Annotated in this window: 48 protein-coding genes and 1 pseudogene (2 of these 49 cut by a window edge); 37 read left to right on the forward strand and 12 right to left on the reverse strand. The window is 47.9% G+C overall.

Going from position 1 to position 57671, the window contains the following annotated elements; translation table 11 throughout:
- The 3 genes in view from sctI to SC206_RS19850 are tightly spaced (at most 14 nt apart) and all read right to left on the reverse strand, a layout consistent with a single transcriptional unit that may run on beyond the window.
- Window positions 1-135, reverse strand: partial view of a type III secretion system inner rod subunit SctI gene (sctI, locus tag SC206_RS19840; RefSeq protein WP_332740061.1) — the start only. It extends 165 nt beyond the left edge of the window; 135 of the gene's 300 nt are visible here — the first part of the coding sequence; its start codon is at window positions 133-135; the stop codon falls past the left edge of the window.
- A 14-nt stretch (window positions 136-149) separates the two neighbouring features.
- On the reverse strand, window positions 150-431 hold the full coding sequence (sctF, locus tag SC206_RS19845) for a type III secretion system needle filament subunit SctF (RefSeq protein ID WP_332740063.1): 282 nt from the start codon (window positions 429-431) through the stop codon (window positions 150-152).
- A gap of 8 nt (window positions 432-439) precedes the next feature.
- On the reverse strand, window positions 440-1333 hold the full coding sequence (locus tag SC206_RS19850) for a PrgH/EprH family type III secretion apparatus protein (RefSeq protein WP_332740065.1): 894 nt from the start codon (window positions 1331-1333) through the stop codon (window positions 440-442).
- Between the two features lie 221 nt (window positions 1334-1554).
- Between SC206_RS19850 and SC206_RS19855 the strand changes: the two genes are divergently transcribed.
- From SC206_RS19855 to SC206_RS19930, 16 genes are all read left to right on the forward strand, one after another.
- Window positions 1555-2322, forward strand: a complete 768-nt coding sequence (locus SC206_RS19855) for a helix-turn-helix domain-containing protein (protein ID WP_332740066.1) — start codon at window positions 1555-1557, stop codon at window positions 2320-2322.
- The gene (gene sctC / locus SC206_RS19860; protein WP_332740067.1) at window positions 2319-4076 is read left to right on the forward strand and encodes a type III secretion system outer membrane ring subunit SctC; all 1758 of its coding nucleotides are present in this window, start codon (window positions 2319-2321) and stop codon (window positions 4074-4076) included. Before SC206_RS19855 ends, sctC begins: the two co-directional genes overlap by 4 nt.
- A complete protein-coding gene (gene sctW, locus SC206_RS19865; RefSeq protein ID WP_332740068.1) occupies window positions 4073-5209 on the forward strand; it encodes a type III secretion system gatekeeper subunit SctW in 1137 nt (378 codons plus the stop codon). Before sctC ends, sctW begins: the two co-directional genes overlap by 4 nt.
- Before the next feature lie 15 nt (window positions 5210-5224).
- Complete coding sequence (locus SC206_RS19870) at window positions 5225-7276, forward strand: EscV/YscV/HrcV family type III secretion system export apparatus protein (protein WP_332740069.1); 2052 nt, start codon at window positions 5225-5227, stop codon at window positions 7274-7276.
- 8 nt (window positions 7277-7284) lie between these two features.
- Complete coding sequence (gene sctN / locus SC206_RS19875; RefSeq protein ID WP_332740070.1) at window positions 7285-8577, forward strand: type III secretion system ATPase SctN; 1293 nt, start codon at window positions 7285-7287, stop codon at window positions 8575-8577.
- The gene (locus SC206_RS19880; protein WP_332740071.1) at window positions 8561-9004 is read left to right on the forward strand and encodes a hypothetical protein; all 444 of its coding nucleotides are present in this window, start codon (window positions 8561-8563) and stop codon (window positions 9002-9004) included. The genes sctN and SC206_RS19880 overlap by 17 nt, the downstream gene beginning before the upstream one ends.
- Window positions 9001-9930: a hypothetical protein gene (locus tag SC206_RS19885; protein WP_332740072.1), complete on the forward strand. Its 930-nt coding sequence runs from the start codon at window positions 9001-9003 to the stop codon at window positions 9928-9930. Before SC206_RS19880 ends, SC206_RS19885 begins: the two co-directional genes overlap by 4 nt.
- Window positions 9927-10868 (forward strand): FliM/FliN family flagellar motor switch protein, encoded by a 942-nt coding sequence (locus tag SC206_RS19890; protein ID WP_332740073.1) that lies wholly within the window; start codon window positions 9927-9929, stop codon window positions 10866-10868. The genes SC206_RS19885 and SC206_RS19890 overlap by 4 nt, the downstream gene beginning before the upstream one ends.
- On the forward strand, window positions 10855-11514 hold the full coding sequence (locus SC206_RS19895) for an EscR/YscR/HrcR family type III secretion system export apparatus protein (RefSeq protein ID WP_332740074.1): 660 nt from the start codon (window positions 10855-10857) through the stop codon (window positions 11512-11514). The genes SC206_RS19890 and SC206_RS19895 overlap by 14 nt, the downstream gene beginning before the upstream one ends.
- 9 nt (window positions 11515-11523) lie before the next feature.
- Window positions 11524-11781 carry an EscS/YscS/HrcS family type III secretion system export apparatus protein gene (locus SC206_RS19900; RefSeq protein ID WP_332740076.1) on the forward strand — a complete coding sequence of 86 codons (258 nt, stop codon included), beginning with the start codon at window positions 11524-11526 and terminating at the stop codon, window positions 11779-11781.
- A gap of 13 nt (window positions 11782-11794) precedes the next feature.
- Window positions 11795-12547, forward strand: a complete 753-nt coding sequence (gene sctT, locus SC206_RS19905; RefSeq protein WP_332740077.1) for a type III secretion system export apparatus subunit SctT — start codon at window positions 11795-11797, stop codon at window positions 12545-12547.
- Window positions 12548-12556: 9 nt separating this feature from the next.
- Complete coding sequence (locus SC206_RS19910; RefSeq protein ID WP_332740079.1) at window positions 12557-13648, forward strand: EscU/YscU/HrcU family type III secretion system export apparatus switch protein; 1092 nt, start codon at window positions 12557-12559, stop codon at window positions 13646-13648.
- 96 nt (window positions 13649-13744) lie between these two features.
- A complete protein-coding gene (sicA, locus tag SC206_RS19915) occupies window positions 13745-14266 on the forward strand; it encodes a type III secretion system translocator chaperone SicA (protein ID WP_332740080.1) in 522 nt (173 codons plus the stop codon).
- A 1-nt stretch (window position 14267) separates the two neighbouring features.
- Window positions 14268-16013, forward strand: a complete 1746-nt coding sequence (gene sctE / locus SC206_RS19920) for a type III secretion system translocon subunit SctE (RefSeq protein WP_332740081.1) — start codon at window positions 14268-14270, stop codon at window positions 16011-16013.
- A 14-nt stretch (window positions 16014-16027) separates the two neighbouring features.
- Window positions 16028-17218, forward strand: a complete 1191-nt coding sequence (locus tag SC206_RS19925) for a hypothetical protein (RefSeq protein WP_332740082.1) — start codon at window positions 16028-16030, stop codon at window positions 17216-17218.
- A 21-nt stretch (window positions 17219-17239) separates the two neighbouring features.
- Window positions 17240-18247 (forward strand): IpaD/SipD/SspD family type III secretion system needle tip protein, encoded by a 1008-nt coding sequence (locus SC206_RS19930; RefSeq protein ID WP_332740083.1) that lies wholly within the window; start codon window positions 17240-17242, stop codon window positions 18245-18247.
- Between the two features lie 24 nt (window positions 18248-18271).
- Here the strand turns inward: SC206_RS19930 and SC206_RS19935 are convergent, their stop codons facing one another.
- On the reverse strand, window positions 18272-18934 hold the full coding sequence (locus SC206_RS19935; protein ID WP_332740084.1) for a winged helix-turn-helix domain-containing protein: 663 nt from the start codon (window positions 18932-18934) through the stop codon (window positions 18272-18274).
- An 831-nt stretch (window positions 18935-19765) separates the two neighbouring features.
- On the opposite strand from SC206_RS19935, the gene SC206_RS19940 reads away from it, so the two are divergent.
- From SC206_RS19940 to narI, 9 genes are all read left to right on the forward strand, one after another.
- The gene (locus tag SC206_RS19940) at window positions 19766-20974 is read left to right on the forward strand and encodes a bifunctional succinylornithine transaminase/acetylornithine transaminase (protein ID WP_332740085.1); all 1209 of its coding nucleotides are present in this window, start codon (window positions 19766-19768) and stop codon (window positions 20972-20974) included.
- 124 nt (window positions 20975-21098) lie between these two features.
- Window positions 21099-22172 carry an arginine N-succinyltransferase gene (astA, locus tag SC206_RS19945; protein WP_332740086.1) on the forward strand — a complete coding sequence of 358 codons (1074 nt, stop codon included), beginning with the start codon at window positions 21099-21101 and terminating at the stop codon, window positions 22170-22172.
- Window positions 22169-23650 (forward strand): succinylglutamate-semialdehyde dehydrogenase, encoded by a 1482-nt coding sequence (astD, locus tag SC206_RS19950; protein WP_332740088.1) that lies wholly within the window; start codon window positions 22169-22171, stop codon window positions 23648-23650. The genes astA and astD overlap by 4 nt, the downstream gene beginning before the upstream one ends.
- Window positions 23651-23716: 66 nt before the next feature.
- Window positions 23717-25063 carry an N-succinylarginine dihydrolase gene (astB, locus tag SC206_RS19955; RefSeq protein WP_332740090.1) on the forward strand — a complete coding sequence of 449 codons (1347 nt, stop codon included), beginning with the start codon at window positions 23717-23719 and terminating at the stop codon, window positions 25061-25063.
- A 169-nt stretch (window positions 25064-25232) separates the two neighbouring features.
- Window positions 25233-26921 carry a chloride channel protein gene (locus SC206_RS19960; RefSeq protein WP_332740092.1) on the forward strand — a complete coding sequence of 563 codons (1689 nt, stop codon included), beginning with the start codon at window positions 25233-25235 and terminating at the stop codon, window positions 26919-26921.
- Window positions 26922-27253: 332 nt separating this feature from the next.
- Entirely contained in the window at window positions 27254-31003 is a 3750-nt protein-coding gene (locus tag SC206_RS19965) for a nitrate reductase subunit alpha (protein ID WP_332740093.1), read from the forward strand.
- Window positions 31000-32538 carry a nitrate reductase subunit beta gene (narH, locus tag SC206_RS19970; protein WP_332740094.1) on the forward strand — a complete coding sequence of 513 codons (1539 nt, stop codon included), beginning with the start codon at window positions 31000-31002 and terminating at the stop codon, window positions 32536-32538. The genes SC206_RS19965 and narH overlap by 4 nt, the downstream gene beginning before the upstream one ends.
- Window positions 32535-33302 carry a nitrate reductase molybdenum cofactor assembly chaperone gene (narJ, locus tag SC206_RS19975; RefSeq protein WP_332740095.1) on the forward strand — a complete coding sequence of 256 codons (768 nt, stop codon included), beginning with the start codon at window positions 32535-32537 and terminating at the stop codon, window positions 33300-33302. The genes narH and narJ overlap by 4 nt, the downstream gene beginning before the upstream one ends.
- Window positions 33289-33966, forward strand: a complete 678-nt coding sequence (gene narI / locus SC206_RS19980) for a respiratory nitrate reductase subunit gamma (protein ID WP_332740096.1) — start codon at window positions 33289-33291, stop codon at window positions 33964-33966. The genes narJ and narI overlap by 14 nt, the downstream gene beginning before the upstream one ends.
- 32 nt (window positions 33967-33998) lie before the next feature.
- Here narI and SC206_RS19985 read toward each other — a convergent pair whose 3' ends face one another.
- From SC206_RS19985 to SC206_RS20010, 6 genes are all read right to left on the reverse strand, one after another.
- Window positions 33999-35390 (reverse strand): amidase, encoded by a 1392-nt coding sequence (locus tag SC206_RS19985; protein WP_332740097.1) that lies wholly within the window; start codon window positions 35388-35390, stop codon window positions 33999-34001.
- Window positions 35387-35578, reverse strand: a complete 192-nt coding sequence (locus SC206_RS19990) for a hypothetical protein (protein ID WP_332740099.1) — start codon at window positions 35576-35578, stop codon at window positions 35387-35389. The genes SC206_RS19985 and SC206_RS19990 overlap by 4 nt, the downstream gene beginning before the upstream one ends.
- A gap of 76 nt (window positions 35579-35654) precedes the next feature.
- Entirely contained in the window at window positions 35655-36677 is a 1023-nt protein-coding gene (locus tag SC206_RS19995) for an ABC transporter substrate-binding protein (RefSeq protein WP_332740101.1), read from the reverse strand.
- Complete coding sequence (locus tag SC206_RS20000; RefSeq protein WP_332740102.1) at window positions 36677-37549, reverse strand: ABC transporter permease; 873 nt, start codon at window positions 37547-37549, stop codon at window positions 36677-36679. Before SC206_RS20000 ends, SC206_RS19995 begins: the two co-directional genes overlap by 1 nt.
- Window positions 37550-37567: 18 nt before the next feature.
- Window positions 37568-38347 (reverse strand): ABC transporter ATP-binding protein, encoded by a 780-nt coding sequence (locus SC206_RS20005; protein ID WP_332740103.1) that lies wholly within the window; start codon window positions 38345-38347, stop codon window positions 37568-37570.
- Window positions 38348-38349: 2 nt separating this feature from the next.
- Window positions 38350-39261 carry a carbon-nitrogen hydrolase family protein gene (locus tag SC206_RS20010; protein ID WP_332740104.1) on the reverse strand — a complete coding sequence of 304 codons (912 nt, stop codon included), beginning with the start codon at window positions 39259-39261 and terminating at the stop codon, window positions 38350-38352.
- Between the two features lie 491 nt (window positions 39262-39752).
- Here SC206_RS20010 and SC206_RS20015 point away from each other — a divergent pair, with 491 nt between their 5' ends.
- From SC206_RS20015 to SC206_RS20070, 12 genes and pseudogenes are all read left to right on the forward strand, one after another.
- Window positions 39753-40298 carry a hypothetical protein gene (locus tag SC206_RS20015; protein WP_332740105.1) on the forward strand — a complete coding sequence of 182 codons (546 nt, stop codon included), beginning with the start codon at window positions 39753-39755 and terminating at the stop codon, window positions 40296-40298.
- Window positions 40299-40474: 176 nt separating this feature from the next.
- Window positions 40475-42186, forward strand: a pseudogene (locus SC206_RS20020) (ABC transporter ATP-binding protein).
- Window positions 42187-44257: 2071 nt separating this feature from the next.
- The gene (locus tag SC206_RS20025) at window positions 44258-45361 is read left to right on the forward strand and encodes a porin (protein WP_332740106.1); all 1104 of its coding nucleotides are present in this window, start codon (window positions 44258-44260) and stop codon (window positions 45359-45361) included.
- A gap of 296 nt (window positions 45362-45657) precedes the next feature.
- A complete protein-coding gene (dgcN, locus tag SC206_RS20030; RefSeq protein ID WP_332740107.1) occupies window positions 45658-46671 on the forward strand; it encodes an N-acetyltransferase DgcN in 1014 nt (337 codons plus the stop codon).
- Window positions 46668-47633, forward strand: a complete 966-nt coding sequence (gene dgcA / locus SC206_RS20035) for an N-acetyl-D-Glu racemase DgcA (RefSeq protein ID WP_332740108.1) — start codon at window positions 46668-46670, stop codon at window positions 47631-47633. Before dgcN ends, dgcA begins: the two co-directional genes overlap by 4 nt.
- 57 nt (window positions 47634-47690) lie before the next feature.
- Window positions 47691-49595, forward strand: a complete 1905-nt coding sequence (locus SC206_RS20040; protein ID WP_332740110.1) for an ABC transporter ATP-binding protein — start codon at window positions 47691-47693, stop codon at window positions 49593-49595.
- 57 nt (window positions 49596-49652) lie between these two features.
- Window positions 49653-51197, forward strand: coding sequence for a glutathione ABC transporter substrate-binding protein (locus SC206_RS20045; RefSeq protein WP_332740112.1), 1545 nt, complete (start codon window positions 49653-49655; stop codon window positions 51195-51197).
- A gap of 117 nt (window positions 51198-51314) precedes the next feature.
- Window positions 51315-52235 (forward strand): ABC transporter permease, encoded by a 921-nt coding sequence (locus tag SC206_RS20050; protein ID WP_332740114.1) that lies wholly within the window; start codon window positions 51315-51317, stop codon window positions 52233-52235.
- A gap of 8 nt (window positions 52236-52243) precedes the next feature.
- Window positions 52244-53158, forward strand: a complete 915-nt coding sequence (locus SC206_RS20055; RefSeq protein ID WP_332740116.1) for an ABC transporter permease subunit — start codon at window positions 52244-52246, stop codon at window positions 53156-53158.
- A 3-nt stretch (window positions 53159-53161) separates the two neighbouring features.
- Entirely contained in the window at window positions 53162-54244 is a 1083-nt protein-coding gene (locus tag SC206_RS20060; protein WP_332740118.1) for a DmpA family aminopeptidase, read from the forward strand.
- A complete protein-coding gene (locus SC206_RS20065) occupies window positions 54241-55062 on the forward strand; it encodes a M55 family metallopeptidase (RefSeq protein WP_332740120.1) in 822 nt (273 codons plus the stop codon). The genes SC206_RS20060 and SC206_RS20065 overlap by 4 nt, the downstream gene beginning before the upstream one ends.
- Window positions 55063-55212: 150 nt before the next feature.
- Window positions 55213-56097 carry a LysR family transcriptional regulator gene (locus SC206_RS20070; protein WP_332740122.1) on the forward strand — a complete coding sequence of 295 codons (885 nt, stop codon included), beginning with the start codon at window positions 55213-55215 and terminating at the stop codon, window positions 56095-56097.
- Between the two features lie 45 nt (window positions 56098-56142).
- Here the strand turns inward: SC206_RS20070 and SC206_RS20075 are convergent, their stop codons facing one another.
- Window positions 56143-57366 (reverse strand): thiolase family protein, encoded by a 1224-nt coding sequence (locus tag SC206_RS20075; RefSeq protein WP_332740124.1) that lies wholly within the window; start codon window positions 57364-57366, stop codon window positions 56143-56145.
- A protein-coding gene (locus tag SC206_RS20080; protein ID WP_332740126.1) for a class I adenylate-forming enzyme family protein crosses the window boundary here: on the reverse strand, window positions 57353-57671 show its end. Its footprint extends 1214 nt past the window's final position; 319 of the gene's 1533 nt are visible here — the last part of the coding sequence; its start codon lies beyond the right edge, outside the window; it ends in the stop codon at window positions 57353-57355. The genes SC206_RS20075 and SC206_RS20080 overlap by 14 nt, the downstream gene beginning before the upstream one ends.

A 57671-nucleotide genomic window follows, 5' to 3' on the forward strand; every position in this document is an offset into this window, starting at 1 on the left:
TCGCTGATCAAAATTTTGAACATTAGCGGCATAGGTTGCAATTAAATTATCCTCAAGGCTGACGTATTCACTGGTGAAACTATCAGACCCCAGCTTTTTTGAAAGACTTTGGGTTAATGGCAAAGTGTGCATCATATATCCTATAAATATTATCTGAAGTTAGAAATAGTAGCAGCGGCTATATCTTTAAATGCTTTTACTGAACTGGATTGCGCATTACAGAACAGGGTATAGGCTGATAGCGCGGCTTGATAATTTGCTAATTTTGTCGGGTCTGATGTATCACTTGAACCACCAGGACCGCCATTTAAATCTAATAAAGCTGTATCCAACTTACCTTTTAACGAAGTTACGCCTGTGTTGAATTTATCGGACAAATTCATAATATACTCTAGAGTACCTGGAGCATTATAATTGTTAACTTTATTCATGACTTTTCCTATGTTGAACGATTTAATAACCAATGGTTGGCAGAAAGTTTAATATAACCTTGCTTGCCATATTTAAATGATTTGTTAGCGGGAGGTGTATCTTTTAAATTAATAGATAAAAAATAGTCAGGGTTGGGATATTTTTGTTTTAAAAATTTAATTTTCTGTATGGTTTCATCATCAATTTCACCAACAAAATTGAAGTTCGTAAGTTTATTGATCTTATCTTTAGTGAAACTTAGTTTCATCTTGCGGAGGGCATTCTCTACTTCTTGTATATCATTTGAGTCTTTTTTCGCCACCTTAATATTGGGTAAGGACTTGTTCAAGGGTTTATTCAAAGGCTTGAGTATGTTTTTATTGGAGAGGGCTGAGTGCGCCACAGGGATAAGATTACTGCCTGCTCCTTTTGAATAAATTTTAAAATAAGCAAAAGTTAAAAGTAGAGCAGTTAAAAAAGTATAAATTGCCGCAAGCCTTTTTTTAGGAGAACTGGTTCTTTTAAATGCCTTGGTTGCATTAAGCTGGCTGTTATTAGGAGCCCAAGAATTTATGGCCAACTTCATTATGATTATTAACGAACCAATATAAATCTCATCATTGAATTTAACTGTGGATTTTATTAAACCATCGGCATTGTGTTTTACAAGCTCTACCTCATCCACTAAGTTATCTTTAATGATGACTTCAAAGTTAATACCTCCCTCATTTATCGGTATGATTAAGGCATTACTGTTATCAACTGGATATTCAGTTAACTGTTTTGGTGATGAAACGTGAAAAAATGTACACTCGTGGTCAAGTTCAAATTCACAACCACCTAATAGGCTATTTATTACCTTTAGAGTGATTTTTTTATTAGTTTGAACAGTTTTGACTGTTTCATTATAAATGGGTGCCATAAAATGAATCTCTAATACCTAATGCTATGGCTAGAGATATTAATTACCAAGGGTATTTTAATCTTGATTTCTTTATGATGAAAAATGATAGACGATATTTGATCGATTTGAAGGAGTGATGACAACAATCGTAAGTATCATATTTACATCAAGATAATCAAACCGTTAAAGATTATGATTCTGAAAATAAATTAAGTCTTCATCTTCACGGGATTAATTATATGCTTTTTAAAACCATCCCACATATATATAGTGAGGGCAAGCAGACAAGGATTACCGAGAAGAAATTATGGCTGGCAGAGGTTAATGATATTAACGGATGCGAATTGAAATGTATCTTACGACATAGTAAAGAAGGTACGTTAACATTAAAAAATCATTGGCGAGGATTAATTGCGCTGGATGTTATGGCATTAAAAATCAATAAAGGTACTCTACGTTTTTTTGAAATTGATATTATGAAAATGGCTAAACTTCAAGTTTTTCTGGATCATGCCATTTCGAATACCGACACCATAGAAACTGACGAATTATGTTGGGCTTCATTCCCAGATACCGTACAAGATTTGAATCCTGATGAAATGGAATATTGGCTATTAAATCAGGCGATGCGCCCAGCTGAAGATAGTAAACAACTCGTACAATTCCTGCGCGAAACAGAGTGCTATAATCTTGTGCATTTTTTACTTTCCGCAACGGATGACAATGATCAATGCCTACAAAATTTGTGCGTAAGGTATGGATTGTCAGCTGCGCATTTTCGGAGATTGTCACGCCATGCATTAGGTCACACGACAAAAGTGACGCTGCGCGAATGGAGAATGACTAAGGCGGTATTAGCATTTATAAACGATCCACATAATATGACAGATGTTGCATTTGCCCATGGCTATTCTTCACTTTCGCATTTTTCGAATGATGTTAAAAAAATGCTTGGCATGACCCCTAGAGCGCTAAGAAAGTCAATTATTGATATGGCGATGAAATGAATAATGAGAGAAAGATGAGTGTTAAAGTGATATTAAAAGCCCTAACCGTGCTTGTTATAAGCATGTCAATAAGTGTAGGCGCTTATGCGAGAGAAAATGCTTCTGAAAATGATAGCGCTATAGAAAAAATTCATGCAAGTAAGGTTGATGGTTATGTTGCAACCAATGAAAGTATTGGCGGTTACTTTAGTGCCCTGTCTTCAAAATTAAATAAACCTATTATATTAAGTAAACTAGCTTTAAGGAAGAAAATCAGCGGCGAAGTATCTCTAGTCGATCCACAATTGCAATTGGAACTAATGAGTAATAACTTGGGCTTGATTTGGTATGACAACAACTCAACCCTTTATGTCTATGATGCAACAGAAATGGCAAGCCAAATTATAAAAATGAAGGCTATTTCTTTAGACTATTTATTGGCTTACTTAAAGAGAATTGGAGTTTACGATAGTAAATATCCATTACGTGGAGAAGAGGGGAATTCAACTTTCTTTATATCAGGCCCTCCTATATATGTTGAGCTTATCAATGAACTTGCGCAAACACTCGATAATCAAGATCCGGAATTAGAGTCTGGAGAGACAGTCTCTATCGTTTATTTGCAGAATACATTCGCAGAAGATAGAGTCTATAGCTTCAGAGACCAGAAGTTGGTGGTCCCGGGTATCGCCACAGTTTTAGGTCAGCTTTTTACGCAAGCAGATGTGAAAAGCGTAAAATTAGACAAAAGTGTCTATGGAAATATTAACGGTATTTCTGGAAACATAGAAGAAGCCAATAACTTACCAGATGCAGGTATGCCCAAACCTCTGCAACCTCAAGAATATGTAAATCCTGCACAGGATGCTGGGCAAACTAATTACTCCGATGTTAAAATTATCTCTAATCCAGGTAATAACAGCCTGCTGCTTAAAGCAAGCGAAAAACAAATTTTGCATATTAAAAACATTATCGCCGCACTCGATAAGCCACGCCGACATATTGAACTTTCCGTTTGGATAGTTGATTTGGAGAAGAGTGCGCTAGAGCAGCTTGGAACCAATTGGAATGGTGGCCTGCATATCGGCAATAAACTCGGTATTTCCTTAAATCAAGGAGTAGGAGGGACAGGGAGTATGATCAATATGTCGAGTACGTTAGATGGAGGACAATTTATGGCTGATATTTTGGCACTTAGTAAAAATAAATTAGCTAACATTATTTCTCGTCCTGTTATCCTGACTCAAGAAAACATCCCTGCTATTTTTGATAATAGCCATAGTATTTATACCCAATTATTAGGTGAACATAATGTTGACCTGCAAAAAATCACCTTTGGAACAGCAGTCAGCGTATTGCCTAGATTTACCCAAAATGATGAAATAGAAATGATGTTAAATGTTGAAGATGGCAATGCAAATGAAACTTCTGGCGGAAGCGACAGTTTAATCGCCCCCTTGCCGCAAATTGCCCGCACAAACATCAGCACAGTGGCGCGCGTGCCCAGAGGTAAAAGCTTGCTTATAGGGGGTTATACAAGGGATGAAGATAGTAAAAATTATACAAGCATACCCTTGCTTGGAAAAATACCCTTCATCGGTGCCTTGTTTCGCTATCGTATTACCCAGAATACTCAAACCGTCCGAGTATTTTTGATACAGCCTCGTGAAATAAAATCACAAGACATTGCACCTGAGAATTCACTGTCACGGGACTTATTTAGTTCCACACCGTTAAGAGATTGGAAACAAAATCTCTCAATGAGTTTTTTATGAGTACAATTAACAATGATTACGGACGATCGTCAATGATGATCGTCCGTGAACAACAGCGAGGAAAAGCACAGGAGAAAAAAGAGTCTTCAAATGCTAAGGCTAGTGAAGATAGCTTGGTAGACGATCAGCAATATCTAGTACTAGACAACGAATCTTCCGCTGATTTATTAGCTAAAGCTTCACAGAGTGTTGATGAATGGATGCAGGGTTTCTCACTCTTTAGGTCGAGAAAAGATTTAATGTCAAAGAGTGGAGCAGATGCAGAGAATAATTTTGATTCGATATTAGAAGACAATAGCATTCAAAAAATAGCTATGCTTCTTAAAATGGTATCGAATGTTAAAGGTAATAGCATAAAGGATATGCTGTTTACTTTTTTCAAACAATTTCCAGATGAGAGTGACAGGGTCATCATTCTCAGAAAAGCGTTACAAAGATCTGATATTGATGAAAGTGTGAAAGTTACGCTGCGCAGCGTGCTTAAAAAGCTTGAAGAGTCGGGAAACACAAAGTTATTAAAAGCCGGGATTAACGTTGCGCTTAAAGCGAGATTATTCGGTCAAAGCCTTGGAATAAGCGCTTCGCTTTTAAGAAGCACATACCGTAACTTCCTTGAAAGTGACGGTGATGATATTGAAACATATAAGAGTTGGATATCAATCTTTGGGTATAAGCAAAGACACAAGATACTTGAATTTATCGAAGAGGCGCTTTTGATTGATATATCTTCAACGGCGCCAAGTTGTATGGATTTAGAGTTTGGCCAATTACTTTCTCACTTACTTAAATTGAAGCAAATAAGGAGTTTGGAATCTGAGTTTATTCAAGGTTTGTTGACTCAAAAAAACATTACTCGTATTAATAGTTCGGAAGAGAAATGGTTACTGTTCGTTTTTTGTATACAACAAGATCCTCATGGAGTTGAAGTTTATCTTAAAGATATTGATAACTTACCCGAAACACATGATAACACATCGAAAAAAGCACGATTTTATCAGTCATTATTAGCGCTAATAAAAGGCCTCCCTGATTATTTTTTCAATGAGTTAACGGACAAATCGGCAGTAGAAATTTTATTAAAATTAAAAATTGGCAAGTATTTTAAACGTGAAACACTAGGTAGGAATGCCTGATTGCAGGCGACAAATATGGAAAGAATAACAAAACATATAAAACAACATCCAGAAATGATAATTTTATTGTTGATAGTAACAATAATTGCCATGCTGATTGTGCCTTTACCAACCTATTTGGTGGATTTTTTAATTGGATTAAATATTGTTATTTCAGTTCTGGTTTTTTTGTCTTCTTTTTATATTAGCGGGATCTTGAGTTTTTCGACTTTTCCTGCTGTATTACTTATTACGACTTTGTTCAGGCTCGCGCTGTCTATCAGTACGAGCCGCCTTATATTAAACGATGCCAATGCCGGCGAGATTATTGAGACCTTTGGACTTTACGTCATTGGTGATAACCTCATCGTAGGATTTGTAATCTTTTTTATTGTTACTATTACCCAATTTATGGTTATTACAAAGGGCGCAGAAAGGGTCGCAGAGGTTGCTGCTCGCTTTTCACTTGATGCCATGCCGGGTAAACAAATGAGTATTGATGCCGATGTAAAAACAGGTATCCTCGATTCGGAACAGGCTAAAGAGAAACGAAGTATTTTAGAGCGTGAAAGTCAGCTTTATGGATCATTTGACGGCGCGATGAAGTTTATAAAAGGGGATGCAATCGCAGGCATCATCATCATCTTCGTAAATTTTATCGGTGGCCTTAGCGTAGGGATGAATCAGCATGGCATGGTAATGTCCGAAGCATTACAGACTTATACTATGCTCACAATTGGTGATGGTCTGGTTGCGCAAATCCCATCATTGTTAATAGCCGTAAGCGCTGGATTTATCGTTACTCGTGTAAGTGGAGAGGGTGATAATATGGGTAAGAAAATTCTTTCCCAGCTAATAAATCAGCCATTTGTCATTGCTGTTGCTGCCATTCTTACTCTGGGCATTGGATTACTACCGGGATTTCCATTTTTTGTATTCCTTACATTATCTATGATTCTCGCTATCACTTATTTCATCAAGAATAAAAAACAGCGTAGTGAAGAAAAAAGCGTTACAAACAATACTTCTCAATCAACCAGTAAAAAAAATGGAGAGCATAGCAGCCTGGATAGCTCGATGACGATGGTAAACCATCTCGACGATACTCATGCTGAAGCTCTCCCGCTAATACTTATCGTTCCTGATGAATACTACGAAAAATTGTTGCAGCAGGACCTTTCTGGACACATTCGTAGCCAGTTCTTTATTGATTACGGAATTCACCTTCCAGAAATACTATTGAAGAGTGGTGAAAAAGGAATTATTAATTCTGTAACGTTCTTGATAAATGAAATAAAAGTTGAAGAATATACTCTTTACTTTGATCGTTTACGCGTTATTAATAAGCTAGAAGAGCTTGAATTTCTTGATATTGAAATGTTTAAAGAGAGTAGTGGGGTTTGGGTCGAAAGAGAAACAAAAGATGATTTGATGGCTTTAGGTTATTCTTTAAGAACTGCGCTTGATGAACTTTATTATTGTATTTCACTACAATTGGCTCATCATATAAATGAATTTTTTGGCGTACAAGAAGCCAAAACCATCTCTGACAGGCTTGAACAGACCTGCCCAGAACTCATTAAAGAAGTTTTGCGACATATGACAATGCAGAAAATATCCGAAATTTTACAGAGGTTATTGTCTGAAAGGATTTCTATTCGCAATATGAAAATGATTATGGAAGCACTTGCTTTATGGGCTCCTAAAGAAAAAGATGTGATTTTATTGGTCGAGCATGTGAGGGGAACTTTAGCACGCTATATATGTGACAAGTTTTCTATAAATAATCAACTTCGTGTGCTAATGGTAACGACTGAAACGGAAGAGATTGTTCGAGCAGGCATCAGAACCACATCCGGTGGATCTTTCTTAAATATCGAGCCTGCAAAAGCCGAAGAGCTCATGGATATTTTTACCGTAGCGCTACAAAATTACGATCATGAGTTTAAAGACATAGTTATTATCTCTTCAATAGATGTCCGACGATTTATCAAGAAATTTATTGAATCAAGATTCAAAGATATTGCGGTGATTTCCTATGGTGAACTGTCACAGCATGTAAACGTCGACGTTATACAAACTATTTAGGAATGAAAATGCCAACTCCTCCATTATTGAATGTTCAGGCGCATCCGATTGTTATTCGAACACCAATCATTGAATCTGATCTGGATGGCGTTTTCATCGGTGAAATTTGCGAACTACGCCGTAGCATCTTTAATCCCAAGCTTATTGGACGAGCGCAGGTATTAGGTTTTAGTCCAACGAGAACTATTTTGAGTTTACTAGGCCATGCAAACGGCTTGTCACGTGAATCCATTATTCACCCTACGGGCCACGAACTCATAATTAAAGTAGGTAAAGATCTGGCAGGAACTGTCGTTAATCCTGAGGGTAGAATCATGGATTCCTTCGTGAGCAGTCATTCACCTCTGTTAAATGAAACTCGTGCGATTCATGCACCTGCACCATCCTGGCAAAGTCGGAAAGGTATCAATAAGCCGTTGGTGACGGGAATTAAGGTCATAGATGCACTGCTAACCTGCGGGATGGGTCAGCGTATTGGTATTTTTGCGTCCGCAGGCGGAGGGAAAACGACGTTAATGCAGATGCTGATAAACAATATCAATGCAGATATTTTTGTCATAGGACTCGTTGGCGAACGAGGGAGAGAAGTTGCAGAGTTTATGGAAATTCTCAAGATGTCAGGCAGAAAAAGTGACTGCGTTCTTGTTTTTGCCACCTCTGATTACTCATCTTTGGATCGATGTAACTCTGTACTTATTGCCACTACTATTGCCGAATATTTTCGAGATTGCGGAAAAAATGTAGTGATGTTCATCGACTCAATAACACGCTATGCAAGAGCTCTAAGAGATTTGGCCCTATCTTCGGGCGAACCGCCAGCGAGGAGAGGTTATCCTGCATCGGTTTTTGAAGCATTACCTCGTGTGTTGGAAAGAGCGGGCAATGCTGCGTGTGGGAGTATTACCGCCTTTTACACCATACTACTCGAAGGTGATGATGAAACAGACCCTATTGCCAATGAAATCAGGTCTATATTAGATGGTCATATTTACCTTGACCCACATTTAGCTGCCCAACATCACTTTCCTGCTATTGATGTACCTCATAGCCTGAGTCGAGTAGCCAGTAAAGTGTGCACATCAGAGCATTTAAAAAGTGCCGCTGCCATCAGACGAAAGCTCGCCATAATTGATGATACAAAAATGCTGATCGACATCGGTGAATATCAATACGGGCAAAATTTGGAAAATGATAAAGCCATCAATCAACGTCATCAAATACGAGAATGGTTATGCCAATCTGCAGAGGATGTGCATGATTATACTTTGACATTAAAAGATTTGCATGAAATCGCATCGTAAGATAAACGCCCTATATGCTCATTATCAGGCGAGAAATTTACAAGCCCGGCAAAATCTATACATGACTATCAGAAACCGGGATGGACTAATAATCAAACGTGAAGAATTAAAAGTTCAGCAAGATGTCATAAAGAAACTAATCAAAGAATATTGTTACAAAGCTTGCAACAATAGAGCTACCTTATTTGAGGAAATGCGCAAGGTTGCAGTCTTTAGACGGAAACTACTAAGTGTTGAGCTGGAATGTCTGCAGGTTCAGAGTGAGATAGACGAGCTCACTTTAAAAAAGAAAGAAATATCCCACTTACTCTTAATATTGGAAAATAAATCTAAAAAATTCATTCAATTATTAGCTCAATCAAAGTTGGTGCAGCTTAGAAAGAATTTATCTGAAGAAGAATCTGAATTAGAGGAGTACTTATCATGAAAATTAAAGAATCTCCAGTCCTACATATATCACATGACTTTAGAAAAAATGAACAGTTGCACAGCTTAGAAGAGCGTATAGCATTTGAAAAATCTAAAAAAAAGAAACATATTGATAAAATTGATTTTTTAAACCTAAATTGTAATGAAATATCTAAAGAGGAAAATAACTCACTAGATTATAAAAATTCAGAACAATCACACCGTAATCTTAAATTATCCTCAAAGAAAACTCATATCGATATCCAAAAAATTTTTTTAGATGATAATCACACAAATATTAAGCCTTCAGTAGTGCATGACTTAAAGAAGAACAAAGAAAAACTTAAATTGAAAGCGTCTTTGAAAAATTCCACTCTAGATATTAAGGAAGTAGTAAAAAAAGAGACTGCAATTCATCTTTTGATCACCGCTGCAAAAAGACCTGAGAACGCTTATTCAACAATAATGGCTCAGGCTACTGATGACAGAGTTTTGGACAAAAAATTAAAAAACATTGATGTAGATGTGTTAGATAAAAACCCTTTACAAAAAATGAGGATAGTTAATGATCTTGAATCAAATGTTATGTCACTTGGTAAATATAATTTAAGTCACGATGCTAGGCTTGTAACAACAGAGAAAAGCAATCCAACAAATCTTGATTATATTAAAACACCTAAAGAAACGGGTAAAAATATGCCAGTTTTTGACGTCGTTAAACCGACAGATAACTTTCCCGTAATTTATAATTTTCAAAAATTACCAATGGGCAGCAGCGTAGCTATAAATTTAGCAATGAAGGGGCATTTTACCCTAACACCCTCTTCAGAACATGTACAACGGCTATTAAACCATAAGAGATCTTCTTTATCCGATAGTATTAAGTGGTCTTTGATACCCAGAGATAGCCTCTTTGAGAATGAAACGGACGAAGGTTTCATGTGATTAATCATAAATTACGTAATTTAGATAAAAAAGAAATCAATGAAATTATTACCCGAGAATATTGGTGCTCGGTGGATAGGGATAACGATCAGACAGTTCCACTTGATCTAACTAATTTAATTGAATTCAAAACATATGAGGGTTGGATTGGAATAATTAACCTTTATTCTTGGTTTCAATACTTTTTTATGCATCAACGCGGAATGAGTTTTGAATCGTGGAACAAGGACGAACTTATCGAGTTGTTTCTTAACACTTATATACCTATTGATATTGTTTACTCAGAGTATACTTATACTCAAATAGTGGAAGCTTTTCCTGTAAGTGTTACGACTGAATATTTATATTCTCTACTAAGTTTTAGCTCCAAACAGGGCAAGGTCTGGATATCTTCACTGCCAAAACTAGATTCAAAATCTCTTTCGGCAAAATTGTCGAATCAGCTAATTAAACGTTTTAAGTTGAATGTTTATTTTTTATTAGGTGAAAGCACTATAAGTACGAAGTTGTTGAGTCGTCTTAAATTAGGTGATGCATTACTGGTCAGTTTTCAATGCGAATATATAATGTTAGAAAACAACATACTAGGAAAATACAGTATTAAGGATGAAAACGTGATTTTTGAAAACAATGAAGATTTAACTCATAAAGACTTTAGTGATAATGAGTATATTGATAGATTGCAAGAGAGATTAGGTGTTCTGCCGCTAGATGACCTTCCAATTTCACTTACTTATATTTTACAGCAAAGTAAATTGACAATAGGGGAATTGCAGGATTTGTTTCGTGGTAAAGTTCTACCTTGTGAAGAAGATAATTATAAAAAAATAATAATTCAAGCAAATGGTATCAACCTCGCTCAAGGCGAGTTAATTTGGTTAGAGGATAAACCAGCAATTCTAATCAACAGCTTGGAAGATGGCAATGCCACTAAATAACGATCTTCCCCTGATTGGCGTTTTAGCGTTAGCGACCTTGTTGCCTTTTTTGATCGCTTGTGGAACCTGCTATATAAAATTTTCAATAGTGTTTGTTATGGTAAGAAATGCACTCGGTCTACAACAAATCCCTTCAAACATGACTCTGAACGGAATTGCATTGTTATTAGCTATGTTTGTTATGAGCCCGATAGTTAAAAATGGTTATGAGTATTCCATAGCTAACAAGACAAATTACAATGATATCCCTTCGGTTGTCGAGTTTGTTAATGATGGCTTAACAAGCTATAGAGACTATCTTGAACGGCATTCTGATCCTGAATTAACCAATTTTTTTGAAAAAATTCAGCAGGGCGAAGGTAAAGATGACATTCAAGCGGTGCCGGATAAAATATCAATTATTTCGTTACTTCCCGCTTATGCATTAAGTGAAATAAAAAGTGCTTTTAAAATCGGATTTTATATTTACTTGCCATTCGTTGTTATCGACCTGTTGATTTCATGCGTGTTATTAGCATTAGGTATGATGATGATGAGCCCGGTAACAATTTCAGTACCTATCAAATTAGTATTATTTGTAGCCATGGATGGGTGGACGGTTCTAACCCAAGGGCTCATTTTACAATATATGGATTTGCCAACTTAAGGAGCGATTATGGGTGACATGCTTTATGCAGGCAACAAGGTATTGTATTTGGTGTTGATTTTGTCTGCCGGACCGATATGTGTTGCTACTATAGTGGGTTTACTTGTTGGTTTAATTCAGACAGTAACTCAATTACAGGAACAAACATTACCTTTCGGTATCAAATTGTTAAGTGTGACACTATGTATATTTTTGATGTCTGGCTGGTACAGTGAAATACTCTTAAATTACTCGCGAGAAGTATTTAGGTTTGCATTATCATCATGATAGCTGATTTCAAATGATTGCTCATACTGACTATTTTTATCAAATACTTATCAATATTGCATTATCATCAGCACGGATCATGCCGATGTTTATTATGTTGCCTTTTTTAAATAGCAACGTAATAAACAATACTATACGTATACCGGTCGTAATGTTGCTCGGCATGGCATTATATCCAGGCCACGAAAATTTTATTCTTGAGTTACCGCTCTTGGAAAAACTTGCATTGGTCAGTAAAGAAGTATTCATAGGTTTATTATTAGCCTGTTTGATCTGTACTCCATTTTGGATTATCCATGCCGTAGGTTGTATTATTGATAACCAACGCGGTGCTACTATTAGTAGTAGCATTGATCCAGTAAGTGGGGTAGACACCTCTGAATTGGCAAACTTTTTCAATCTCTTTTGCACGGTTATTTTCTTAAATACTGGAGGGATGGTTTTAATGTTGGAAACGATTCATAAAAGTTACGAATTGATCGGGCCTACAGAGTTTAGGTTACCTGCTATTCAATTGATTCCTCCAATGTTGAATTTCATTATCACCCGTGCGGTCATGGTTGCCAGTCCCTTGGCTGCTATCTTTCTGTTAACAGAGGCAATTTTAGGATTATTATCGCGTTTCGCTCCACAAATGAACGTCTTCTCATTGTCATTAACAATAAAAAGCTTTATCGGTTTTTTTATCCTTATCCTTTACATTCCTAATTCATTGCCTGGCATAGTAAGATCGTTAACCTTTGTCGCAGGCAAGTTAAGTTTATGAGAGTAAAACATGTCTTTAAGTAAGACAGAAAAGCCTACGCAAAAGAAAATAAAAGATGCGGTTAAGAAAGGTCAAACGTTTAAATCTAAAGATGTCACAATATCCTGCCTAATTCTTATTGGAATTAGCTATATTCCTCTTTTTGATTTTGTAAATGATATGGCTGGCGCATGGAAACTCTCTTTACAAGTAGGATTTATTCCCGATATCAACAAATATGCTCAAAGCGTGTTTATCCTTGCTTTAAAGATTATCGTGCCATTCCTTGCTCTCTGTATTTGCTTTTCAGCTTTACCGTCACTTATTCAGACAGGTTTTGCTATGGCTACCAAAGTTTTTAAATTTAACATTGGTGCCTTAAATCCAGTAAAAGGTTTTAAAAAGCTTTTCAGTCTCAGAACCGTCAAAGATACGATAAAAACCGTTCTGTACATCTTGGTCTTTATTCTGGTTGCGCGGCATTCGTGGAGTGAGTACAAAAATATTATTTTTATGCAAATCAATGCAACTCCACAACAAATTATTTTTACTTGGGGGAAAATCCTTCAGAGTTTGGTGTTTAGCTGTCTACTAGGCATGGTCATTGTGATCGTTTTAGATGCTGTAGCTGAATACTTTCTTTATATCAAAGAACTCAAAATGGACAAACAAGAGGTTAAAAGAGAGCGAAAGGACCAAGATGGGAATCCTGAAATTAAATCGATGCGCAGGGGATTACATGCTGAAATACTGAATGAACAGACCAAAATGGATATTTCCAACTCTAAGCTGATTATCGCAAACCCAACTCATATTGCAATTGGAATATATTTTAATGTCGACGTGGTACCGATTCCCTTTATTTCTGTTATTGAAACTAATCAGTGTGCGATTGCCGTTAAGGAGTACGCTAGAAAAGTAGGGGTTCCTATAATTGAAAATATTAATTTAGCAAGGCGAATTTTCCATACGCACAGTAAATATTCGTTTATCAACTTAGAGGAGCTGGACTCAGTGTTGCAAATGCTTTTCTGGTTAGAACAGGTTGATAATGGTTGGATGGAAGAGTCCGTTGAACATAATGATAAATTGACAGTCGATAAGGAGAAAAATATAGAGTAATGAGCGTTATATGTGAGTTTTAAAATGGAAACGGTGTTGTAATCTCTTCAATAAATAATCGTATCCTATCTACTTGGTTATTAAGGAGCTTTAACGATGCGAGACAATTTGGCCACCGATAGACAATTGTCAGATTTATTATCAGGATGTCTCGAAGATCAGCTGACTCTTAAAGATGTCCATCAAATTCCCGAAGATATGATGCAGAATCTTTATGCTCATGCCTATCAGTTTTACCAGCAAGGTAAGCTTGATAATGCAGAAACATTCTTCAAATTTTTATGCATGTACGATTTTTATAATACTGACTATTTTATGGGGCTTGCCGCTGTATACCAGTTAAAGAAACATTATCAAAAAGCAGCAGATCTTTATGCCGTGGTTTTTGCGATGAAAGATGATGATTATCGAAGCGTTTTCTATGCAGGTCAGTGCCAGCTCATGTTAGGTGAAAAAGTCAAAGCCCGTCGTTATTTTGAATTAATTGAAGAACTCAGTAAAGACGCGTTACTGGTCGCGAAAGCGAGTGCTTATTTAAAAACATTAAAAAATCCAGAAGATAATCAATCAAATATTGAGTCAATTATTGATGATATTAAGGCACTAACGGAGAATTAAAATGTCAGAGCACCTTATTACACGAAGAAATGTTCAAGCTCTCAATACAGAGTTTTTTTCCACAATTGAAACATCAAACCATGAAGTCGGTAAAAGACAATTCAAATCATCATCGTTATCTTCTTTACTTAAGTTGGATAGTCAAAATATTTTACCAGAAGATAAAACTGCCTGCTTTGGCGCGCCTGAGTTAGCTCATCCTGCAAGCTATAGTCAAGGAACCCAACCTAAAGCCAAGGGCTTAACGGCGTTGGTGGGTCAGTTGATGCAAATTTTATCGCAAGGCAACACTGACAAACTTAACAACCGCATCACTCAATTATCGGCTCTTAGTCAATCAAAGGCGTCTAACGCCAAGCAAATTCTTGCTGATTATTCCTCGGCACTTGCAGCAAGTGAACAAGCGCTATTGAATGCTAAAATTGATGTTAATGCTCACGAGCAGGCAACTTCAACGCTTAAGCAAAGTGAGCTTGATTTAGTGTCTGCTCAGGAGAAGCTCGCTAGTGTTAAACCTGACGACCCTAAGTATGATATCTATTTAAAAGATCTCAATAGAGCTCAATCTGTTAATTCAACGGCAAAATTAGCTGTAGAGTCCACAAAGGTTAAAGCCACTTCTTCAACAAATATTGCATTCGAAAAATCACTTATTGCCGATAAGCACTGGGAAAAAGTAAAGGCGGCATCAAGTACTAATCCTTCACTTGGCAATGTGGGCAATGAGCAACTTTTAACCGGATTAGCTGCCGTTACGCTTCTTCTCGGCCAACTTTCAAATTTGATAGGTGAGAGTGCCGATGCCAAACTAAAATCAAATGCTGAACTTTCGCAAAAGCTCCAGGAAGCCAGACAGCTTGAAATGCAGGTAAAGGCAAAAGAACAGGCAGAGGCAATTCGTAAAGCCGAACAACTAAATAAAGTGATGGGCTGTGTTGGTAAAATTCTCGGTGGCGTGATTGCAGCCGTCAGCATTGTAGGGGCTATTTTCACAGGCGGGGCGAGTTTAGCATTGGCAGCGGTGGGCATCGCCTTAATGGTCGCTGATCCTATCGTTGAAGCCGTAACGGGAAAAAGCATCACTAGCCGCATCATGGCCCCTATTTTAGAGCATGTATTTCAGCCCATGATGAAAGTGATAGGCGATCTTATAAACTCCGCGCTTAAAAAGCTTGGTGTAAAAGATGATATTTCAGAAATCATTACGGTTGTCGTTTCTGCTATCGTCGCAGTTGCCATAATAATCGTTGCTAGCATCGCGGCTAAAACTGCCGGTAAGGCATTAATAAAAAAAATGATGCCTATGATTGAAAAGATGATGACTAAGATTATGACTAAGGCCATTCCTCAAGCGATGAAGAATGGATCAAAAATGCTCTCGAAAAATGTCACAAAAGCTATATCGAAAATGCGAAATAGCCTGGGGCTTAAAGGCGATAATGAATCATATAAGAATCTCTCGACTCATTTAGAAAAAGCTATAACAGTTGGCTTTATGAGTAAAACGGTTGTTGACGGTGCTAACAGCATTCAGTCAGGTCTAGCGACTAAAGAAATTTCGGATAAAGAAAGTCAGATTGTCGTTGCTATGGCAGATATCAAAGCGATAAGTAAATTTCTTCAGATAGCCGTTGAAATATTCATCAGTGATATGAAGGCGAGTCTTGAAGCGTTCGAGCAAGTTTCCTCTTTGAATATAGAAAGAAATAATTCGAATTTGTTTATTTTAAATCCTCGCCAAGTATAAATAAGGGTAGATATATGATTTCTTTACATTCGCCAGTGGCACAACATCTGCAAAACTCTGTTATTAATGATGTAAATACTGAAAATACCCCTATATTGAGCACGGTTCAAACTAATGTTAGCGTCTCAAAGCAAGAGCTTCATTCAAAAATCATTTTAAACATTCAGACAGAAGAGGACGTTTTTACTAATCCTCCACAATTAAAAAAAGTGAAAGCGGTATCGCGTCAGGATTTTGGACTTGTGCTGACCGACCTGATTTATCTGTTGAAAAAGATCGAGCAAGATGCCATAAAATTCAGTTCTGATGGTATGAAAGCGTCTAAAGTTTCTGTCGATCGAAGAGCAGAAGCAATGAGAAAAGAAGGAATGATAAACTGTACAGCCCAGATTGCAGGTGCTGCTGTGAATATTGCCGTCTCTACAATGGCTCTTATTGGTATGAGCAATAAATCTAGCAAGGATAGTAAATCTAGCAAGGATAGTTCTGCCAAAAATAGCATTGATGACGCCACTAAGACAAAACTTGACAAATTAGATAACGTAAATAAGCAAAAAGTAGGAGATATCAATAACAAGTATGTAAATGATGTTTCGAAGCTTGATAAAAAATACACTGATATCAATAAAAGTGATAAAAGCGATATCGCAAAATTAGACAAGGAAGTTAGCGCTTTACAGAGAAATAATAAAAAAGCCCGAGAGGCAGGTTACGGTGATGTTGATAACAATGCTATTAATACTAAGCAAAAACAAATAGATGCAGCTAAAAATAATATCGCTAATAATGATAAATCTAAAGATGCGAGTATAAAAGCATTGGGAGCGGAACGAGATGCTAAACTTAACAAAGCAAATGCAGAGTATGAATCTGATAAAGATAAATTATTAACTAAAAACCCTAATGATATCGAAATAGAAAATCAGCGTAAAAACTCCCATAGATTTGAAAAGTTCAGGTTGATCGGCAATCTTGGTACCCCTGCTGGACAAATTGTTACTGCAATAGGAACACCTTTTGCGACAGAGCAAAGAATAAAAAGTACGCTTGCAGAACAAGAGTCTTCTGTAGACAATAAAACAACTGACAATAATCGTGACCGCAGCAATAACTATAGAAGTACGGCAATGGAATTGATTAATTCAATCAAAACCATTCTTCAAGATCGTACTAATACTGCCAGTGAAATCATTCGTAGATGCTAAAAATTTATAAGGGGTTATGCTATGCAAATATCCAACTTTCCTGGCATCAACAGTAAGCCTTTACTGAATGTTTCATATGCCTTACAAATAAAAGAGTCGTCTTTCACTTCAGAGTCATTAACTATTCAAACGGATAGTGAGGTAAAACCTCAAACTGATGCATTGAAACAGGCTATTGTTGATTATCAAAAATTTAATAGTGGTCCCGATAAGTCTAATGCCCAATTTGTGAATCATCTATTAAAACAAAACGTTTTAGGTTTAGATGCACAGCTTGAATCTGTTAAGGCATTCGAAAACAAAGAATTTGCTCAAGAGCACGGTGAGTTAATGACGGCCTTGAAGCAGAATCTAGCAAACACTGGCATTTCAGAGTTTGCTCCCGAGTCAAAAGGTAAAAATATTTCTGACAGCATTGGGGACATCATAGGTAATGTTAAAGAAAGCTATTACGATGTTTTCGAAGGTGCGGTTGCTAAATATATTCAGTTTTATAAAGAATTGAGTGCTATTTTGGCGAAAATGGGGAATTGGACAGACCCTAGTGACAAAGAAGGCAATGTAAAATTTAAATTCAAAACTTTACGTGATGAACTTGTAGCCCTAAAGAATAGATTTTATGGCTCTTTTGAAATACTTCAACTTTATCCTTCTAACGTCAGTAAAAATACATCTGAAGCTGATGCTAAAAAATGGGCGAAGGATATGGGGTTGCCTGCAAGCAGCGTGAAATTAGCAGCTAATAAAAAGGATTATTATGTCACTTTAGATATGTCGCCTTTAGAAACTATGATCAACAAAATGATCTACGTAAAGGAAAATGATAAAGATCCTACGGAAGTGACCAATACGGTATATCAAGCCTGGCTTACCGGCTTCAACGCCCAGGAGGAGCAAATAAAAACGACGATTAGTTCGTTGACTGGGCGATTTAGTAATGCAAATTCAATATATGATAACGTGGTTAAAATTTTATCAAGTACTATCGCTTCATTAGCTGATATGTCTAAACGCTATTTTTCATTTTAGTTAATTATATTTTAAAAGAAATTATTAGTTCTCAACATTTTTGCCTGCACTTTCAGGTGCAGGCAAAGCGGGTGCTGCTAAAGTTGGAGCGGGTAAAGAGATTTTGATTTCGATTGCGATATGCTTTTGGCCTAACACTTCAAGAAGTGAAAATTTATTACCCAACAAAGCCTCAAGCATCTCCTGAAAGTTTGAAGGTTGCGGAGGTGGAGTCGGAGAGGGCGGGTTTGGTGTCGGAACTTGAGTTGAATTAAAACTAGGCGTCGATCTTGAAGTGGAGGCGGAAGTTGAGTTGGAAACCGAAGTCAAAAGGGGTTTGATAATTTCAACTTCACTCTCTACATTCTCGGGCGGAAGGTGTTTAGTTACTTCTGCCACGAAAATGTAACCTTTTGAATACACTGTTTGAATCAATGCTTGATGATTATTCTTCTTTAATATTTTTCTTAATATATAAACACAGCGTGCTAATGATTCTTCAGAAACGAACGTCGTTCCCCATACTTGATCAAGCAATTCATCTTTTGTCATTAACTTACCGGCTGATTCCAATAAAGCCCTCAACACAGCAAGTTCTTTTGCACCCGTCCTAATAAAGGTGGTGCTTTTGATCAGCTGATTATCTCGAGTAAGAATATAATCTAAAAACTTATATTCAAATTTCCTTACTCCTTCTAAACGTTGCATATTAATCCTTTTTTATAAATGACAGCGTAGATAGTGTCTGACTTGAATTGCATTTTCAAGAGTGTTGACTAAACTTATCGAAAAACATCACAAAAAGAGGGTTATATTAATTATTACTTAAATAATAATTGCATTTCGTCTTAATTGTTTTGATTTTTATAATGAATATGATGTTGATGAAAAATAAATAATTAATCTTTTTGAAATCGTACTAATCATCTTTCCCATATGTTGATTTTTATTTACCTTTACAGTTAAGCCTCCTTATATATTTTGCTACTTACCGTTCAACTTACCTTGATGTCAAAGTTCATAGTGATTAAATAGATCTTTTGTTCATTGATGATTTAAATTTTTTTGGTGCAACCTTGCTTTTTTAAGGTGCATTTACCCCCTCCAGCCGCAGTCAAGCGTGCCATTGATCACAATTCCCATACAATTTTTTCACTTTTTCACCTGCATACTCATTCTTCGGAACCCTTGTCGGCAAAGGAGTTTTTAATAAATATTCACTTTTTATGCAGTTTATGTGAATAGTGGGCGACTTTAACTTGTTGTTTTTCCTTGTCTCACTCTTTTTTATTCACTTTTTTCATTTGCTGGCACGATGTCTGCACTCTATTATCAGGGCATCAGGCAAGCTCCTACGTGGTCAAAAAGCCTAATAAGTAAAAGTAAAAATGAATTTTTCGAATTTTCATTTCCTCACTTTTGAGAGGGAAAGGGAGCGTACACCTAAAATTCGCCAATTTTAATCACCGCCGCTGCGCGAATAATTAAACGTTTTATTTTCGCATCTACAGCGACGCAAGCAAAAACGATGAGGTTGATATGGAACAGCGTGTAACCCGCCAGCAGTTTGATGACTACATGGTCCCGGTCTATGCTCCGGCAGATTTTATTCCGGTCCACGGCGCAGGCTCCTGGTTGTGGGACCAGTCAGGGAAAGACTATGTCGATTTTGCCGGCGGTATTGCGGTTAATGCCTTAGGGCACCGACATCCCGCCGTTTTGCAGGCGCTAACTGAACAGGCTGATAAGGTGTGGCACCTTGGCAATGGTTACACCAACGAACCTGTTCTTCGTTTGGCCAAACAGCTGGTTGAAGCCACCTTTGCCGACAAGGCCTTTTTCTGTAATTCAGGTGCCGAAGCCAACGAAGCCGCGCTCAAGCTTGCCCGTTTAGTGGGGCACTCCAAGGATGCGCACAATAAAAACGAAATTATTGCGTTTAACAATGCCTTCCACGGCCGCACCTTATTTACCGTAAGTACCGGTGGACAGCCGAAGTATTCGCAAGATTTCGCGCCGCTGCCACCCGCCATTACCCATCTACCTTTTAACGATGTGAACGCGGTCGCTCAGCATATTTCATCGCGTACCTGTGCCGTCATCGTTGAGCCGGTACAGGGGGAGGGCGGCGTCTTGCCCGCTACGGCAGAATTCCTCAAAGGACTTCGCGCGCTTTGTGATGAACATGACGCAGTGTTGATTTTCGATGAAGTGCAAACCGGCGTCGGCAGAACCGGCGAACTTTATGCTTATCAGGCCTACGACGTGGTCCCAGACATCCTGACCACCGCCAAAGCCTTGGGTGGCGGCTTCCCGATTGGTGCGATGTTAACCATCGACACTCTTGCTCGTCATTTCCAGCCGGGAACGCACGGGACCACTTACGGCGGTAATCCTCTCGCAACGGCCGTTGCCAGCAAAGTGTTTGAGCTGATTAACACGCCTGAAGTGTTGGGCGGCGTAGCGCTGCGTCACCTGTGGTTTACCGAACGCCTGAGTCAAATCAATCATCAGTACAAGATTTTTTCTGAGATCCGCGGCATGGGCTTACTGATTGGCGCGGTAATGAACGAACGTTACAGCGGGCAGGCTAAACAGCTGACCCAATTGGCGGCTGAAGAAGGGCTGATTGCGCTGATTGCTGGACCTAACGTCCTGCGTTTTGCTCCTTCGCTGATTATTCCTGAGGCAGACGTTGAAGAAGGTTTAAATCGCCTGGAAAAAGCCGTGGCCCGACTATGTTCATGAATTCTTTGTTCATAAGTTCAATGTCCATAAGTTCTTTGTTCATAAATTCAATGTCCATAAGTTCTATGCCCATAACTTATGGCAACATTACCGCGCCTTTATCGGTGGTAGCGAGGTACTCATCATGATGTTGATTCGTCCCGTGCGGCTCGGCGATATCGCCGACATTTTGCAGCTGTCGGCCAAAACCGGCATCGGCCTGACCTCGCTGCCTAAAGATGAAGCGCATCTTCGCACGCGCATCGAGCGTTCTCTCGCGACGTGGGAAGGCAGGCTGGACAAGGCAGATCAAGGTTATCTGTTCGTGCTGGAAGATGTCAGCCAGCAAAAAGTCGTGGGCGTCAGCGCGCTAGAGGTCGCCGTTGGCCTCAGCGAGCCGTGGTACAACTTTCGTTTGGGCACGCTGGTTCACGCCTCGAAAAGCCTGAATATTTACAAGCCCGTGCCGACGCTTTATTTAAGCAACGATCACACCGGTTACAGCGAACTCTGCACGTTATTTTTAGATCCGGATTTTCGTCATAGTCGCAACGGCCAGTTATTGTCGAAGGTGCGTTTCCTGTTTATGGCGGCGTTTCGCGACAAATTTTCGCCAAAGGTTATCGCCGAAATGCGCGGCGTCTCTGACGATCACGGTCATTCGCCTTTCTGGGACAGCCTCGGGCAGCATTTTTTCGGCATGGCGTTTGCCGAGGCCGATCGCCTTACCGGACTCGGGCAAAAATCTTTTATTGCCGAGCTGATGCCTAAACATCCGCTGTATGCCGACTTGCTAAGCCCCGAGGCGCGCGCCGTTATTGGTGAAGTACATCCGCAGACTGCGCCAGCCCGCGCGCTGCTCGAAACAGAAGGGCTGCGTTATCAGGGCTATGTCGATATTTTTGACGGGGGTCCCACGCTCGAAGGCGACGTCGACACGCTTCGCGCCGTGAAAGAGAGCCAACTTATCGAGGTCGCGATCGGCACAACCGACGCGAGCGACGATGACACCTGTTATCTGGTCGCTAATGAAAAGTATGGCGAGTTTCGTGCGGTGCTTATAAACGGCTCTGCCGATGCCTCGCAGCTTACTTTGGATCCCCACACTGCCGAGGTGCTCGGCGTCCGAGCCGGTCATGTGATCCGCGCGGTGCCGCTGTTTCCCGAAGCTGGCCAAATCGCCTCAACCCGACAACTTTCTCAAGCGAGTGAACTATGACCCATCCAGCCCTTTTTATTGATGGACAATGGCGCAGCGGCCAAGGCGTGCTGCTGGAGAAATCAAATCCGGTCAGTCAGGAAAAAATCTGGTCGGCGATGAGCGCCAGTCCTGAAGATGTTGAAGCTGCCTGTCAGTCGGCTCGCAGTGCTTTTCCTGCGTGGGCGCGCCTTGGTTTAGCGCAGCGCGCTGAAATTATCCAGCGTTTTGCCACGCTGCTGACGGAAAACAAAGCCGAGCTGGCCGAGACGATCAGTCAGGAAACCAGCAAGCCGCGCTGGGAAACGCTAACTGAAGTGCAGGCGATGATTGGCAAAATCGCTATTTCCCTCGAGGCCAATCAGCAACGTACCGGCGAGAAGCATACCCCGATGCCCGATGGCGAAGCCGTACTGCGCCATCGTCCGCACGGCGTGCTGGCAGTGTTTGGTCCCTACAATTTCCCGGGCCATCTGCCGAACGGCCACATTGTACCTGCGCTGCTGGCTGGCAACACGATTGTCTTCAAGCCTAGCGAGCTGACACCGGTCACTGCCGAGGCGACGATTCGCCTGTGGCAGCAGGCCGGTCTGCCCGCAGGCGTCATTAATTTGCTGCAAGGCGGACGTTCCACCGGCGAAGCGCTGGCGGCTTCTTCACAAATCGACGGCCTGCTGTTTACCGGCAGCGCCAACACCGGTTATCAGCTGCATCGCCAGCTCGCGGGCCAGCCCGAAAAAATTCTGGCGCTGGAGATGGGCGGCAATAACGCGCTGATTGTCGAGCCGGTAACAGATATCGACGCCGCCGTTAATCTTACCGTGCAGTCAGCGTTTATTTCCGCTGGACAGCGCTGCACCTGCGCGCGCCGCCTGCTGGTTAAAAAAGGCGAGGCGGGCGATGCCTTCCTCAAGCGCCTTGTCGAGGTCACTGCCGCGCTGCGGGTCGGCGCGTGGGATGACGAACCTCAGCCCTTCATGGGTGGCGTTATCAACGACGTTGCGGCGCGCAATATGTTAAAGGCGCAGGATGCGTTGCTCAATCTGGGCGCAACTTCACTGCTGACCTTATCGCGTCCAAGCCCTGACAGCACACTGCTGACGCCCGGTATTATCGAGCTGACCGGCATTTCCGGCGTGCCCGACGAGGAGTATTTCGGCCCGTTGCTGAGCGTCATTCGTTACAGCGATTTTGATGAAGCAATCAAACTCGCCAACCAAACACGTTTTGGGCTGGCCGCTGGACTGATTTCCGAGCAGCGCGAACAGTTCGAGCAGCTGCTGCTTGAAGCGCGCGCAGGCATCGTTAACTGGAACAAACCGTTAACCGGCGCGTCGAGCAATGCGCCGTTTGGAGGGATCGGTGCATCCGGCAATCATCGCCCAAGCGCTTTTTATGCCGCCGATTACTGTGCCTGGCCGATGGCTTCCCTCGAATCCGCCAGTCTGGAACTTCCGTCAACGCTGTCGCCGGGTATTGATTTAGGCCTGAAAGGCTAACCATTTGCCGTTCGGAGCGAGTTTTAGCGCGCAGAATCCGCCGTTTTGCGCGCTCAGGAGAACATAATGTCAGGATATGAAGTCAATTTTGATGGCTTGGTCGGTTTGACGCACCATTACGCAGGTCTGTCGTTCGGCAACGAAGCCTCTACGCGCAATCAGCGCGAGGTCGCGAATCCAAAGCTGGCGGCCAAGCAGGGGCTGCTGAAAATGAAGGCTCTGGCCGATCTCGGTTTCAAGCAGGGCGTATTGCCGCCGCACGAGAGGCCGCATCTCGCCACGCTGCGTCAGCTGGGTTTCTCCGGCAACGACGCGCAGGTGCTGGCGCAGGCCAACGCCTATTCGCCGCGGCTGCTGTCATCATTAAGCTCGGCATCGGCCATGTGGGTCGCCAATGCCGCCACGGTGTCGCCGTCAGCCGACAGCGCCGACGGTCGCGTGCATTTCACCGTGGCGAATCTGAATAACAAATTTCACCGCGCGATTGAGGCGGATACCACCTCCGCGATTTTGCGCGCAACCTTCAATCATGCCGCGCATTTTGCCCACCATGCCGCGCTGCCGCAGGTGGCGAGCCTTGGCGATGAAGGTGCAGCCAACCATAATCGTCTTGGCGCGGACTACGATCGTCCCGCCGTGCAGGTGTTTGTTTACGGACGTGATGGATTAACAACGGGCGACAATGAGCCGGTGCGTTATCCGGCGCGCCAAACGCGTCTGGCGAGTGATGCCGTCGCGCGTTTGCATCAGCTTTCTCCCGAGCAAACCGTTTTTGTGCAGCAAAATCCCGAGGCTATCGATCGCGGCGTGTTCCACAACGACGTGATTTCCGTGAGTAATCGGCAGGTGCTGTTCCATCATCAGCAGGCATTTGTTAATCAAAACGCCGCTTTTGACGAGATCCGCCGCAAGATGGCGCGTCTTGAATGTGATTTTCAGCCGATTGAAGTGCCGCAGGCGCGGGTTACGCTGGATGACGCGGTGGCAACTTACCTGTTTAACAGCCAGCTGCTCAGCCGCGCCGACGGCAAAATGACCATTGTGGTGCCCGAAGAGTCGCGCCAGCATGCGGCGGTGTGGAGTTATCTTTCGGATCTTCGTGAAAGCGGCGGTCCTATCGACCAGATTCAGGTGTTCGATCTGCGCGAAAGCATGCGTAACGGCGGCGGTCCGGCCTGTCTGCGTCTTCGCGTAGCGCTTAACGAAACGGAGCTGGCGGCGGTCAATCGCGGTTCGCTGATCGACGACACGCTGTTCCATCGTCTCAATCAGTGGGTTGATAAACACTATCGCGATCGCATGACGCAGGAAGATTTGGTTGATCCCCAGCTGCTGCTCGAGGTTCGCCACGCGCTGGACGAGCTGACGCAGATTCTGCAACTCGGCAACATCTATTCGTTCCAGCAGGGATAGGTTTCAACGGGGCAGAGGATCGCGATTCTCTGCCCGTTCCCCTTTTTCAGACCTTGTGACTAAAACTTGCTAATTCCCCAATATATTCCCCAAAAGTTAAATGATGCTATCATTTGGTCTCACGCCCGTCGGCGATACCGTTATCTAAACAAAGGCGATTTGGGGAACAATGAGTTTTAAAGCGCTGCAAAAATCTGATTGGGTCAACCTGCTTATCGCCATTCCTGCCGGTATTATTGCCGCGCTGGTGACCATCGGTTTTCGGCTGGCGATTAGCGGCATCAATGGCCTGATGTTTTACAACGGCAGCGACATTACCCGCGCCTTCAACGAATATCCGCTGATTGTCTGGCCGCTGATCACCGCGCTGGGCGGCGTGATCGCCGGTTTCATTCTGCATTTGGCGCTGCGTTACGAGGCGCGAAACGGCAAAATGCCCGACTATCTCGACGTTATCGATCAACGCCTGCCGGGTATTCCGGTGATCAGCACGCTATTACGCTCGCTCTCCTCACTCGCCAGCATTGCCAGCGGCGGATCGATTGGTCGGGAAGGGGCGATGGTGCAACTTTCGGCGCTCAGCGGCAGCCTGTTAGGTCGCTTCACTCGTTTTACCTCTTTGCACCAATCCGATGTCATCGCCATGGCAGCGGCAGGCGGCTTGGCGGCGGTTTACCACGCGCCGTTTGCGGGTGCGCTGTTTGTGGCAGAAATCGCCTTTGGCGTGACCGCTGTGCAGCGATTGATTCCGCTGTTTATCTCGGCCTCCGTCGCTGTGCTGACCGTGCGCTCTCTGACTCATTACGCGCCGCTCTATCTCTACTCCTCGGCCAATTTCAGCCCCACGCCCGTGGCGATCATCACCGTGCTGGCGATTGGCGCGGCGACCGGCATTCTCGGCCCGCTGTTTATCGCCTCGATAGACAAGGTGCGGCAACTCATGAAACCGCTGTCACATCCGGCGCTGCGTCTGGGTTTAGGCGGCTTGGGCGTTGGGCTGGTGGCGATGATTTCGCCGCTGGTGCTGGGCAACGGTTTTGAAGTTATCGACCTGATTCTCAATAACGGCGATTTACACACCTCGCTGCTGCTGTTGCTGGTGCTGAAAATCGTCGCAACCGCGATAACCGTCGGCTCGGGCGCGGTGGGCGGGCTGTTTACGCCGTCGCTGCTGATTGGCGCAGCGGGTGGTGCGCTGGTCTGTACCTGTCTTCAATGGCTAGGTTTTGATCCGGGGCCGATGGGGCTTTACGCCGCTATTGGCATGAGCGCCTTGCTGGCCGCCACCAGTCACGCGCCGCTCATGTCGATCATGATGGCGTTTGAAATGACCCTTAACAGCTCGCTGCTGTTCCCGCTGATGTTAGCGACGGCCATCTCTTACGTCGTCGCGTCGCGCTTCAAGGCCAGCGGCACTTATCCGGTGTTAACGCGGCACAACGCGCGCTATATGGCGAAAAGTGATTTTGAAAACAGCACTGTCGCCGCGTTGATGTGTCCGTGCTCGAAAATGTATGTCGATGCCTCATTGGGCGAAGTCGTCACGGAAGGATTAAAGCAGCGCACCCGTTTCGTCTATGTCGTTGATCGTGAAGAACGTTTCCTCGGCGTTGTCGCCACTAACGTGCTGGCCAGCGGAATTATTGACGGCACGCTAGACAAAACCGGCAGCATCGACGCCTTCCTGCAACACGAATTTACCGTGCTTTATCAACATTCTAGCTTTGAAGAGGCGTGGGCGGTATTTAGCGCGTCGCCCCTCGAACGCATGCCCGTACTAGACAACGCCGACAGTCGCCGTTTACTCGGCGTGATCACCAAAGCGGCGCTGATTGGCAAAGCCAAAGACTTTATCTAACGTTATTTTTAACCTCTAACGTTCGTTTTAACGTCTAACCTGCACTTACCCCCTAATTGCCCTGCGCAATAAATTCCCCGTATGACGCGCCCTGAAAAGGGCGTGAAAGTTTGCCAATTCAAACTGTTAATGTCGATTCTCTGCTACTCCCTTTGGAGTATTCCTGCGCTTTATCGCCTTTTGCTCACCGTCAGTGTTGATCGTCATCAAGTTGCGCCTTGCCGCGCAGGATTACCCTTGCGCCAATTTGATTTCATCTGCGTTGCTGCTTTGCGTAACGCCACACAAATCACGACGGCAGGCCTTCGACGTCTGCAGCGGGAGGTTCCTGAATGAGCAAGTTTCTCGATAGGTTTCGCTATTTCAAACAGCTGGCCGAACCCTTTGCCGACGGCCACGGCCAAACGCTGAACACCAATCGCGATTGGGAAGACGGTTATCGCAGCCGCTGGCAGCACGATAAAATTGTGCGATCCACGCACGGCGTCAACTGTACCGGCTCGTGCAGCTGGAAAATCTATGTCAAAGGTGGCTTGGTCACTTGGGAAACGCAGCAAACCGATTACCCGCGCACCCGTCCCGATTTGCCCAATCACGAACCGCGCGGCTGCCCACGCGGCGCCAGTTATTCCTGGTATCTTTACAGTGCAAACCGTCTGAAATATCCGCTGATGCGCAAAACGCTGATTAAACTGTGGCGCGAAGCGAAAATTCAGCACGCCGATCCGGTCGACGCGTGGGGTTCCATCGTCAGCAGTCCCGAAAAATCGGCGACTTACAAGGTGGCGCGTGGGCGAGGCGGATTCGTGCGTTCGAGCTGGGAAGAGGTCAACGAACTGATCGCCGCCTCCAACGTTTATACCGCTAAAACCTTTGGTCCCGACCGCATCATGGGATTTTCTCCGATTCCGGCGATGTCGATGGTCTCTTACGCCGCCGGTTCGCGCTATTTGTCGCTGATTGGCGGCGTCTGTTTAAGCTTCTATGACTGGTATTGCGACCTGCCACCCGCCTCGCCGATGACGTGGGGCGAACAAACCGACGTGCCCGAATCCGCCGACTGGTATAACTCCGCCAATATTATTGCGTGGGGTTCCAACCTGCCACAAACGCGCACACCCGATGCCCATTTCTTTAGTGAAGTTCGCTATAAAGGCACCAAAACGGTAGCGATCACCCCCGATTACGCTGAAGTTGCCAAGCTGTGTGACCACTGGCTGGCACCTAAACAGGGTACCGACAGCGCGCTGGCACTGGCGATGGGACACGTGATTCTCAAATCTTTTCACCTCGATAATCCGAGCACCTATTTTCTCGATTACGTGCGTCGTTACACCGACATGCCGATGTTGGTGCTGCTCGAGCCGCGCGAAGACGGCACCTTTACCGCAGGCCGCATGCTGCGTGCCGCCGATCTGGTCGACAATCTCGGGCAGGAAAACAATCCGCAGTGGAAAACCATCGCACTGGACGCGCTGAGCGGAGAACTGGTTTCGCCGCTCGGCAGTATCGGCTATCGCTGGGGCGAAAAGGGCCGTTGGAATCTCGAGCCGCGCGAGGGTAAATCGCAGCAGGAGGTCAGCCTTGCGTTAAGTTTGCTTGAACATCATGACGAGATAGTTGAGGTCGGCTTCCCGTATTTCGGCGGTATCGTGCATGAACATTTCGCCAGCGTCGCGCTGGATGAAATCTTGCTGCACAAATTGCCGATAAAACGCCTTCAACTGGCCGACGGCAGTGAGGCGCGCGTTGCCAGCGTTTACGACCTGACGCTGGCAAACTACGGCGTCGATCGCGGATTAAATGACGCAAACTGCGCGCGCAGCTTCGACGAGGTCAATGCTTACACTCCAGCGTGGGCCGAGCAGATTACCGGCGTGTCACAGCAAAATATTATTCGCATCGCCAGTGAATTTGCCGCCACCGCCGACAAGACGCATGGCCGTTCGATGATCATCGTGGGGGCCGGTTTAAACCACTGGTATCACATGGACATGAACTATCGCGGCCTGATTAACATGCTGATTTTCTGCGGCTGCGTAGGGCAGAGCGGCGGCGGCTGGGCGCATTATGTCGGCCAGGAAAAACTGCGTCCGCAAACTGGCTGGCAGCCGCTGGCCTTTGGTCTCGACTGGCAGCGCCCGCCGCGCCAGATGAATGGCACCTCGTTCTTTTATAATCACTCAAGCCAGTGGCGTTACGAAACGGTGTCGCCGCAGTCACTGCTTTCACCGCTGGCCGATGCATCACGTTTCACCGGCAGTTTGATTGATTTTAATGTACGAGCAGAAAGAATGGGCTGGCTGCCGTCCGCGCCGCAGCTGAATGTTAATCCGCTGAATCTGGCGAAAAAGGCCACGGCGGCAGGAAAAACGTTGCAGGATTACGCCGTCGACGGCCTTAAAGATGGCACGATCCGTTTTGCCGCCGAGCAGCCCGACGCGCCGGAAAACTACCCGCGCAATTTATTTGTCTGGCGTTCCAATCTGCTGGGATCCTCCGGCAAGGGTCACGAATACCTGCTCAAATACCTGCTCGGCACCGAAAACGGGATTCAGGGCAAAGACTTGGGGATTCAGGGCGCGACGCTGCCCGAAGAGGTCGAATGGCAGGATAAAGGCGGGGAAGGCAAGCTGGATCTGGTGGTGACGCTGGATTTCAGGATGTCGAGCACCTGCCTTTATTCCGACATCGTGCTGCCGACCGCCACCTGGTATGAAAAAGACGACATGAATACCTCGGACATGCACCCGTTTATTCATCCGCTTTCCGCCGCCGTCGACCCTGCATGGGAATCGAAAAGTGATTGGGATATTTATAAAGGCCTGGCGAAGGCCTTTTCCGAGGTTTGCGTAGGCCATCTGGGCGTTGAAACCGATTTGGTGACGTTACCTATTCAGCACGATTCAGCCGCCGAGCTGGCGCAGCCGTTGGGCGTCGAAGAGTGGAAAAAGGGCGAATGTCCGCTGATTCCGGGCGTTACCGCGCCGCATTTGGTGGCAGTCGAACGCAACTATCCCGATACCTACGCGCGCTTCACGGCGTTGGGTCCCTTGCTCGACACGCTCGGTAATGGCGGCAAAGGCATCAACTGGAATACCGACAGCGAAATCGCGCTGCTCAAACAGCTGAACTATACCCAGCCAGAAGGCGCCGCCGCAGGGCGACCAAAAATCGAGACGGCAATTGACGCCGCCGAAATTATTCTGACTCTCGCGCCGGAAACCAACGGTCAGGTGGCGGTGAAAGCGTGGCAGGCGTTGAGCCAAACCACGGGCCGCGATCATAGCCATCTCGCCCTGAATAAAGAGGACGAAAAAATTCGTTTTCGCGATATTCAGGCCCAGCCGCGCAAAATTATCTCCAGTCCAATCTGGTCGGGTCTCGAAGACGAGCACGTCTCCTACAACGCCTGTTACACCAACGTTCACGAGCTTATCCCGTGGCGCACGCTGACTGGCCGCCAGCAGATTTATCAGGATCACGCGTGGATGCGCGCCTTTGGCGAGAGCCTGCTGGTTTATCGCCCGCCGATTGACACTCGCGCCGCGCAGCCGTTGCTCAACGCCAAGCCGAACGGCAATCCCGAACTGGCGCTGAATTTTATAACGCCGCATCAAAAATGGGGCATTCACTCAACCTACAGCGACAACCTGTTGATGCTGACGCTTTCGCGCGGTGGGCCGATTGTGTGGCTAAGTGAAGCGGACGCGCGCCAGCTCGGCGTTGTCGATAACGACTGGATAGAAGCGTTTAACGCCAACGGGTCGCTGACCGCCCGCGCGGTAGTCAGCCAGCGCGTGCCGGCTGGGATGACCATGATGTATCACGCGCAGGAGCGGCTGGTAAATATTCCGGGTTCTGAAATCACCCAGCAGCGCGGCGGCATTCACAATTCGGTAACGCGCGTGACGCCCAAACCGACCCATATGATCGGCGGTTATGCCCATCAATCTTACGGCTTCAACTATTACGGCACCGTCGGCTCCAACCGCGACGATTTTGTGGTGGTGCGAAAAATGAATCGCATCGACTGGCTGGATGAAGAAGGCAACGACCGCGTGCAGGAGAAAGTGCAATGAAAATTCGTTCACAGGTTGGCATGGTGCTGAATCTGGACAAATGCATCGGCTGTCATACCTGCTCGGTGACCTGTAAAAACGTCTGGACCAGCCGTGAAGGCGTGGAGTACAGCTGGTTTAATAATGTTGAAACCAAGCCGGGGATCGGCTTTCCAAACGATTGGGAAAACCAGCAGAAATGGCAGGGGGGCTGGATTCGTAAAATCAGTGGCCGACTCCAGCCGCGAATGGGCAATAAGCTGCATCTGCTGTCGAAAATCTTTCTCAATCCGCAGATGCCCGAAATCGACGATTATTATGAGCCGTTCGATTTTGATTATCAGCATCTGCATACCGCCGAGGCGGGCAAGCATCAGCCGATTGCCCGTCCGCGTTCGCTGCTTACAGGCAAGCGAATGGATAAAATCACCGGTGGACCCAACTGGGAAGACGATTTGGGCGGCGAATTTTCTACCCGTTCCGCTGACAGCAACTTCGCCAACATGCAGAAGGCGATGTACGGCGAATTTGAAAATACTTTCATGATGTATCTGCCACGCCTGTGCGAGCACTGCCTCAATCCGGCCTGCGTCGCCACCTGTCCGAGTGGCGCGATTTACAAGCGCGACGAAGACGGCATTGTGCTGATCGATCAGGACAAATGTCGTGGCTGGCGGATGTGCATCACCGGCTGTCCGTACAAAAAAATCTACTTCAACTGGAAAAGCGGCAAGTCGGAAAAATGCATTTTCTGCTATCCACGCCTTGAAGCCGGCCAGCCGACCGTCTGTTCCGAAACCTGCGTCGGCCGAATTCGCTATCTCGGCGTGCTGCTGTATGACGCCGATCAGATTGAACGCGCGGCGTCGGTCGAAGATGAAAAAAATCTTTATCAAAGTCAGATGGATATATTTCTGAATCCGCACGATCCCGCCGTGATTGCCGAGGCGCTGGCGCAGGGCATTCCGCATTCGGTGCTAGACGCCGCGCAGCGTTCGCCGGTGTATAAAATGGCGATGGAATGGAAACTGGCGCTGCCGCTGCATCCGGAATATCGCACGCTGCCGATGGTATGGTACGTGCCGCCGCTGTCGCCGATTCAGGCTGCTGCCGACGCCGGAAAACTGCCTCATACCGGCGTGCTGCCCGACGTCGAGAGTTTGCGCATTCCGGTGCAATATCTCGCCAATTTACTCACCGCCGGTGACCCGGAACCCGTGCTGCTGGCCTTGAAACGAATGTTGGCGATGCGCCATTTTAAACGGGCGGAAACCGTCGAAGGCGTGCTCGACACCACCGCGCTGGAGCAGGTCGGACTCAGCCAATCGCAGGCCGAAGAGATGTATCGTTATCTCGCAATCGCCAACTATGAAGACCGATTTGTGGTGCCATCCAGCCATCGAGAGTTAGCGCGCGAGGCGTTTCCAGAAAGCAAAAGCTGTGGTTTTAGCTTCGGTGACGGCTGTAAAGGCAGCGCCGGTAAATTCAATTTGTTCAACAGTAAACGCATTGACGCCATTGATGTCAGCCCGCACACCAAGGGAGGCGCTCAATGAAACTGTTGCAAATTATTAGCCGTCTGCTCGATTATCCTGAACAGGAGCTATGGGCTCATCAGCAAGAAGTTCAGCAATTAGTGACCCTAAATCCGCAGTTAAGCGTGATGGATACCCAAAGGCTGGCCGATTTTATTCACACGCTTTGCGCGGCTGACTTACTGGACAGGCAGGCCGAATACAGCAGCCTGTTTGATCGCGGTCGCGCCACCTCACTGCTGCTGTTTGAACACGTTCACGGCGAATCGCGGGATCGCGGACAGGCGATGGTCGATCTTCTGGATCAGTACCGCGCCGCCGGTTTGCAACTCGACTGTAAAGAGCTGCCCGACTACTTGCCGCTCTATCTCGACTATCTTGCGACACTTGATGAAGCCAGCGCCCGCGCGGGCTTGGCCGATATCGCGCCGATCCTTGCCCTGTTGGCTGCCCGACTCAACCAGCGTGAAAATCATTACGCGCTGCTGTTTGAGCTGCTGCTCACCCTTTCTGAAGCGAATATTAGCACCGCCGAGGTAGCCGAAAAGTTGCAGCACGAGAGTCGCGATGATACCCCTCAGGCGCTCGACGCCGTGTGGGAAGAGGAGCAAATCACGTTTCTTGGCGAGCAGGGCTGTCTCAGTGAAGATGAGAAGGCGCACGGCAAACGTTTCGCAGGCTCGGTAGCGCCGCAATATCTGTCGATAAATCAACCGCCTCGCAATACTTCATCACCCGATAATCTGCAACGCGACGCGCAAGGATCCCGCCATGAGCTTTCTTAATTTTCTGTTATTCAGTATTTATCCTTATATCGCGGGCAGCGTATTTCTGCTCGGCAGCTGGCTGCGCTACGACTATGGGCAATACAGTTGGCGCGCGGGTTCTAGCCAGATTATGGATAAAAAAGGGCTGCGAATTGCCTCGCCGCTGTTTCATATCGGCATTATCGGCATCTTTTTTGGCCATTTTGTCGGCCTGCTGACGCCGCATTGGATGTATGAATCTTTCCTTTCTATTTCCGCCAAGCAGCAGTTGGCGATGGTTGCCGGTGGGATTTTTGGCGCAATGACACTGCTTGGCGGCGCGATGTTGCTTAAACGCCGGTTAACGAATCCGCGCGTGCGGGCAACCTCCAGCACGGGAGATTTGCTGATTATTGCCCTACTGGTGGCGCAGGCCGCGCTCGGATTAGGCACTATTTTCTTCTCCGCCCAGCATACGGACGGCAGCGAAATGATGAAGCTGGTGGGTTGGGCGCAGGCGATTGTCAGTTTCCACGCTGGTGCGGCGGCACATCTCGACGGCGTGGCGCTAATTTATCGTCTGCATATCGTGCTCGGCATGACGCTGTTCCTTATTTTTCCGTTCTGCCGTCTGGTCCACATCTGGAGCGCGCCCGTTGAGTATCTGACCCGCCGTTATCAACTGGTCAGAAACCGCCGCTAACTGACTAAATTTTAAAACGTTTTGTGCTGAAACTATAGCCGAAAGAGGGGCGGCTGCCGTAGATGATAATCCGAGCACAGCTGATATTGATGCGCGGCACGAAGCAGCAGGCGTTCCTGTCCGGGCGCCGCCATCAGTTGCAGCCCAACCGGCAGATTTTGCGAATCAAATCCGGCTGGAAAACTGATAGCAGGCAACACGGCTAAACTTGGAAGACACGTGAAAATCAGATTGCCCAACAGGGTCGACACTTCGCCGTCGCCAATTGGGATTGTCTCCTGACCAATCAGCGGCGCGGTAAACGGCAGCGTAGGGGTAATAATCATATCGACCTCCTCGAACAGGGCAGCAAATTTTTCACGCAGCCAGGTGCGATAACGCTGGGCCTGAAGATATTCCACCGCCGTAAACGTTAGGCCTGCCTGTAATAAAATCCGCACGTCGTCGCCATATTTTTCGGGCCGATCCTTTAACCAAGGCCAGTGAATAGCGCTTGGCTCACAGGCATCGACAATAATTTGCGCGTCCACGGCGTGTTCCAGGCCATCGACACGTAGGGAGACAATGTCTACGCCTTGCGCTTCAAAATCGTTTAACGCCGCGCGAAATGCCTGCTCGACACCCGGTTGAAGACTGTAAAAACTGTACGGGTCCAGCACGCCAATGCGTAATCCCTGCAACGGCTTTACCATTTGGCGACTCATGGCAGATTGTTGCGCTGCATCCATGCCCGAAAGTGTGCCGTAAAGTAGGGCGCAGTCGGCGCTGCGAGCGGCAAGAGGCCCGACGGTATCCATGCTCCAGGCGAGCGGAAATACTCCCTCGGTACTGATATTGCCAACCGTTGGACGTAGGCCGGTTACGCCATTTAGTGCAGCAGGCAGGCGTACCGAACCGCCGGTGTCAGTTCCTAGCGTGGCAAAAGCGCTGCGTACAGCGGCAACGACGCCTGAGCCGCCGCTGGATCCTGCCGGGACTCGTGCCGTATCCCACGGGTTATGACAGGCACCGTAATGCGGATTATTGGTCGTGCCGCCCCATGCAAATTCGTGCATGTTGGTGGTGCCGAGGATAATCGCACCCGCCTGCTTCAGAGCTCGGGTGACGGCGGCATCTTGGGCTGCCATATTTCCCCGTAAAATCTCGCTGCCCGCATTCATCTCTTGTCCGGCAATATCAATATTGGCTTTAATTCCGAGCGGAATGCCCTGTAACGGGCCTAAATCATAGCCGTTTTCCAGCAGGGTTTGCTGTGCCTCAGAGAGTTTAATCGCTTGATCTTGATAGATTTCAATCCAACCGTTCAGCGCATGGGTTTGGCGCTCTCGTTCAAGACAGGCGCGCACCAATTCAGGGAAACTGGTCTCTTTCGCGCGAACCTTTGCGCCCGCTTCGGCAATGGATAAATTGACCAAATCACTCATTTCGTTGTCACCACGGGTGAAATAAATACGGTGATAGGCACCACATCGGCACTCAGATTGGCATTGACGAAATCACTCAGCGATGCCGCGCGAATGGCCCAGTCGATTACGGTTGGCAGCACGGCTTCGGCATCGGCAGGAGAGAGCGGGTGAATAGCGTTTAGACGATCGAACATCGGCTCAGTCATGGCATAACCTCTACGATTACATGGAGATAAAATAAATAGTAAAGGGCAGACATCCGCAGATGCTGCCCCGATTTACTTATTTCATGGCGTCTACTGCGGCTTTGGCCTTGGTCGCCAGTTCAGTATTCACATTGGTTTGATAAGAGGTCGCTTCAGAGGGATAGGCCTTAATATTTTTGGCATAAAGTGAAATTTTCATGTTGTTATCCCAGGCTTTCTGGCTCACCAACACGTTTTCTGGGTAGCCTTTGGCGTCTATCTCTCGTTTCACCGCCTCACGCACAATATCTTTTGGCAGGTTCGGGAAATATTTGGCGGCAATATCGACGGAATCATCAAAGTGCGCGTAAATATAGCGCGAAGCCTGTTCAAACGCGGTAACCACACCCTGCGCTGCCGCAGGATTTTTATCAATGTAAGTCTGTGTAGTGGTCAGACTGGAGAAGGCAAACGGATACCAGTCCTGCGCTGCCGAGAAGGAGTAAACCGAATGCAGGCCGTTTTGGCGGATAGCCATGGTCACCTGCGGTTCAACCGCCAATGCATAATCGGCGCGACTTGCGACCACAGACGGAATTTCGTTACCGATAGCAACATGAACCAGCTTCACATCTTTGAGTTTCTGCTGCTTGACCAGATAACTCATGAACGCCCAGGTAGTGTCGGGCTCTGGACTGGTGACCACGCGCTTATTGGCCAGCGCCGCCAGATTATCCTGAAGATTGGCCGCGTCCTTGCCGAAAATAAACACCGTCGGCGCGTTTTGCACGCCAGCCACCACCACGCCGCTGCCGCCGTTTTCATGGGATTTAGGCACAAAAACCGGGTCCTGAATCGAAAAATCTGCCGAGCCGCCGATCACGGCCGACCAAGACTGCGCGCCGCCGCCGCCCGTGCTGATCTGAACTTTCACGCCCTGTTGTTTAAAGAAACCTTTCTCCTGCGCCACGTATAAAGGCAGATAGAGTAAAGACTGAAACGCCTGATTAATACGCACCGGCGTTTCGGCCGCATTAGCCGGTTGCAGGGCAAGTGAAACCAGCAGGCAGCAGGCCGTTGAAGCCGCTAAAGTGAAGCCTTTTACACGCGCAATTGTCATTATTTTACCCTTTCCCATGAGAGAATCAGCCGTTCGAGAAACATTACCGCTACGTTAAATACCAACATCATCAGCATGACCAACACGATACCGGCCAACACAATATTCATACCGAAATTGGAGCTTCCGAGCAGGATCATGTGGCCCACGCCGACATCGGAGGAGATATATTCCCCAACTATCGCGCCGACCAGCGCAAAGCCGACATTAAGGCGCAGCCCCGATACCACCCATAACATGGCTGACGGCACCACCAGTTTGATGAAGATTTTCGATCGCGAGGCATCAAAGGATCGCATTAGATTGATCAAGTCAGGATCGGTACGCACTGCGCCCTTGTAGGACGTCGTCAGTGACACCACGATGCATGAAAATGCCACAATGACGACTTTTGAAAGCATGTCTGTGCCAAACCAGATGATAGTTATCGGCGCAATTGCCAACACCGGAATTGAACCGATAGCCGCGATGAAAGGCGCGGTGAGGTCAGAGATAAATTTTGAATACCACAGCAGCAGGCCAAGTACAGAACCTCCTACAGCACCTACGCCAAATCCGATCAGCGTTTCAAGCGCGGTGGTGCCGATATCGGTAAACAGTTCGCCAGACTGAAAACGCTGCACCAGCACGGCCCACACCATGCTCGGACTGGCAAATAAAAATTTACTGATAAAGCCTTCGCGCGCGCCAATTTCCCAATACAGCAGCAGGGCAGCAACGATGGCAACTTGCAAGATAATGAGTACGTAACGCCGTGAGGTTGGGTTTTTAAAGAAACCGTCTTGACCACTTGGCCGAGACCGCGCGTGTGCTGCTAAACTGCCGGGTTTCTGCGGCTGCTTGGTGGTTTGTTCAGAAGATAACGTGCTCATAAAATTTCCCCGAAAAAGTCAGAACAAAACAGGGGCAGCGCCGATGCTGCGCCAAATCAATTCGTAATAGTCGTTAAAGCGCGGCGAAAGGCGACGCTCAGGAATAATTCGGCTATCAGTTTCTAAATCAACATTGATTTCATGAATGATTTCGCCCGGTCGTGCCTTCATCACGTAAACGCGGTCAGAGAGCGTCACCGCTTCTTCAATGTCGTGGGTAATAAAAATAACCGTTTTCTTCTGTTGCTTGACTACATTGAGCAACTCACTTTCCAATGAGATTTTTAAGGGATAATCCAGCGCCTTATATGCTTCATCCATCAAGATAATTTCGGGATTAGTAATCATTGTGCGCATCAATGCAACGCGCTGTTTCATTCCCCCTGAAAGTTGAGCCGGATATTTATCTTCATAACCCTGCATGTGATACGTTTCTAACAACTCTTTAGCGCGTTCACGGGCCTCTTTCTTATTTACGCCGCGAATTTCCAGCCCGAGAATGACATTTTGAATTACTGTCCGCCAAGGAAAGAGCAGGTCTTTCTGTAATACATAGCCCATTTTTTCAGAGGCACTGCCCGTGGTCTCTTTATCATTAATTAAAATATGTCCGTTATCAGGCGCAAGCAGGCCGGTGATGATATTAAATAGGGTCGATTTGCCGCAGCCACTTGGCCCGACAAAAGAGATAAACTCGTTGGCGTCAGCATGAAAATTAAGTTCTTTGAGTACGGTGACTTTCCCTGCCACCGTCGAATATTCTTTAGAGACATTAATTGCCTCGAGCGCATGTGCCATAATTACTCTCCTGCGGATTTTACGTGGCGCTGGGAAACCGTTAAAGGCGAAGGCGGCGCATTAACCGGCACATAATCTTTCAGGAAGTGATAGCCAATATAAGCGACGCTGCGCGCTCGAATAATTTCTGCCGTAATATCGACGTGCGCGAGAGCAATTCCGCTTGAAAAGCCGGTGTCGGCGATAATCTTGCCGTGCGGATCTATAATTCTGCTGTGTCCGTGATAGTTAAGTTTTCCATGTGGGCCAAACAGATTCGACTCAACCATCCAACATTGGTTCTCGAGTGCGCGAACGCGTCCAAAAAGGGTATAAGTATCGACCATGTAATCGAGCTCAGGATCCTCGGTGTCACCCGCCAACCCCCATGCTGTGGGCATGATCATGATATCTGCACCTTTCAGGGCCAGCTCGCGGGTACTTTCCGGAAACACCTTGTCATAGCAAATCAACATGCCGATACGGCCGATTTTAGTGGTGAAAACCGGGAATCCGTCACCAGGATAGTAAATGTGTTTTTCATCGCCCGGCTGGTGAACTTTGCGATAGCGCCCGATTTCGCCTTCGGGACCGAGTAATACAACGCAGTTATAGAGTACCTCTGCGCGTTCGGCATCTCTTTCGGTCAGGCCGATAACCGCGTGTAATTGCAGATTTTTAACTGTTTCGATGAGCTGCGAAATACATTCACCCGTGGGAATGACTTCAGCTTGATCAAATTGATAGGCCACGTTCTCAAAGTCATAATGTAAAGTATCACTTAAATACCCTTGCAGACTTTGTTCCGGAAATACTATCAGGTCAACGCCTTCAGCTGCCGCTTTTGATAATGTGTCTAGCATATAGCGCATATTCTGCTGTTTATCATAAACCGCAGGCATAGCTACGCTGGCAATAGTCAATTTGCTCATCATAATCCCCGGTGTAAACACGCTAAAATTCCGCGTGGATATAATTTGGCTTTATTACCTATTTTAATACTTGCTTCATGAAGATTTGGTTATTAATTCCTATGGGTAACTATTTCTTATTCGCGCTAATTCATGCTCGTGACATTCTTGAAGACGTTTTTAAAATCATCTTTGAAACATTTAAGCAAGTTATATGCCAAGGTGAGCGAGTTTCAAATAGTGGAACTTTGCAAAAAAAATACAATTTTCTTTAATCTATTTTTCAATTTAAATGCAATTATTCATCTAATTGGCACGCCTAACCCCTTCCAGCTATTTGCTAATAAAAATCTTAATAACGGAAGTAAATTTAAGTGCAGCATAAATGCCAAGATGGTGCAGATTGGTCTATACCAGCCATTTTAAATAAACTTGAATGGGTGGCAGGGGAGGATTCGGTCATCCATAGTAAATAAAGCAGTACCACGCTAACGTTTTTACAACAGGATGGGAAAATGAAGATTGCGTGTTTAGGTTGGGGATCGCTGATTTGGAAACCGGGCGCGCTGCCGGTGCAGGGCGAATGGAAAGCTGATGGGCCGTTTCTGGCGATTGAATTTTGTCGTATAAGCGACGGTGGCGAGCTGGCAACCGCGCTGTGTAATAACGCCGCGCCGGTGCCGACGCTCTGGGCCTGGCTTGATTGCGACTCGCTCGAACTGGCCAGTCAGGCTTTGAAAGAACGCGAAGAAATTCCGCAGACGCGCCACGACGGCATTGGTTCACTGGTCGTTCAAAAAACTAGCATCGGACCGCTCGCCGAATGGGCAATCGCGCGAGAAATCGAGGCCGTGATCTGGACCGCCTTGCCGCCAAGAGGCGCACGGGGCGAGAGTCATATCCCAACCGTCGAAGAAACCATTGCCTATCTCGACGGCCTGTCGGGTAAAACGCGTGAGCATGCAAAAAGTTATCACCAGTCTGTTCCTGCACAGATTGATACCGCCTATCGCCGCGCCGTTACTGTCGCGCTGGGCTGGTATCCTCAGCCTGTTTTGTGAGACGTCGCGGAGAAAATCAAACAATGTTCAAAAAAGCTATTGATAATCATTTTCATTGCGTATCCTCAAGGCCATTGATAAATATTTACGCGCGTTGCCACTATTTTGACCGGACAGTGTTGATTCTAAACGGGCAACCCCGCGTGAAACCTTCATTTTTAGCTTGAGGATGCATGATGCTCCGCCGTTTCTTCTCTTATTACGCGCCTTATAAAAAGCTTTTTTATCTCGATTTTGGCTGCGCCATTCTTGGCGGACTGCTGGAGCTTGGCTTTCCGATGGCGGTCAAACTGTTCATCGACAAACTGCTGCCCGCCCACGATTGGGTACTGATCTTGACGGCGGCGGTGGCCTGCTGCTGATTTACCTGCTCAATACCGCGCTTATGGCAATCGTAAACTATTGGGGCCACGCGCTGGGTGTCGGCATTGAAACCGACATGCGCGAGCAGGCATTCAATCATTTACAGAAACTCTCTTTCCGTTATTACGACAATACCAAGACCGGACATATCATCACCCACGTCACCAAAGATCTCGAAGAGGTGGGGGAAATTGCTCACCACGGCCCTGAAGATATGTTTATCGCCATCATGACCTTTATGGGTGCCTTTATATTGATGGCGACGGTTCATCTTCATTTGGCCTTGATGACCATTATCATCGTGCCGTTTATGGGCTGGCTGGTAGGGCGTTATGGCGCGCAGATGACGGAAACCTGGCGTCGGCTGTTTGGTCAGGTCGGGAATTTCAACGCGCGTGTCGCCGAGAGCATCGGCGGTATTCGGGTGGTGAAAGCCTTTGCCAATGAAAAACATGAAGAAAAGCTGTTTGCCAGCGACAACCACAATTATCGAGTCACCAAGCTGCGTGCCTATCGCATTATGACTGCCAGCATCACGCTGAGTTATTTAAGTACCCGTATCGTGCAGTTAATCGTGATGATCGCCGGCACGTGGTACGTGGTAAACGGTTCGTTGAGCTACGGTGGATTCGTGGGATTCCTGCTGCTGGTTGAAGTTTTCTTCCGTCCGGTAGCAAAGATCACCTCGGTTTTGGAAAGTTATCCGAAAGGGATCGCCGGATTTAAACGATTCACCCAGCTTATCGATACTGCACCGGACATCACCGACAAACCCGACGCCGTTGAGGTTACACACCTGCGCGGCGAAATTTGCTATCGCGACGTAGTGTTTGGTTACTCGCCTGCCAGCAAGATCCTCAAGGGCGTGAATCTCGCGATTAAAGCCGGTGAAACGCTGGCGTTTGTCGGGCCGTCGGGGGCAGGAAAAACCACGCTCTGTTCCTTACTCCCCCGTTTTTATGATATCGACAGCGGGGCCATTACTATCGACGGCATTGATATCCGCGATATGACCCAACGCTCATTGCGCCACAACATTGGCATCGTGCAGCAAGATGTTTTCCTGTTTGGCGGTTCGATTCGTGAAAACATTCTTTATGGCCGTCTCGACGCCAGCGAAGAAGAAGTGTGGCTGGCTGCACGCCGTGCAAGGCTTGACGAGATGATTGCTGACCTGCCGAACGGCATGGACACGGTCATTGGCGAGCGCGGTGTAAAACTCAGCGGCGGCCAGAAGCAGCGGCTCTCTATTGCCCGAATTTTCCTGATGAACCCGCCGATCCTTATTCTTGACGAAGCGACCTCCGCACTGGACACCGCCACCGAGCAGGCTATCCAGCAGTCGCTTTCCGAGCTTTCGGAGGGAAGAACCACGCTGGTCATCGCCCACCGACTGGCGACCATTCAAAACGCCGATCGCATTGTGGTGGTAGATAAGGACGGGATCAGTGAGGAAGGAACGCACGAGGCGCTAATGGCGAGGGGCGGTCATTATGCCCAACTTTATCGGTTGACGACTCGATAGCGTTTTAGATTTGAAAATCTAAAGGCAAATTTTTAAGGGATTAAAATCGGGTCTTTAAATTCAAATTCCAGTTCAAGTTCAAGTTCAAGTTCAAGTTCAAGTTCAAGTTCACTTCAACTGCACTTCAACTGCATGCGCTTCGCTTACTGCGCGGCGGCGCAGACCGCCTCAAGGATGTTCCTAAGCGAACACCCTTGAGAATCCCGCGCTTTTTTTCCACAGCTGTAACTTGAGAGCTGAAAAATTGAGATCTTTCCAGATACTCCCGTGCGTGGCGTAGGTCGCGCGGCTTCGCCATTCCCTCATTACGGATTTGAGCCAAAAACGTCTCAAATCACTCCATTCAGCGCCGCCCTGATCCCGCCATTTACAGCATTTACAGCAAATGCGGAAACTCTTAGGCGGTCAAAAGCCGATCCCATTAATGGGTCAACGGATTTTGACCTTAAATCTTTTAACTTCAACTTCCAATTCAACTGCATGCGCTTCGCTTACTGCGCGGCGGCGCAGACCGCCTCAAGGATGTTCCTAAGCGAACACCCTTGAGAATCCCGCGCTTTTTTTCCACAGCTGTAACTTGAGGACTAAATCCGTAGATCGTTCCAGTTGCCACAGCGTGTGGCGTAGGTCGCGCGGCTTCGCCATTCCTACATTACGGATTTGAGCCAAAAACGTCTCAAATCACTCCACTCAGCGCCGCCCTGATACCGCCAATCACAGAATCTACTACAAAAGCGATATCTCTTAGGCGGTCAAGAACCGTTTCCTCCAACTTCATAACTTTCGAGGCCTAGCTTCAATGACCTAATCGATTTAACAGAAGCATTTAGTTAGTTGAGTGAACGGTCCTTGACCGCCTAAAATTAAGTGCCCTTTTTTTGAGCTGTTTTGGTTGAGTGAACGGTCCTTGACCGCCTAAAATTAAGTGCCCTTTTTTTTGAGCTGTGATTGGTTGAGGAGGCGGTATTTGACCGCCCAAGAGTTTCCGGCCTTTCTTTAAATGCTGTAATTGGCGGTATCAGGACGGCGCTGAGCGAAGGTGAACAAGACGTTTTTGGCTTGTGAACGTAGCGAGGGGAGCGCGAAGCGCCGCGACCAACGCCATTCACCAATGTGCCTGGAAAGAGCTCCCTTTTTAGTCCTCAAGTTGCAGCTGTGGAAAAAAAGCTTGGGATTCCAAAGGGGCGAGCGAATGCGCCTCTTTGGGCGGTCTGCGCCGCCGCGCAGTAAGCGAAGCGCATGAACTTGATTTTGAATTTAAGAAATTGCCTTAGGTTCTAAATCTAACACCGACTGCGCCTCTTTGGGCGGTCTGCGCCGCCGCGCAGTAAGCGAAGCGCATGCAGTTGAACTTGAACTTGAACTTGAACTTAAAGATTTAAGGTCAAAATCCGTTGACCAAAAAGATCCTGATTCCTTAGAAAATTGCCTTTAGATTCCAAATCTAAAAACCGCCTCCTGAATAGTTTGCCTTTAGATTTCCAAATCTAAAAACCCCAAATTGTTCAATTTAATCGCCCCCGTTATTATTATCCCATCCAAAAGACCAAAATTTGTTTTAAAGAAATTCCCCGCCTAAATTCGTAGGCGAAAAAATCTTTAGAACATTATTTAATTACCTTGCCCGTATTATTCATATAATGAACAACCGTTATAAAATACTTACTCTGCTATGCACTTTTTCGAGGCATGAGATCTATTTCTCATTTAATTTATTTAATGATTGTTAACAGAAAAAAGGCTTTAAAAAAGTGGATCTAACGCACATAAAAAACACACTTCTTTAAGTATTTTGCCAACAAAAGGCGTGTCGCACCAAAATGGTGCAATGCGTTATGCAAAAAATGCATAAAATCAGTAGGTTACAAAAGCAGTTTTGAAATATAATGTTACAACTATTTACCTGATTTTGACGAATATCACTGAACTTTTCCATTTTAACTTTTCGTGCTTAGTGCTACTGTTCGATTCGTTTACAGATAGCATCAATTATAAATATTAAGAAACTCACAGCCTGATATTTAAATTTGGCATGGGAAACCTATTAATAAGCATTCTAGGAAAGCAAATAATGATGAAGCGTAGTGTTTTGGCCGTAGCGGTCTCTTTAATTGTTGTAACCACTGGTGCAAATGCCGCAGAGATTTATAACAAAGATGGCAATCAGCTGGATCTATATGGCCGCGTAAATGGCAAACACTATTTCAGTAACGGCACCAGCAATAACGGTGACGGTTCTTATATGCGTATCGGCTTTAAAGGCCTGACCAAAATTAATGATTTGGTGACAGGTTACGGTCAGTGGGAATATCAAAATAACCTGAATAACTCTGAAGGTTCAGACGCGCTGAGCGGCAACAAAACTCGTCTTGGTTTCGCTGGTCTGAAATTCTCCAAATACGGTTCCATCGACTACGGCCGTAACTACGGTGTTGTTTACGATGCAATCGGCTACACCGACATGCTGCCAGAATACGGCGGCGACTCTGCCAACTCCGATAACTTCATGGTTGGCCGTTCAACCGGTTTGGCAACGTACCGTAACAAAAACCTCTTCGGTCTGGTCGATGGCCTTAACTTCGCCTTGCAGTATCAGGGCAAAAACGAAGCAAGCAGCGTAAGCAGCACTTCTCGTCCAAACAGCCGTTCAAACGGTGATGGTTATGGCGCGTCCCTGACTTATGAAGACATCGGCGGCACGGGCATCAGCGCGGCATTGGCAGGTTCTCGTTCAGATCGTACCAACGCGCAGTCAAACGCGGCAATCGGCGGTGGCGACGAAGCCTCTGCATGGTCTGCGGCGCTGAAATATGACGCCAACCAGATTTACCTGGGTGCGATGTACGAAGAGACCCGCAAGCAGGCCAGCATTACTGCCAACGGCGTTGCAGGTTATGCTAATAAAACCCAGATTTTTGAAGCGGTTGCGCAGTATCAGTTCCTGAACGGTCTGCGTCCTTCCGTGGCCTATGTTTCCAACAAGGCCAAAGACGTTGAAGGCGTGGGCGATGCCTACCTGTACCAGTACGTGTCAGTGGGTGCGACATACTACTTTAACAAAAATATGTACACCTACGTTGACTACAAAATCAATACTTTGAGCGATAACGACAGCAGCAAACTGGGTGGCAACAAGAAAGATGTTACTACCGTCAGCCTGACCTACCGTTTCTAATCGAGACGGCTATTCGTCGGTATCCACGTATTACCCTTATCTGTGTCTGAAAAGGTAATCGCAAGGCAGGGCCCTCGGGCTCTGCCTTTTTTCATGTCTGTCTTTTTTCACATCAACAAAACCTACCCGCGATAAAACTCATTCTCTTCAGCCAGTTAACGCAAAACTCTTACCTATAGCCTGACGTTATACCCCCTAGCTAAACAAGTATTCGCCGCCGCCTCATGCTCGTGAAATAGTCGAGGGGTCAAGCAACGCGATGTTGCTACCCCTACAACAATTGACGAGAGAAACTCATGCAACAAATCCCAATGCCATATCTGCTGTTTTTAGGTGATGTCATGGATCCGCTGGCGGCAAAAACGGCGCGCGGTATTCACGTTTGGCGTCCTGACTCCTGCGTCGGTCAGATTCGTCTGGCAACCGATTCCGTCTCGCTCGGTATGGAAGAGATGGATATCGCGACGGCAAAAGCGCGCGGGGCAAAAACCATGGTGTTGGGCACCGCCAATGCCGGCGGCAAGTTGCCTCAGCACTGGCTTGAATCGGTTAAAACGGCGATTCGCGCCGGACTTAACGTGGCCAACGGCCTGCATCAGGGATTAAACGAAATTCCCGAGCTGGTTGAATTGGCTGCCGAGCATAACGTCGAGCTGTTCGACGTGCGCCACATGACGCCGGAACTTGACGTCGGCAGCGGTAAAAAGCGCAGCGGCAAACGCATTCTAACCGTCGGCACCGACTGCTCGGTCGGTAAAATGTACACCTCGCTGGCGCTGGAAGCTGCGCTGCGCGAGCTTGATATCAAAGCCGATTTTCGCGCCACTGGCCAAACCGGCGTGCTGATTGCCGGTGACGGTATCGCCATCGACGCCGTGGTCGCCGACTTTATTTCAGGTGCCGTCGAAGCTCTCGCCCCGGCCAACGACGACGATCACTGGGATATTATCGAAGGTCAGGGCTCGCTGTATCACCCGTCTTACGCGGGCGTTAGCACCGGACTTATCCACGGCGCGCAGGCGCATTTGCTGGTGATGTGCCACGAATTGGGCCGCCCGCACATGCGTCATTTGCCGCATCAGCCGATGCCAACGCTCAAGCAATGTGTCGATATCAACCTGCAAGCCGCCAGCCTGACCAGCCCGAACGTGCAGTTGGCCGGTTTTTCACTGAACACGTCGGGCGTCAGCGAAGCCGAAGCCCGCGCCGCGCTTGACGAAATCAGCCGCGAATTTGGCGTGCCGGCGACGGACCCTGTGCGTTTTGGCATCAAAGAGCTGGCGCAGTCCATCAAGGATCGTGGCTTATGATCCAACTGAACGTCCAAACGGTCGAGCTGCCACTGGCTCGGCCTTTTGCCATTTCTCGCGGCGTGCGCACCGCCGTTACCGTGGTTCGCGTCACCCTGACCGATGGCCAGTTTGTGGCGATGGGCGAGTGCACCCCGACGGCGCATTATCAGGAGTCGGCTGAATCCGTCTGCGAGCAGCTCGAAAACGTGCGCCCGCAGGTTGAAGCCGGTTTAACGCGTGAAGCCTTGCAGCAGGTGTTGCCGATAGGCTCGGCGCGTAATGCGCTAGATTGTGCAATGTGGCGCCTCGATGCTGCAAAACAGGGCAAGACCGTGTGGCAACTGCTTGAAATGCAAGCCCCTAAAAGCGTTGTTACCGCTGAAACCTTGAGCCTCGACAGTCTCGAAAGCATGGCAAAAGCGGCTGAAAATGCCGTGTCGCGCGGCGCAAAACTGCTGAAAATCAAGCTTAACCGTGAAGATATCATCGAGAAGGTTGAGGCGATTCGCCTTGCTGCGCCACACGCGACGCTGGTTATCGATGCCAACGAATCCTGGGGCGGTCTCGACCTCGAAAGTCTGTTCAACGCGCTGCACGAATTTAACATTGCAATGATTGAACAACCTCTTCCTGCTGGCCAAGACAAAGACTTGGTGCGTTGTTTGCATCCCATTCCTGTCTGCGCCGATGAAAGCTGCCATCAGCGCTCGGATATCGCCGGGCTGCGCGACCGTTACGAGATGATAAATATCAAACTCGACAAGTGTGGCGGATTAACCGAAGCGCTGGCGATGGCCGCCGAAGCCAAGGCGCTCGGCCTGCGTTTAATGGTCGGCTGCATGCTGGGTTCCTCGCTGGCGATGGACGCGGCGCTGCCCGTCGCGGTGCTCGCCGAGCGGGTCGACCTCGATGGGCCTATCTGGCTGGCGGAAGATTATCAGCCGGGTCTGCGCTATGAGCAGGGCGAAGTCTGGCTGTGATGAGTTAACTTTTTTAGCACCCCTTATTTTTACTTTTTTTAAAGGAGCACGCTTTTGATGACTGAAATGCCCGTGAGTGAGGCGCCCGCACCCGAGTCCGCTGACCCGACGCTGTCGGAAAGCCGCAACCGGCCCATTCTTCAGGTAAAGGATCTGTCAGTCAGTTTTCATGGCCGTCAGGGAAAGACCCAGGCACTCAAAGGCGTCTCTTTTTCTATTAATAAAGGTGAAGTGGTCGCGGTAGTCGGTGAAAGCGGCTCCGGAAAATCGGTCACTTCATTGAGTATCATGGGCTTGCTGGCCGATACGGCAAAAATAGACGGCGGCAGCATTGATTTCACCACCCGAAATGGTGCGAAGCATTCGCTGGCAAAGATGGGTCCCGACGCGCGCCGCAAACTGCGCGGTCAGGAAATGTCGATGATTTTTCAGGAGCCGATGACCTCGCTGAATCCGGTGCTGAGAGTTGGCGATCAGCTTACCGAAGGGCTTATCGATCACGGCATCAGCAATAAAACCGACGCTTTAAACAAAGCGCGCCAGCTGTTGAAGCAGGTGCGTATTCCCGACGTCGAACGCATTCTAAAATGTTATCCGCACGAACTTTCCGGCGGCATGCGCCAGCGGGTGATGATTGCGCAAGCCTTGGCCTGTGACCCCGCGCTGCTGATCGCCGACGAACCGACCACCGCGCTGGATGTCACCGTGCAGGCGCGTATTTTGCAGATCTTGCGTGATTTACAGCGCGGCTCCGACATGGCGGTACTCTTTATTACCCATGATATGGGCGTAGTGGCCGAAATTGCCGATCGCGTGGTGGTGATGTATCACGGCGAAGTGGTGGAAGAGGGCAGCGTCGAGCAGATTTTTGCCCACGCGCGCCATCCATATACGCGCGCGCTATTGGCCGCCGTGCCAAAGCTGGGCGATATGCAGGGCCTGAAATGGCCGCGCCGTTTTCCGTTGATTCAGAAAGAGGGCGTCGCGCTGCCCGTTGTCGCCGAGGCTCTGGCCAATGATGACCAAACCACCGCCGATTACAGCAAGCCGCCGCTGCTCGACGTGCGCGGATTAAGCGTCTGCTACCCGATTCGCTCCGGCATTCTGTCGCGGGTGACCCAAGAAGTTCACGCGGTTGAACAGATCGATTTCTCTATTTGGCCCGGTGAAACGCTGGCGCTGGTGGGCGAAAGCGGCTGCGGAAAATCGACTACGGGGCGCGCCATACTGCGTCTGGTCGGCAGTCAATCCGAAAGCATTCATTTCGAAGGGCAAGAAATTACCCTGCTGCGCGACACGCCGTTTCAGGCGGTGCGTCGGCAGATCCAGATGGTTTTCCAGGATCCCTACGCCTCGTTGAATCCGCGTTTAACAGTCGGGTTTTCAATTGCCGAACCTCTGCTGTTGCACGGCCTGGCGAAAAACCTCGCCGACGCCACGCCAACGGTCAATAAACTGCTGAAAAGCGTGGGGCTGGATACCGCCGTCGCGCGTCGTTATCCGCACGAATTTTCCGGCGGCCAGCGCCAGCGTATTGCTATCGCGCGCGCCATGGCGTTGCAGCCGCAGGTGATTATCGCCGACGAAGCCGTCTCCGCGCTGGATGTCTCCATTCAGGCGCAGGTGGTTAATTTAATGATGGATTTACAGCGCGATACCGGCGTGGCGTGGCTGTTTATTTCCCACGATATGGCCGTCGTCGAGCGTATCGCCAATCGCGTGGCGGTGATGTATCTCGGCCAAATCGTCGAAATCGGCCCGCGCGACGCGATTTTCAGTAATCCGCAGCATCCTTATACCCAACGTTTACTCAAATCTGTGCCGGTCGCCGATCCGACCCAGCGCGCCGCGCGCAGTTTTGATGATACCGAAGTGAAATCGCCGGTTCATCCGGCAGGCTTGCAGATAGAGAAAGTGAAATACCGTCAGGTTGCTGACCACCACTGGGTTGCTAATAACTAAACCAAACAGCCGTTGATTTTTCAATCAAGAATTCCGGGACACTCACAGGAGAAGTACATGCATTCGATGTTAAATCGCAAGACATTACTGGCCGCCAGCTTGACGCTGTGCTTTGCCACCTCGGCCTTCGCCAAGGACCTCAGCATTTCGATGTATGCCGACGTCACCGGCTTTGACCCGCACGATACCACCGACACCCTGAGCTATTCAGTGCAAACCGGTATCTTCCAGCGGTTGTTCGAATTCGATAACAAAATGAAAGTGATCCCCGTGCTGGCGACCGATTACACCAGCAACGACACCGCCACCGAATTCACCATTAATCTGCGTCAGGGCGTGACCTTCCAGGACGGCACGCCGTTCAACGCCGACGCAGTGAAAATCAACCTCGAGCGTTTGGCTAATCCCGAGAATCACCTCAAGCGCAACGGCTTGTTCAGCATGATCAAATCCGTTGAAGTGACGTCGCCAACGCAGGTAAAAATCACGCTGAATAAACCGTTCGGCGCGATGATCAACACGCTGGCGCACCCGTCCGCCGTGATGCACAGCCCGGCTTCGTTGAAGGCTTATCCGAAAGAAGCGGACCTGAGCGTGCATCCGGTCGGCACCGGTCCATTTAAATTTGTTGAATGGCAGCAGGGCAAAGACGTCAAGCTGGTGAAATATGACAATTACTGGCAGAAAGGCTGGCCGAAGGTCGACTCCATTACTTTCTACCCAACGCCTGAAGACTCCACGCAGGTCGCCAAGCTGAAATCTGGCGCGGTGCAGGCGGTTTATCCGTTGCCTTCCGACCTCGTCGATACCGTTAAGAGCGATCCGAAACTGGATATTCAGCGCGATCCCGGCATCTACCTTTATTACATCGCTTTCAATACTCAGATGAAAGAGTTTAAAGATGTGCGCGTGCGTCAGGCGATTAACTATGCCATCGACCGCAATATCTGGCTGAAAGTCGGCTTTGCCGGTCTGGGTGAAGCCTCAACCTCGCCACTGCCGAAAAACGTGCAGTTTTATCAGAAACAAACCACGCCGGATTACAGCTACAACATTGCCAAAGCCAAAGAGCTGCTGAAAGAAGCGGGCTATCCGAACGGCTTTGACGTGGAAATGTGGAGCTCAAATAAAACCGACCGCATTCGTACCGGACAGTTTCTCAAGCAGCAGTTGAGCCTGATTGGCGTGCGCGTCAAGCAGATGCCGATGGATGCGGGCAGCATCAACCAGCGTTTATGGAGCACGCCGAATCCGGCCGATGCCAAAGTGCAGATGTATTACGGCGCGTGGTCAACCTCTACCGGCGATGCCGACTGGGCGTTGCGTCCGCTGTTTGCCACCGAATCCTTTATTCCGAAAGGTTACAACGTCTCTTATTACAGCAACAAAGCGGTGGATGCTGATATCACCGCCGCGCTGCAAACCGCCGACATGGGCAAGCGTAAAGCGGCCTACGACGACGCGCAAAAACTGCTGTGGGCCGATTCGCCAGTGGCTTTCCTGGGTTCACCGGACAATCTGGTTGGTAAAACCAAAGATCTCTCCGGCGTGTTTATGCTGGCCGACGGCACGCTGCTGTTTAATCAGGCGCAGTTTAAATAGTGGGATGTAGTCGTTTGATTTACTAGGTGATTTGTCTCTACACGGCGGGCAGCCTCGTTTGCCCGCCGTCATGCAGTCTGTGGTTAAGCAATTTTTGTCATCGGGGAATAGGATTTTATGCTGACATATTTTTTCCGCCGGATACTGGAAATGATCCCGGTTCTGCTGGTGGTGTCATTACTGATATTTGGTTTTATCAAGCTGCTGCCGGGTGACCCTGCACGTATTTATGCCGGTCAGGATGCGTCTCTCGAGCAGGTAGAGTCAGCGCGGCAACTGCTTGGTTTAAACGATCCTCTCCCGGCGCAGTATTGGCATTGGATTACGGGCGTTTTCAAAGGCGATTTGGGCACCACCTATCGCACGCGCCAGCCGGTTTTAAGCGTCATTGAAGCCGGTTTTATGCCGACCCTCTATTTGGCCATGGCCGGATTTGCCTGGTCGGTGGTATTGGGGCTGGTAATTGGCGTCTGGTCGGCACTTAAAAGAGGGAAATGGCAGGATTGGACGCTGATGAGCTTCGCCATCGGGGGGATTTCGATGCCGCCTTTCTGGCTGGGTTTGCTGCTGATTCAGTTTGTTGCCATGCCGTTTGGCATCTTTTCAGTCAGCGGATTTAACCAGCCGAGCGACATTATTTTGCCCGCGATTACGCTGGGATCTTCCGTTGCGGCGGTGATGGCGCGCTTCACTCGTTCGGCATTTCTCGACGTCGCACAGGAAGATTACGTGCGTACCGCCAATGCAAAAGGGCTGCGCGCGCGGCTGGTGACCTGGAAACACATCATGCGCAACGCGCTGATCCCGGTCATTACCATGCTTGGTCTACAGTTTGGTTTTCTGCTTGGAGGCTCGATTATTGTCGAAGCCGTGTTCAGCTGGCCGGGTCTGGGCTGGTTGCTTATTCAGTCGATTCAAACTCAGGATCAGCCCGTCATTCAGGCGCTGGTGATGCTGTTTGTTTTCGAATTTATCCTCATCAATACGCTGGTTGACCTGCTGTATGCAGTGGTGAATCCGGCGATTCGACTGAATTAGGAGCGACTATGGTTCAGCCTGCAAATACTTTGCCTCAATTGGATCCCGCCGAGGTGGCGAGCAGCGAGACGGATGAGATTCGTTCGCCGTGGCGCGACTTTTTCCAGTCATTTATTCGCCATCCCATGGCGGTAATCTCGTCGATATTTATTTTACTTTTAGTGCTGGTGGCGGTGTTGGCGCCGTGGATTGCGCCCTACGATCCGCAAATTCCCGACTGGATGGCGCTGGGAGCCGGCCCGTCTGCCGCGCACTGGTTCGGCACCGACGACTTGGGCCGCGATGTATTAAGTCGCATCATTTTTGGCGCACGAATTTCGCTCTATGTCGGGCTAGTGTCGGTAACGCTCGGCATGATATTAGGCGTGTTTTTAGGCCTGCTGGCCGGTTATTACGGCAAATGGCTGGATATGCTGATCATGCGCGGTTCCGACGTGCTGTTTGCATTTCCGGGCGTGATGCTGGCGATCGCGGTAGTCGCGATTCTCGGCCCCGGTTTGAATAACGTAATTATCGCGGTGGCGGTGTTTAGCGTGCCGGTGTTTGCCCGTATCGTCCGCGCCTCAACGCTCTCTATCAAGCAAAGCGCCTATGTCGAAGCCGTGCGCTGTGTCGGCGCGCCAGACCGCGTAGTGTTATTGCGCCATATTTTGCCGGGCACGCTGTCGAACGTTATCGTTTATTTCACCATGCGTATCGGCACCAGTATTTTAACCGCCGCCAGCCTGAGCTTTATCGGCCTCGGACCCGAACCCGACGTGCCGGAGTGGGGCAATATTCTGGCGATGAGCCGCAATATGATGATGGCCGGAAAATGGAACGTCAGCGTCTTCCCGGGGCTGGCTATCTTCCTGACCGTGCTGGCATTTAATCTACTAGGCGATGCTCTCAGATACACGCTAGATCCCAAGTTGAAGAAATGATCGATGAATAATTTCACTACACAGGGCGTGCGCGCCCTGATGCAACGTTGGCAAGAGCGCCGCGAGATTTTCACCCCGCGTTTTGCGACGGGCGCGACCAATAGCCTCAGCGACGTGGCGGGTGTAACCGTCGGGCACAGCACGCTAAATGAGGGTGAGATTCAAACCGGTGTCACAGCAATCGTGCCGCCGGGCGGCAATCTTTATACCCATCCGCTGCCCTGTGGCGCGGCTATCCTTAACGGTTTTGCCAAGCCGATTGGGCTGGTGCAGGTGATGGAGTTGGGCGAGCTGCAAACCCCGATTCTGCTGAGCAATACTTTCGCCGTCGGCACCTTGTTTAATGCCATGGTGCGACAAAGTTGCGCCGATTTTCCGCAAATTGGCCGAGGCAGCGCGACGGTCAATCCGCTGGTGATGGAGTGTAACGACGCGTTTCTCAACGATATTCAGGCGATGGCGATAACCGAACAGCACGTTCGAGAAGCGCTTGATTCTACGGCGGAAAATTTCAGTCGAGGCAGCGTCGGTGCAGGGCGCGGCATGAGCTGTTTTGGCTTGAAAGGCGGCATTGGCACGGCTTCACGGCGTGACGAAAAGCGTGATATCACCCTCGGCGTGTTAGTGCTGGCAAACTTTGGCGTGCTGGCCGAGCTTACGCTGGACGGGGTACGCATCGGTAATGAAATCGAAAATCTGCTCCCTGAACTGGCGCCGCAGGTCGATGCGGGTTCAATCATTATTATCATGGCCTGCGATCGCTATCTCGATAGCCGCCAGCTGACCCGCATTGCGCGTCGCGCGGGTGCCGGATTAGGCCGACTCGGCAGCTATTGGGGGCACGGATCGGGTGATATTGCGGTGGCTTTCTCTACCCAACGTGAAGGCCAGCTGTTGCCGGACGACGAACTCGAATCACTGCTCGCCATGGCCGCCGACGCTACCGAACACGCCGTGCTTGATGCCATGCTGGCCGCCGAAACGGTCGCCGGCTTTCAGCAACATCATCGGCTTGGGCTTTCCGGCGTGCTGGATGCGCTTGCTGCGCGCCACCATTCCGCTCATTCTCTCAGAGACTCGTTATGAAAATTTTTATCTCCGCCGACATTGAAGGCATCGCGGGCGTCATGCGCCCCGAACAGTGCAGCCCGGGCAACGCCGAATATGAAAGCGCGCGAGGACTCATGGAGCAGGAAGTGAATGCCGCCATCGCGGGCGCGTTTGACGGCGGGGCGAGTGACGTTGTCGTCGCCGACAGTCACGCAATGATGAAAAACCTGCGCGCCGCCAACATCGATCCGCGTGCGCGGTTAATGCAGGGCAAACCGCGGGCTTTATCCATGCTTGAAGGCCTGCAACATCAGCAGTACGACGGCATGCTGTTTGTCGGTTTTCACGCCGCCGCCGGTGAAATGGGCGTATTGGCGCACACTATTAACGGCAGCGCTTTTTACCGGATGAAAATCAATGGCAGCGTGATGGCCGAAACCGATCTTTATGCGGCGTTAGGGGCCGAACTTAACGTGCCGCTGTGGCTGGTCACGGGCGACGACTGCCTCGAAAAATGGGTCAATCATCGGTTTCCCGAGGTCGAATATGTGTGTGTGAAACGCGCCATTTCGGCCCATGCCGCCGAGTCGATCAGCCCGCAGGCCGCACAGGAATTATTGCGCGAGCGTGTGGCGAAAGTCGTGCAGGCCGCGCCAAAAAGCATCGAAAAACGTCTGGGATGCCCTTACAAACTGGAGTTGATGGTGCTGCGCCCTGTGCTTGCCGATCTCTTTTGCATGGTGCCCGGCGTAACGCGCATTGACGCTGTCACCGTCGGCTATTCCAGTCCGAAAATGGCCGCCATCATCAGCCTGCTCGGCGCATTCTCCTATTTGGCGTCTACCCAAAAGTAATGCGTTCATTTTTATTCATAGTGCTCATGATTTTCTCCTCGAGAAAGTGGTCATTGTAGGCGTTCTAAACTTCCAAATTTCAACAATTCAATAACAGGTCTGATAGATTAACCGCGTTATATAATTTAAATGTTCATGGAGTCAGGCAGCATGCGTTTGCGTCATATAGAGGTGTTTCAGGCGGTGTTGCAGGCGGGGAGCGTGAGCGGTGCAGCGCGTCTGTTGAATGTTTCACAGCCGAACGTCAGCCGCGTGTTGAACCATGCCGAGCAGCAGCTGGGTTTTACCCTCTTCGATCGCACCCCGCAGGGATTGATTATTACTCCCGAAGGGCGCCGTTTGATGCCTGAAGTCGAGGCGCTATTTAGCCATATTCAGGCGATCGGTTTTCTGGCCGAGCAGCTGCGGCAGGGCGAAGGGCAGCACGTGAGAATTGGTTCCGCGCACGCGCTGGGGCATAGCGTGATGGCGCCCGTGCTGGTTGATTTTCATCGAAAAACGCCCGCGGGCACCGTTGAACTGGTGACCGGACATTTTAATACCCTGAGCCAAGATTTATTGCAGTACAAAATGGATTTTGCGCTGGCTTTTGGTGAGCAGGTTTCTGCCGAGCTGGTGTCTGAAACGCTGTTTGCTGGCAACATGGTCGCGCTGTTGCCGCTGGATGCGCCGATTGAAGGCGCGGTGTCGCTGCAATGGCTAAGCGAAAATAATCTGCTGATGCTGCAACAGCAAGACCCGCTCGGACAGGTGCTAAATCGCGTGTTACGTGAGCAAGGGCTAACGCCGCGCGCCTCGCTGCACATCAAAACTTATTCTGTGATCGCCGATATGGTGCTCGCAGGCGGCGGGGTCGGCGTGGTCGATACCTTCACCGCGCAGCGATATCTTAACCAGTTAAAAATTCTACCCGTGGTTGAAGCGCTGCCGTTTGAGGTGATATTGCTAAGCCGCCGTGACCAACCCCAATCACAGGTCGCGCTGGGGTTGCAGCAGCTGATCCGCCACAAACTGTGGGAACTTGGCGAAGGCTGATTTTCGCGCCAAGTTGGGGCATTAATTTCAGTCTTGTTTAGGTGATTATAACGCAGCCGTTTTAAACAGCGCTGTCAGACCTAATCCGCCCGCAATCCCAAGCATCGCCATGGCAAATTGCGGGTCAGCACTGTTTTGTTCAGCGGTTTTTTGCCTGATCATTTGGCTAAACAGGCGAGTCACCATCACGCCGCCTGACGCGCCATACGGATGTCCGAGTGCAATCGCGCCGCCCTGTAAATTGATGCGTTGTTCATCAATCCCCAGTTGGTCGATAGAGCCCAGCACCTGCGCCGCAAACGCCTCGTTAAATTCGATGAGGCTCACATCATTCATCGTCAAGGCAGGCTGACGCGCCAGCAGTTTTTGAGTCGACGGCACCGGACCTAACCCAAGATAGTTGGGATCAACACCCGCGCTACAGGCATCGACAAACGCCAATCCGCGCGTAAATCCTAATTCGCGGGCCTTTTTACGACTCAACACCAGCAACAGCGAAGCGCCGTCGTTGACCGGACAGCAGTTTCCGGCCGTGACGCTGCCCGATTCCGAAAACACCGGAGACAGTTTTTCCAGACCGGCGAGTGAAATTGTGGGACGTGTGCACTCGTCGCGGTCAATCGCTTGGCCTTCGACGTCGACCGGCACGATTTCTTCGGCAAACAGGCCGTTTTCTCTTGCCGCCAACGCGCGCTGGTGGCTGCGCAGGGCAAAATTATCCTGCCTTTCACGGCTGATGGCACATTTTTGCGCCACGTTTTCGGCGGCAATCCCCATATCAGGGTCACCGATTTCGTCGGGAGAAAACCGCGCACGGGCGTAAAATTTCGGCATCTGTTTGATACTCTGCGGTTTTTCGACCCGCCACGGCGCGGTGCTGACGCTCTCTACACCACCCGCCAAATAACAGTCACCGGCACCGGCCTGAATTAAACGACAGGCGTGGATCACCGCCTCAAGCCCCGAGCCGCATTGGCGATCGAGAGTGACGGCGGGCACGGATTCGGGCAAACCGGCGTGCAACGCGGCCAGGCGTGCAATATTGCCGCCGCCGCCCGTGGCGTTGCCCAAGATAACTTCGTCGATGTGTGCCGGTGTCAGCGAGCTGCTTTGCAGAATTTTAGCAAACAGCGGGGCAAGCAGCGTTTCCATACTTTGCGTGGCAAACATGCCATAGGCCTTGCCAATCGCGGTGCGATAAGCCTCGACAATAATGGGCTGCTGGTCATCGGCAGGCTGATAGTTGAGCAAAATATCATTCGATTTCATGATTGATTAACCTTTGCTTGAGCACGGGACGTTTTATTTTGCCACTCGGCGTTAACGGCCAATCCTGCACCTGATAAAATTGGGCCGGAATTTTATATTTCGCCAATTTCTCAAGGCATAGGGCAGGCAGCTGCTGAATATCCAGCGTGGTGCTTTCGATAAAGGCAATCAGCTTTTTACCTCGATAATCATCATCGACGGCAAATACTACAGCTTCGATAATACCGGGCAGCGATTTAATGGCTGATTCAACTTCAGACGGATAAATATTATTACCGCCGCTGATAATCATGTCGCCGCTGCGG

Origin of the sequence: Rouxiella sp. T17 (assembly GCF_036663475.1) — a bacterium.
In the GTDB taxonomy this organism is placed as follows: Bacteria; Pseudomonadota; Gammaproteobacteria; order Enterobacterales; family Enterobacteriaceae; genus Rouxiella.

Coding starts and splice junctions, on each gene's coding strand:
- SC206_RS20075 (WP_332740124.1), bottom strand. CDS start 57,366: ATGAAATCGAATGATATTTTGCTCAACTATCAGCCTGCCGATGACCAG.
- SC206_RS19930 (WP_332740083.1), top strand. CDS start 17,240: ATGCAAATATCCAACTTTCCTGGCATCAACAGTAAGCCTTTACTGAAT.
- SC206_RS20040 (WP_332740110.1), top strand. CDS start 47,691: ATGACTGAAATGCCCGTGAGTGAGGCGCCCGCACCCGAGTCCGCTGAC.
- sctN (WP_332740070.1), top strand. CDS start 7,285: ATGCCAACTCCTCCATTATTGAATGTTCAGGCGCATCCGATTGTTATT.
- SC206_RS20025 (WP_332740106.1), top strand. CDS start 44,258: ATGATGAAGCGTAGTGTTTTGGCCGTAGCGGTCTCTTTAATTGTTGTA.
- sctF (WP_332740063.1), bottom strand. CDS start 431: ATGAATAAAGTTAACAATTATAATGCTCCAGGTACTCTAGAGTATATT.
- SC206_RS20000 (WP_332740102.1), bottom strand. CDS start 37,549: ATGAGCACGTTATCTTCTGAACAAACCACCAAGCAGCCGCAGAAACCC.
- SC206_RS19895 (WP_332740074.1), top strand. CDS start 10,855: ATGCCACTAAATAACGATCTTCCCCTGATTGGCGTTTTAGCGTTAGCG.
- SC206_RS19965 (WP_332740093.1), top strand. CDS start 27,254: ATGAGCAAGTTTCTCGATAGGTTTCGCTATTTCAAACAGCTGGCCGAA.
- sctE (WP_332740081.1), top strand. CDS start 14,268: ATGTCAGAGCACCTTATTACACGAAGAAATGTTCAAGCTCTCAATACA.
- sctC (WP_332740067.1), top strand. CDS start 2,319: ATGAATAATGAGAGAAAGATGAGTGTTAAAGTGATATTAAAAGCCCTA.
- SC206_RS19925 (WP_332740082.1), top strand. CDS start 16,028: ATGATTTCTTTACATTCGCCAGTGGCACAACATCTGCAAAACTCTGTT.
- SC206_RS19985 (WP_332740097.1), bottom strand. CDS start 35,390: ATGAGTGATTTGGTCAATTTATCCATTGCCGAAGCGGGCGCAAAGGTT.
- SC206_RS20055 (WP_332740116.1), top strand. CDS start 52,244: ATGGTTCAGCCTGCAAATACTTTGCCTCAATTGGATCCCGCCGAGGTG.
- sicA (WP_332740080.1), top strand. CDS start 13,745: ATGCGAGACAATTTGGCCACCGATAGACAATTGTCAGATTTATTATCA.
- SC206_RS19935 (WP_332740084.1), bottom strand. CDS start 18,934: ATGCAACGTTTAGAAGGAGTAAGGAAATTTGAATATAAGTTTTTAGAT.
- SC206_RS19870 (WP_332740069.1), top strand. CDS start 5,225: ATGGAAAGAATAACAAAACATATAAAACAACATCCAGAAATGATAATT.
- SC206_RS19990 (WP_332740099.1), bottom strand. CDS start 35,578: ATGACTGAGCCGATGTTCGATCGTCTAAACGCTATTCACCCGCTCTCT.
- SC206_RS19855 (WP_332740066.1), top strand. CDS start 1,555: ATGCTTTTTAAAACCATCCCACATATATATAGTGAGGGCAAGCAGACA.
- SC206_RS19900 (WP_332740076.1), top strand. CDS start 11,524: ATGGGTGACATGCTTTATGCAGGCAACAAGGTATTGTATTTGGTGTTG.
- sctW (WP_332740068.1), top strand. CDS start 4,073: ATGAGTACAATTAACAATGATTACGGACGATCGTCAATGATGATCGTC.
- SC206_RS20010 (WP_332740104.1), bottom strand. CDS start 39,261: ATGATGAGCAAATTGACTATTGCCAGCGTAGCTATGCCTGCGGTTTAT.
- SC206_RS20050 (WP_332740114.1), top strand. CDS start 51,315: ATGCTGACATATTTTTTCCGCCGGATACTGGAAATGATCCCGGTTCTG.
- SC206_RS19910 (WP_332740079.1), top strand. CDS start 12,557: ATGTCTTTAAGTAAGACAGAAAAGCCTACGCAAAAGAAAATAAAAGAT.
- SC206_RS19940 (WP_332740085.1), top strand. CDS start 19,766: ATGGAACAGCGTGTAACCCGCCAGCAGTTTGATGACTACATGGTCCCG.
- SC206_RS19850 (WP_332740065.1), bottom strand. CDS start 1,333: ATGGCACCCATTTATAATGAAACAGTCAAAACTGTTCAAACTAATAAA.
- SC206_RS20015 (WP_332740105.1), top strand. CDS start 39,753: ATGAAGATTGCGTGTTTAGGTTGGGGATCGCTGATTTGGAAACCGGGC.
- astD (WP_332740088.1), top strand. CDS start 22,169: ATGACCCATCCAGCCCTTTTTATTGATGGACAATGGCGCAGCGGCCAA.
- dgcA (WP_332740108.1), top strand. CDS start 46,668: ATGATCCAACTGAACGTCCAAACGGTCGAGCTGCCACTGGCTCGGCCT.
- narJ (WP_332740095.1), top strand. CDS start 32,535: ATGAAACTGTTGCAAATTATTAGCCGTCTGCTCGATTATCCTGAACAG.
- SC206_RS19885 (WP_332740072.1), top strand. CDS start 9,001: ATGAAAATTAAAGAATCTCCAGTCCTACATATATCACATGACTTTAGA.
- sctT (WP_332740077.1), top strand. CDS start 11,795: ATGATTGCTCATACTGACTATTTTTATCAAATACTTATCAATATTGCA.
- astA (WP_332740086.1), top strand. CDS start 21,099: ATGATGTTGATTCGTCCCGTGCGGCTCGGCGATATCGCCGACATTTTG.
- SC206_RS20005 (WP_332740103.1), bottom strand. CDS start 38,347: ATGGCACATGCGCTCGAGGCAATTAATGTCTCTAAAGAATATTCGACG.
- SC206_RS20045 (WP_332740112.1), top strand. CDS start 49,653: ATGCATTCGATGTTAAATCGCAAGACATTACTGGCCGCCAGCTTGACG.
- astB (WP_332740090.1), top strand. CDS start 23,717: ATGTCAGGATATGAAGTCAATTTTGATGGCTTGGTCGGTTTGACGCAC.
- narI (WP_332740096.1), top strand. CDS start 33,289: ATGAGCTTTCTTAATTTTCTGTTATTCAGTATTTATCCTTATATCGCG.
- dgcN (WP_332740107.1), top strand. CDS start 45,658: ATGCAACAAATCCCAATGCCATATCTGCTGTTTTTAGGTGATGTCATG.
- SC206_RS20065 (WP_332740120.1), top strand. CDS start 54,241: ATGAAAATTTTTATCTCCGCCGACATTGAAGGCATCGCGGGCGTCATG.
- SC206_RS20060 (WP_332740118.1), top strand. CDS start 53,162: ATGAATAATTTCACTACACAGGGCGTGCGCGCCCTGATGCAACGTTGG.
- SC206_RS19880 (WP_332740071.1), top strand. CDS start 8,561: ATGAAATCGCATCGTAAGATAAACGCCCTATATGCTCATTATCAGGCG.
- SC206_RS19995 (WP_332740101.1), bottom strand. CDS start 36,677: ATGACAATTGCGCGTGTAAAAGGCTTCACTTTAGCGGCTTCAACGGCC.
- SC206_RS20070 (WP_332740122.1), top strand. CDS start 55,213: ATGCGTTTGCGTCATATAGAGGTGTTTCAGGCGGTGTTGCAGGCGGGG.
- SC206_RS19960 (WP_332740092.1), top strand. CDS start 25,233: ATGAGTTTTAAAGCGCTGCAAAAATCTGATTGGGTCAACCTGCTTATC.
- narH (WP_332740094.1), top strand. CDS start 31,000: ATGAAAATTCGTTCACAGGTTGGCATGGTGCTGAATCTGGACAAATGC.